Source organism: Acidovorax sp. GW821-FHT10E03, from assembly GCF_059415205.1.
Window position 1 is genome coordinate 112,128 of sequence record NZ_JBWKMU010000015.1, and the last position, 55,803, is coordinate 167,930.

General features: G+C 68.8%; 51 protein-coding genes and 1 pseudogene (2 of these 52 running past the window's edge). 23 read left to right on the top strand and 29 right to left on the bottom strand.

What is annotated here, in order from left to right:
* Positions 1-464 carry the 5' portion of a LysR family transcriptional regulator ArgP gene (locus tag AC07OD_RS24310; RefSeq protein ID WP_494598251.1) on the bottom strand. Its footprint begins 424 nt before the window's first position, so only the first 464 of its 888 coding nucleotides appear in the window; it begins with the start codon at positions 462-464; its stop codon lies off the left edge, out of view.
* Between the two features lie 77 nt (positions 465-541).
* Here AC07OD_RS24310 and AC07OD_RS24315 point away from each other — a divergent pair, with 77 nt between their 5' ends.
* A complete protein-coding gene (locus AC07OD_RS24315; protein WP_494598252.1) occupies positions 542-1,150 on the top strand; it encodes a LysE/ArgO family amino acid transporter in 609 nt (202 codons plus the stop codon).
* 75 nt (positions 1,151-1,225) lie between these two features.
* Entirely contained in the window at positions 1,226-2,806 is a 1,581-nt protein-coding gene (locus AC07OD_RS24320) for an ABC transporter substrate-binding protein (protein WP_218339144.1), read from the top strand.
* 78 nt (positions 2,807-2,884) lie between these two features.
* Here the strand turns inward: AC07OD_RS24320 and AC07OD_RS24325 are convergent, their stop codons facing one another.
* The 3 genes from AC07OD_RS24325 to hpaI all read right to left on the bottom strand — a co-directional run bounded on the left by AC07OD_RS24325 (position 2,885) and on the right by hpaI (position 5,468).
* Entirely contained in the window at positions 2,885-3,508 is a 624-nt protein-coding gene (locus AC07OD_RS24325; protein WP_218339143.1) for a glutathione S-transferase family protein, read from the bottom strand.
* A gap of 75 nt (positions 3,509-3,583) precedes the next feature.
* Complete coding sequence (locus AC07OD_RS24330) at positions 3,584-4,561, bottom strand: 2-dehydropantoate 2-reductase (RefSeq protein ID WP_218339142.1); 978 nt, start codon at positions 4,559-4,561, stop codon at positions 3,584-3,586.
* A gap of 76 nt (positions 4,562-4,637) precedes the next feature.
* Positions 4,638-5,468, bottom strand: a complete 831-nt coding sequence (gene hpaI / locus AC07OD_RS24335) for a 4-hydroxy-2-oxoheptanedioate aldolase (protein WP_218339141.1) — start codon at positions 5,466-5,468, stop codon at positions 4,638-4,640.
* 117 nt (positions 5,469-5,585) lie between these two features.
* Here hpaI and radA point away from each other — a divergent pair, with 117 nt between their 5' ends.
* Complete coding sequence (gene radA / locus AC07OD_RS24340) at positions 5,586-6,965, top strand: DNA repair protein RadA (RefSeq protein ID WP_218339140.1); 1,380 nt, start codon at positions 5,586-5,588, stop codon at positions 6,963-6,965.
* Here radA and AC07OD_RS24345 read toward each other — a convergent pair.
* On the bottom strand, positions 6,962-7,648 hold the full coding sequence (locus AC07OD_RS24345) for a hypothetical protein (RefSeq protein WP_218296637.1): 687 nt from the start codon (positions 7,646-7,648) through the stop codon (positions 6,962-6,964). The genes radA and AC07OD_RS24345 overlap by 4 nt on opposite strands.
* A gap of 77 nt (positions 7,649-7,725) precedes the next feature.
* Positions 7,726-9,483 carry a methyl-accepting chemotaxis protein gene (locus AC07OD_RS24350; RefSeq protein WP_369641117.1) on the bottom strand — a complete coding sequence of 586 codons (1,758 nt, stop codon included), beginning with the start codon at positions 9,481-9,483 and terminating at the stop codon, positions 7,726-7,728.
* A 227-nt stretch (positions 9,484-9,710) separates the two neighbouring features.
* On the opposite strand from AC07OD_RS24350, the gene AC07OD_RS24355 reads away from it, so the two are divergent.
* From AC07OD_RS24355 to AC07OD_RS24380, 6 genes are all read left to right on the top strand, one after another.
* Positions 9,711-10,145 (top strand): glycerate kinase, encoded by a 435-nt coding sequence (locus AC07OD_RS24355; RefSeq protein ID WP_218296639.1) that lies wholly within the window; start codon positions 9,711-9,713, stop codon positions 10,143-10,145.
* Positions 10,146-10,184: 39 nt separating this feature from the next.
* The gene (locus AC07OD_RS24360; RefSeq protein WP_218296640.1) at positions 10,185-11,123 is read left to right on the top strand and encodes a branched-chain amino acid transaminase; all 939 of its coding nucleotides are present in this window, start codon (positions 10,185-10,187) and stop codon (positions 11,121-11,123) included.
* A gap of 5 nt (positions 11,124-11,128) precedes the next feature.
* Entirely contained in the window at positions 11,129-11,335 is a 207-nt protein-coding gene (locus tag AC07OD_RS24365) for a zinc-finger domain-containing protein (RefSeq protein WP_218339138.1), read from the top strand.
* A 3-nt stretch (positions 11,336-11,338) separates the two neighbouring features.
* A complete protein-coding gene (locus AC07OD_RS24370) occupies positions 11,339-12,157 on the top strand; it encodes a glycosyltransferase family 2 protein (protein WP_218296642.1) in 819 nt (272 codons plus the stop codon).
* Complete coding sequence (locus AC07OD_RS24375; protein WP_218296643.1) at positions 12,154-13,407, top strand: O-antigen ligase family protein; 1,254 nt, start codon at positions 12,154-12,156, stop codon at positions 13,405-13,407. The genes AC07OD_RS24370 and AC07OD_RS24375 overlap by 4 nt, the downstream gene beginning before the upstream one ends.
* A gap of 187 nt (positions 13,408-13,594) precedes the next feature.
* The gene (locus AC07OD_RS24380; RefSeq protein ID WP_494598253.1) at positions 13,595-14,569 is read left to right on the top strand and encodes a glycosyltransferase; all 975 of its coding nucleotides are present in this window, start codon (positions 13,595-13,597) and stop codon (positions 14,567-14,569) included.
* Positions 14,570-14,843: 274 nt separating this feature from the next.
* Here the strand turns inward: AC07OD_RS24380 and AC07OD_RS24385 are convergent, their stop codons facing one another.
* Positions 14,844-16,004, bottom strand: coding sequence for an NAD(P)H-dependent flavin oxidoreductase (locus AC07OD_RS24385; protein WP_494598254.1), 1,161 nt, complete (start codon positions 16,002-16,004; stop codon positions 14,844-14,846).
* A gap of 55 nt (positions 16,005-16,059) precedes the next feature.
* The gene (locus AC07OD_RS24390) at positions 16,060-16,929 is read right to left on the bottom strand and encodes a LysR substrate-binding domain-containing protein (protein WP_218296646.1); all 870 of its coding nucleotides are present in this window, start codon (positions 16,927-16,929) and stop codon (positions 16,060-16,062) included.
* Between the two features lie 47 nt (positions 16,930-16,976).
* Between AC07OD_RS24390 and AC07OD_RS24395 the strand changes: the two genes are divergently transcribed.
* A complete protein-coding gene (locus tag AC07OD_RS24395) occupies positions 16,977-18,266 on the top strand; it encodes a YbfB/YjiJ family MFS transporter (RefSeq protein ID WP_494598255.1) in 1,290 nt (429 codons plus the stop codon).
* On the opposite strand, the gene AC07OD_RS24400 is transcribed toward AC07OD_RS24395, so the two are convergent.
* The 3 genes from AC07OD_RS24400 to AC07OD_RS24410 all read right to left on the bottom strand — a co-directional run bounded on the left by AC07OD_RS24400 (position 18,235) and on the right by AC07OD_RS24410 (position 21,794).
* Entirely contained in the window at positions 18,235-19,494 is a 1,260-nt protein-coding gene (locus AC07OD_RS24400) for a HAMP domain-containing sensor histidine kinase (protein WP_218296648.1), read from the bottom strand. The two genes, AC07OD_RS24395 and AC07OD_RS24400, sit on opposite strands and share 32 nt — an antisense overlap.
* 45 nt (positions 19,495-19,539) lie before the next feature.
* Complete coding sequence (locus tag AC07OD_RS24405) at positions 19,540-20,262, bottom strand: response regulator (RefSeq protein WP_218296649.1); 723 nt, start codon at positions 20,260-20,262, stop codon at positions 19,540-19,542.
* A 149-nt stretch (positions 20,263-20,411) separates the two neighbouring features.
* The gene (locus AC07OD_RS24410) at positions 20,412-21,794 is read right to left on the bottom strand and encodes an AmpG family muropeptide MFS transporter (RefSeq protein WP_369641121.1); all 1,383 of its coding nucleotides are present in this window, start codon (positions 21,792-21,794) and stop codon (positions 20,412-20,414) included.
* Between the two features lie 126 nt (positions 21,795-21,920).
* On the opposite strand from AC07OD_RS24410, the gene AC07OD_RS24415 reads away from it, so the two are divergent.
* Positions 21,921-22,772, top strand: a complete 852-nt coding sequence (locus AC07OD_RS24415) for a M48 family metallopeptidase (protein ID WP_218339131.1) — start codon at positions 21,921-21,923, stop codon at positions 22,770-22,772.
* Positions 22,773-22,899: 127 nt separating this feature from the next.
* Here AC07OD_RS24415 and AC07OD_RS24420 read toward each other — a convergent pair whose 3' ends face one another.
* The 6 genes from AC07OD_RS24420 to AC07OD_RS24445 all read right to left on the bottom strand — a co-directional run bounded on the left by AC07OD_RS24420 (position 22,900) and on the right by AC07OD_RS24445 (position 28,678).
* Positions 22,900-23,985, bottom strand: coding sequence for a GGDEF domain-containing protein (locus AC07OD_RS24420; RefSeq protein ID WP_218296652.1), 1,086 nt, complete (start codon positions 23,983-23,985; stop codon positions 22,900-22,902).
* A gap of 123 nt (positions 23,986-24,108) precedes the next feature.
* Positions 24,109-24,438, bottom strand: coding sequence for a DUF2218 domain-containing protein (locus tag AC07OD_RS24425; protein WP_494598256.1), 330 nt, complete (start codon positions 24,436-24,438; stop codon positions 24,109-24,111).
* Positions 24,435-25,256 carry an ABC transporter ATP-binding protein gene (locus AC07OD_RS24430; protein ID WP_494598257.1) on the bottom strand — a complete coding sequence of 274 codons (822 nt, stop codon included), beginning with the start codon at positions 25,254-25,256 and terminating at the stop codon, positions 24,435-24,437. The genes AC07OD_RS24425 and AC07OD_RS24430 overlap by 4 nt, the downstream gene beginning before the upstream one ends.
* Before the next feature lie 169 nt (positions 25,257-25,425).
* Positions 25,426-26,514, bottom strand: a complete 1,089-nt coding sequence (locus AC07OD_RS24435; protein WP_494598258.1) for a FecCD family ABC transporter permease — start codon at positions 26,512-26,514, stop codon at positions 25,426-25,428.
* Positions 26,515-26,579: 65 nt separating this feature from the next.
* On the bottom strand, positions 26,580-27,524 hold the full coding sequence (locus AC07OD_RS24440) for an alpha/beta hydrolase (protein WP_494598259.1): 945 nt from the start codon (positions 27,522-27,524) through the stop codon (positions 26,580-26,582).
* Positions 27,524-28,678 (bottom strand): ABC transporter substrate-binding protein, encoded by a 1,155-nt coding sequence (locus AC07OD_RS24445; RefSeq protein ID WP_492244727.1) that lies wholly within the window; start codon positions 28,676-28,678, stop codon positions 27,524-27,526. The genes AC07OD_RS24440 and AC07OD_RS24445 overlap by 1 nt, the downstream gene beginning before the upstream one ends.
* A gap of 228 nt (positions 28,679-28,906) precedes the next feature.
* On the opposite strand from AC07OD_RS24445, the gene AC07OD_RS24450 reads away from it, so the two are divergent.
* Both AC07OD_RS24450 and AC07OD_RS24455 read left to right on the top strand, forming a co-directional pair.
* Entirely contained in the window at positions 28,907-29,908 is a 1,002-nt protein-coding gene (locus tag AC07OD_RS24450; protein ID WP_494598260.1) for a helix-turn-helix transcriptional regulator, read from the top strand.
* Positions 29,909-30,261: 353 nt separating this feature from the next.
* Complete coding sequence (locus tag AC07OD_RS24455) at positions 30,262-32,391, top strand: TonB-dependent receptor (RefSeq protein WP_492808125.1); 2,130 nt, start codon at positions 30,262-30,264, stop codon at positions 32,389-32,391.
* Positions 32,392-32,649: 258 nt separating this feature from the next.
* On the opposite strand, the pseudogene AC07OD_RS24460 reads toward AC07OD_RS24455, so the two are convergent.
* Positions 32,650-32,748, bottom strand: a pseudogene (locus AC07OD_RS24460) (MBL fold metallo-hydrolase); the annotation flags it as partial.
* Positions 32,749-33,290: 542 nt separating this feature from the next.
* Here AC07OD_RS24460 and AC07OD_RS24465 point away from each other — a divergent pair.
* Positions 33,291-35,984 (top strand): IPTL-CTERM sorting domain-containing protein, encoded by a 2,694-nt coding sequence (locus tag AC07OD_RS24465; protein ID WP_494598261.1) that lies wholly within the window; start codon positions 33,291-33,293, stop codon positions 35,982-35,984.
* Between the two features lie 161 nt (positions 35,985-36,145).
* Here AC07OD_RS24465 and AC07OD_RS24470 read toward each other — a convergent pair whose 3' ends face one another.
* Positions 36,146-36,784, bottom strand: a complete 639-nt coding sequence (locus tag AC07OD_RS24470) for an MBL fold metallo-hydrolase (RefSeq protein ID WP_218296659.1) — start codon at positions 36,782-36,784, stop codon at positions 36,146-36,148.
* Between the two features lie 65 nt (positions 36,785-36,849).
* Positions 36,850-37,767, bottom strand: a complete 918-nt coding sequence (locus AC07OD_RS24475; RefSeq protein ID WP_494598262.1) for a LysR family transcriptional regulator — start codon at positions 37,765-37,767, stop codon at positions 36,850-36,852.
* 111 nt (positions 37,768-37,878) lie between these two features.
* Here AC07OD_RS24475 and gstA point away from each other — a divergent pair, with 111 nt between their 5' ends.
* The 3 genes from gstA to AC07OD_RS24490 are packed head-to-tail and all read left to right on the top strand — an operon-like array spanning position 37,879 to position 39,125.
* Positions 37,879-38,487: a glutathione transferase GstA gene (gene gstA, locus AC07OD_RS24480; RefSeq protein ID WP_494598263.1), complete on the top strand. Its 609-nt coding sequence runs from the start codon at positions 37,879-37,881 to the stop codon at positions 38,485-38,487.
* Between the two features lie 36 nt (positions 38,488-38,523).
* Positions 38,524-38,751, top strand: coding sequence for a tautomerase family protein (locus tag AC07OD_RS24485; RefSeq protein ID WP_494598264.1), 228 nt, complete (start codon positions 38,524-38,526; stop codon positions 38,749-38,751).
* Complete coding sequence (locus tag AC07OD_RS24490) at positions 38,748-39,125, top strand: nuclear transport factor 2 family protein (RefSeq protein WP_494598265.1); 378 nt, start codon at positions 38,748-38,750, stop codon at positions 39,123-39,125. The genes AC07OD_RS24485 and AC07OD_RS24490 overlap by 4 nt, the downstream gene beginning before the upstream one ends.
* Positions 39,126-39,269: 144 nt before the next feature.
* Here AC07OD_RS24490 and AC07OD_RS24495 read toward each other — a convergent pair whose 3' ends face one another.
* Positions 39,270-41,174 carry a GspE/PulE family protein gene (locus AC07OD_RS24495; protein WP_494598266.1) on the bottom strand — a complete coding sequence of 635 codons (1,905 nt, stop codon included), beginning with the start codon at positions 41,172-41,174 and terminating at the stop codon, positions 39,270-39,272.
* A gap of 22 nt (positions 41,175-41,196) precedes the next feature.
* Positions 41,197-42,000, bottom strand: coding sequence for an exodeoxyribonuclease III (locus AC07OD_RS24500; protein ID WP_218296731.1), 804 nt, complete (start codon positions 41,998-42,000; stop codon positions 41,197-41,199).
* 10 nt (positions 42,001-42,010) lie between these two features.
* Between AC07OD_RS24500 and pyrE the strand changes: the two genes are divergently transcribed.
* Positions 42,011-42,709 (top strand): orotate phosphoribosyltransferase, encoded by a 699-nt coding sequence (gene pyrE / locus AC07OD_RS24505; RefSeq protein ID WP_218296664.1) that lies wholly within the window; start codon positions 42,011-42,013, stop codon positions 42,707-42,709.
* Positions 42,710-42,714: 5 nt separating this feature from the next.
* The gene (locus AC07OD_RS24510; protein ID WP_218339121.1) at positions 42,715-43,422 is read left to right on the top strand and encodes a DUF4124 domain-containing protein; all 708 of its coding nucleotides are present in this window, start codon (positions 42,715-42,717) and stop codon (positions 43,420-43,422) included.
* Positions 43,423-43,512: 90 nt separating this feature from the next.
* Here the strand turns inward: AC07OD_RS24510 and gatB are convergent, their stop codons facing one another.
* The 3 genes from gatB to gatC are packed head-to-tail and all read right to left on the bottom strand — an operon-like array spanning position 43,513 to position 46,778.
* Complete coding sequence (gene gatB, locus AC07OD_RS24515; RefSeq protein ID WP_218339120.1) at positions 43,513-44,967, bottom strand: Asp-tRNA(Asn)/Glu-tRNA(Gln) amidotransferase subunit GatB; 1,455 nt, start codon at positions 44,965-44,967, stop codon at positions 43,513-43,515.
* A gap of 1 nt (position 44,968) precedes the next feature.
* Positions 44,969-46,471, bottom strand: a complete 1,503-nt coding sequence (gene gatA, locus AC07OD_RS24520) for an Asp-tRNA(Asn)/Glu-tRNA(Gln) amidotransferase subunit GatA (RefSeq protein WP_494598267.1) — start codon at positions 46,469-46,471, stop codon at positions 44,969-44,971.
* Positions 46,472-46,478: 7 nt separating this feature from the next.
* A complete protein-coding gene (gatC, locus tag AC07OD_RS24525; protein ID WP_010467054.1) occupies positions 46,479-46,778 on the bottom strand; it encodes an Asp-tRNA(Asn)/Glu-tRNA(Gln) amidotransferase subunit GatC in 300 nt (99 codons plus the stop codon).
* 204 nt (positions 46,779-46,982) lie between these two features.
* Here gatC and AC07OD_RS24530 point away from each other — a divergent pair, with 204 nt between their 5' ends.
* From AC07OD_RS24530 to mrdA, 4 genes are all read left to right on the top strand, one after another.
* Complete coding sequence (locus tag AC07OD_RS24530) at positions 46,983-48,026, top strand: rod shape-determining protein (RefSeq protein WP_008907364.1); 1,044 nt, start codon at positions 46,983-46,985, stop codon at positions 48,024-48,026.
* A gap of 129 nt (positions 48,027-48,155) precedes the next feature.
* Positions 48,156-49,079, top strand: a complete 924-nt coding sequence (gene mreC, locus AC07OD_RS24535; protein WP_218296669.1) for a rod shape-determining protein MreC — start codon at positions 48,156-48,158, stop codon at positions 49,077-49,079.
* A gap of 82 nt (positions 49,080-49,161) precedes the next feature.
* Positions 49,162-49,680 carry a rod shape-determining protein MreD gene (gene mreD / locus AC07OD_RS24540; protein WP_218296670.1) on the top strand — a complete coding sequence of 173 codons (519 nt, stop codon included), beginning with the start codon at positions 49,162-49,164 and terminating at the stop codon, positions 49,678-49,680.
* A gap of 124 nt (positions 49,681-49,804) precedes the next feature.
* The gene (gene mrdA / locus AC07OD_RS24545; RefSeq protein ID WP_218296671.1) at positions 49,805-51,745 is read left to right on the top strand and encodes a penicillin-binding protein 2; all 1,941 of its coding nucleotides are present in this window, start codon (positions 49,805-49,807) and stop codon (positions 51,743-51,745) included.
* A 136-nt stretch (positions 51,746-51,881) separates the two neighbouring features.
* Here the strand turns inward: mrdA and AC07OD_RS24550 are convergent, their stop codons facing one another.
* The 4 genes from AC07OD_RS24550 to AC07OD_RS24565 form a co-directional block, all read right to left on the bottom strand.
* Positions 51,882-52,772, bottom strand: coding sequence for a DMT family transporter (locus tag AC07OD_RS24550; protein ID WP_218296672.1), 891 nt, complete (start codon positions 52,770-52,772; stop codon positions 51,882-51,884).
* A 215-nt stretch (positions 52,773-52,987) separates the two neighbouring features.
* Positions 52,988-54,283, bottom strand: coding sequence for a DcaP family trimeric outer membrane transporter (locus AC07OD_RS24555; RefSeq protein WP_218296673.1), 1,296 nt, complete (start codon positions 54,281-54,283; stop codon positions 52,988-52,990).
* A gap of 46 nt (positions 54,284-54,329) precedes the next feature.
* A complete protein-coding gene (locus tag AC07OD_RS24560) occupies positions 54,330-55,076 on the bottom strand; it encodes an amino acid ABC transporter ATP-binding protein (RefSeq protein ID WP_218296674.1) in 747 nt (248 codons plus the stop codon).
* Positions 55,073-55,803, bottom strand: partial view of an amino acid ABC transporter permease gene (locus tag AC07OD_RS24565; protein ID WP_218296675.1) — the 3' portion only. Its footprint extends 52 nt past the window's final position; the window shows 731 of its 783 coding nt (coding positions 53-783); the start codon falls outside the window, past its right edge; the stop codon is at positions 55,073-55,075. Before AC07OD_RS24565 ends, AC07OD_RS24560 begins: the two co-directional genes overlap by 4 nt.

A 55,803-nucleotide genomic window follows, 5' to 3' on the forward strand; every position in this document is an offset into this window, starting at 1 on the left:
TTGCAGCCCTGCACGGGTTGTGGGTCGGCCGTCACGGCGGCCATCACGCGGCCTTCGCGCAGCAGGTTGGCCGAATGGTCCTGGTCTTCGACATGGATGTCGAAGGTGATGCTTTGGCCCTCCGCGGCCTGCGCCATGGCATGGGGAAACCAGGTGGCCAGCGAGTCGGCATTGACGCCGAGGGCCAGGCGCGTGGACGCGTGCTGCCCGCCGCCGAGCGTGGCCAGCGCGTCGGCCTCGCTCAGGGCCACTTCGCGGGCGTGCCGGTACAGGGCCTGACCGGCCTCGGTGGGCGCGCAGGGCGTGGCGCGGCGCACCAGCACCTGGCCCACGCGTTCTTCCAGCAGCTTCACGCGCTGCGACACCGCCGAGCGGGTGACGTGCAGCGCGGCAGCGGCGCGCTCGAAGCTGCCCTCGTCGATCACGGTGGCAAAGGCGTTGAGCTGGGCGGAGTCGAGGCGCATGGATGGTTAGCCATTCTGACGGATCGTTAAAAAGTATAGCTGGCGTGACCATGGCACGCGGCCCACAATCCGCGCCCATGAGCACCACTGCCTTTCTTCACGGATTCACGTCGACGGCCATCCTGATCATGGCCATCGGCGCGCAAAACGCCTTCGTGCTGCGCCAGGGCCTGCGGCGCGAGCATGTGCTGCCGGTGGTGCTGGTGTGCGCCCTGTCCGACGCGGCGCTGCTGCAGGCGGGGGTGTGGGGCATGGGCGGCGTGCTCCTGGCCCGGCCGGAGTGGGCGCAGTTCATGCGCTGGGCGGGGGCGATTTTTCTGGCCGCGTACGCGGTGCAGGCCGCCAGCCGGGCCTTCCAGCCGGCCCATCTGCTGGTGTCGGCCAACGGGCCGGGTGCGAGCCTGCGCGCCACGCTGCTCACCGTGGTGGCGCTGACCTGGCTGAACCCGCATGTGTACCTGGACACCGTGGTGCTGCTGGGCACCATGGCCAGCCCCTACCCGGTGTGGGGCCGCGCCACGTTTGCGGCCGGGGGCTCGCTGGCCAGCGCCCTGTGGTTCCTGAGCCTGGGCTTCGGTTCGCGCTGGCTGGCGCCCGTGTTCGCTTCGCCCGGGGCCTGGCGGGTGCTGGACGGGGTGACGGCGGCCACCATGATGGTTCTGGCGGTGGCGATGGGTCTAAGCTAAGAAAGATAAGTTCGTTGGGTAAAACGCGGGCTTGCTCCATAGTCGGTCTATTGACTGATCTGGAGTGTTTTCCCCATGCGTTTCAAGACCCTTTTGCTCGCGGCCGCCCTGGCCACCGCCCTGCCGATGGCGGCACAGGCCAAGACCTTCCGCTGGTCCCGGTCGGTGGACATTTCCACCTGGGACATCCACGCCCAGAACGTGGGCGTGAACAACACCATGCACGGCGCGGTGTACGACACGCTGGTCGAATACAACAGCAAGACCTTCAAGCCCGAGCCTTCGCTGGCCTCCGAGTGGAAGCTCATCAAGCCCACCCAGTTGCGCCTGACCTTGCGCAAGGGCGTGAAGTTCAGCGACGGCAGCGAGTTCACGGCCGACGACGCCAAGTTCTCGCTGGAGCGCGCCAAGGCCAAGAGTTCCAACTTCGCGGTGTACACCCAGGGCATCGACCGCGTGGAAAAGGTCGATGCGTACACCATCGACATCCACTCCGACCTGCCCAACCCGGTGCTCGTGAACCAGCTCACCGAGCTGCGCATTCTGAGCAAGGCCTGGGCCGAAAAGAACAAGTCGGTCGAGCCCAAGGACATCAAGACCAAGGACGAGACGTACGCCCACCGCAATGCGCTGGGCACCGGCCCCTACCAGCTCAGGCAGTGGACGCCCGACCAGCGCGTGGTGCTGGAGCCCAACCCGCACTGGTGGGGCAAGGGCAAGTACCCCACCAACCTGACCGAGATCGTCTACACCCCCATCAAGGCCGACGCCACGCGCACGGCCGCGCTGCTGTCGGGCGAGATTGATTTTGTGATCGACCCCAGCCTGCAGGACCTGGCGCGCATCAAGCAGACGCCCACCCTGCAGGTGCTCGAAGGGCCTGAGTACCGCACCATCTTCCTGGGCCTGGACCAGTTCCGCGACGAGCTGCCCGGCTCGGACGTGAAGGGCAAGAACCCGCTCAAGGACCTGCGCGTGCGCAAGGCGCTGTACCAGGCGATCGACATCCAGTCCATCCAGCGCGTGGTGCTGCGCGGCCTGGCCCAGCCCACGGGCACGCTGATCGCCAACCAGGTCAATGGCTGGACCAGGAAGGCCGACGTGCGCTGGCCCTACGACCCCAAGGCCGCGCAGAAGCTGCTGGCCGACGCGGGCTACCCCAACGGCTTCGAGGTGGACTTTGCCTGCAGCGCGGGCCGCTACATCAACGACGAGCAGCTGTGCCAGGCCATCACCGCGCACTGGGCCAAGGTGGGGGTGAAAGCCAAGCTGCGCTCGCTGCCGTTTGCCACCTACTTCCCGATGATCCAGCGCAACGAGGCCAGCATCTACCTGCTGGGCTGGGGCGTACCCACGTTCGATGCGTTCTACAGCCTGCAGTCGCTGGTGCGCTCGCCTGGCGCGGGGGGCGATGGCAACTTCAACCTGGGCCGCTTCTCCGACCCGCAGCTCGATGCCCTGGTGGAGCGCGTGAAGAAGGAGACCGATGCCACCACGCGCAACAACCTGATCGAGCAGGCGCTGATCAAGGAGCATGAACTGGTCTCGCACATCCCGCTGTACAACCAGGTGATTCCGTGGGCAGCGACGAAGAAGGTGGACATCATCCACCGTGCCGACAACCGGATCGACTGGCGCTACCTCAAGGTGAATTGATCACCTGCGCCCCGCAAAAAAAGCCCCGGTGCTGCCAGAGCCCGGGGCTTTTTTTCCTGCCGCTGCTCGCCGCGGGCTTCAGGCCAGGGCGCGTTGCACGGCGGGGCGTTGGAGCATGCGCTGGGTGTGGGCGTGCACCTTGGGAAAGAGCGCAATGTCCACGCCATCGCTGGCCAGCCAGCTGGCGATGGTGAAGAGATAACCATCGGCCACGGTGTACTGCGCGCCCATCACCCAGGGGCCGTGTTCCGCAGAGGGCAGGTAGTGGGTTTCAATCAGGTTGAAGCAGTCGGTCATGTTCTGCGGCACCTTGCGCTGCATGGCGGCAATCGCTTCGGGCTCGTCGGCCCAGCGGCTGGCGCGGGGGCGGTGCGCATGGGCGATGTGCACCGTGGACGCGAGGTAGCTGTGGAATTCCTGCAGACGCGCAAAGCCGTGGGCATCGGTGGGGGCCAGGCGCGCCTCGGGGAAACTCTGCGCCACATACGCCAGCAGGGCGGGTGTTTCGGTCAGGGTACCGTGTGGCGTGGCCAGCGCGGGCACGCGGCCCTTGGGGTTCACGGCAAGGTACTCGGGCGTGCGCTGCTGGCCCGCGGCGAAGTCCACGCGCACCAGTTGGTACGGGGCGTCGGCCTCTTCCAAAGCGATGCGAACGGCCTGCGCGCAGGTGCCGGGGGTGTAGTAGAGCGTGAGAGTGGTCATGGTTGATGTGCTATAAAATAGATAGCTATTGGCGCTTGATAGGTAAGCGCTGACGGCCAATTTTCTTGAAATATTTCAGTACAGGCCTCGTGTGCGTGCCATCAGGCGGGTCAGGCCCAGCAGCGCATCGGTGTGGGGCGTGGGTGTGTGGGTGATCTGCCCCAGTTCACGCACCGCGCCCACCAGGGCGTCGATCTCCATGGGCTTGCCGGCCTCCACGTCCTGCAGCATCGAGGTCTTGAACGCGCCCAGCTTGCGCGTGACGGCGTGGCGGTCCTCGGGCTGCTGGTCGATGGGCAGGCCCAGTTTCTCGCCAATGGCCTTGGCCTCCAGCATCACGGCGCTGACAAAACCGCGCACCAGGTCGTCGTCCAGGATGCGGTCGGTGGTGGCGCCGGTCAGCGCGCTGATCGGGTTCATGGTGAGGTTGCCCCAGAGCTTGAACCAGATGTCCTTCTGGATGCAGCCGGTCACCTCCACATCGATGCCGCCGCGCTGCAGCGTGTCGGCCAGCGCCTGCAGCCGCTCGCTGCGGCGGCCGTCGGGCTCGCCCACGATGAGGCGGTTGCCAAAGTGCTGGCGCACAAAACCGGGCGATTCCAGCGAGCAGCTGGTGTGCACCACGCTGCCCACCACGCTGCGCGCCGGGATGGCTTTGGCAATCACGCCGCCTGCATCCACCGACTGCAGGGCATGGCCCTGCGCCGCGCCGCCAAAACCGTCGAGGAACCACCACGGCACGCCGTTCATGGCCGTGAGCACGGTGGTTTCGGGCCCGATCAGCGGGGCCATGGCGCGCGCCACCTCGGGCAGGCCCGGCGCCTTGACTGCGATCACCACCAGGTCCTGCACGCCCAGTGCCGCCGGGTCGTCGTGCGCGGTGACGGCCACCTGCGCCAGCGTGCCGTCGGCGCGCCGCATGCGCAGCCCCTCGGCCTGCAGGGCGCGCAGCGTGTCGCTGCGCGCCACCATGCTGACCGGGTGGCCCGCCTGCGCGAGGGCCACGCCCAGCCAGCCGCCGATGGCGCCCGCGCCGTAGATACATGCTTTCATGGTTGTAGAGCCTTTGTCTTCCAGGGTTGTTGTTTGTGGTGGTGAGGGATTCGGGGCGCGCGACTGCTGCGGGGCCTCAGTAGCCCGCCGGGCGCTGGGGGGTGCCCACGGCATCGGTGCGAAAGCGGGCCAGCAGATCCTGCGCGGCGCTGGCCAGCAGCATGGTGTCCACGCCCACGGCCACGAACAGGGCGCCCGCCGCCAGCCACTGGCGCGCCTGCGACTCGGTGGTGGCCAGAATGCCCGGCGCCTTGCCCGCGCGCAGGATGCGGGTGATGCCATCGTGGATGGCGGCCTGTACGTCAGGATGTCCCGGGTTGCCGGGGTGCCCCATGGAAGCCGACAGGTCGGCCGGGCCGATGAACACGCCGTCCACGCCGGGCGTGGCGGCGATCGCATCCAGGTTGGCCATGGCTTCCACCGTCTCGGCCTGCACCAGCAGGCACACCTGCTGGTTGGCCTCGTGCACATACCGGGGGTAGGCCTGCCAGCGCGACGAACGGGCCAGCGCGCTGCCCATGCCGCGCACACCTTCAGGTGCATAGCGCGTGGCGCGCACCAGCTGCCGTGCCTGCTCGGCGGTGTCCACCATGGGCACCAGCAGGGTTTGCGCGCCGATGTCCAGGTACTGCTTGATGAGCGCGGTGTCGCCCACGGGAACCCGCGCAATGGGGTGGGGCGCCCGCGCGCCGGGGGCGAGGGCGCTGCTGGCGCTGGCGATGGCCTGCAGCTGGTGCAGGATGGAGCGCACGTCGTTGGGCGCATGTTCGCTATCGACCAGCAGCCAGTCGTAGCCAGTGCCGGCGATGATTTCCGCGCTGTAGGCGTCGGCCAGCGCAAGCCACAGGCCGATCTGCGACTGGCCCTGGGCCATGGCCTGTTTGAAGGGGTTGACGGGTGTCTGCAATGTGAGCTTCCTGCGGCGGGGTGCCAAGCCCTCCATCGTACGGGCTGTTGCCAGCACGTGGGGGCATGGCCGCTATAGTCGGCTGCCCCACCCCGGGGGCTTTCCCTCTACATCGCCATGGCCAAAGAAAAAACCACGTTCACCTGCACCGAATGCGGCGGCACCAGCCCGCGCTGGCTGGGCAAATGCCCGGCCTGCGGTGCCTGGAACACGCTGATCGAGCAGGTGGCCGACGCGGGGCCGGGCAAGAACCGCTACAGCGGGTCGCAGTTTGCAGGCCTGGCCCAGGCGCAGGCGGTGATGCCCTTGTCGGCCATCGAGGCCAGCGATGTGGAGCGCACACCGAGCGGCATCGACGAGCTGGACCGGGTGCTGGGCGGCGGCATTGTCGAAGGCGGCGTGGTGCTCATCGGCGGCGACCCGGGCATCGGCAAGTCCACCCTGCTGCTGCAGGCGCTCGATGCCCTGCAGCGCGTGGGCCTGCCCACCTTGTATGTGACGGGCGAGGAAAGCGGCGCCCAGGTGGCGCTGCGCTCGCGCCGCCTGGGGCTGGACCACAGCCAGGTGAACGTGCTGGCCGAGATCCAGCTCGAGAAGATTCTGGCGACCATCGAGTCCATGCAGCCCGCGGTGGCCGTGATCGATTCCATCCAGACGGTGTATTCCGACCAGCTCACGTCCGCGCCCGGCTCCGTGGCCCAGGTGCGCGAATGCGCGGCCCACCTCACGCGCTGTGCCAAGTCCACCGGCGTGGCCATCGTGCTGGTGGGGCATGTGACGAAGGAAGGCGCCCTGGCGGGGCCGCGCGTGCTGGAGCACATGGTGGACACGGTGCTGTACTTCGAGGGCGACACGCACAGCCAGTTTCGCCTGGTGCGCGCCATCAAGAACCGCTTTGGCGCGGTCAACGAGATCGGCGTGTTCGCCATGACGGAAAAAGGCCTCAAGGGCGTGAGCAACCCGAGCGCCATCTTTTTGAGCCAGCACAGCGAACCCGTGCCGGGTAGCTGCGTGATGGTCACGCTCGAAGGCACGCGCCCGCTGCTGGTGGAGATCCAGGCGCTGGTGGACAGCGGTGGCCCCAGCCCCCGGCGCCTGTCCGTGGGCCTGGACAAGGACCGCCTGGCCATGCTGCTGGCCGTGCTGCACCGTCATGCGGGGGTGGCGTGCATGGACCAGGATGTGTTCGTGAACGCGGTGGGCGGCGTGCGCATCAGCGAGCCGGCGGCCGACCTGGCGGTGATGCTGGCCATCACCTCCAGCCTGCGCGGCAAGGCGCTGCCGCGCGGCTTCCTGGCCTTTGGCGAAGTGGGCCTGGCGGGCGAGGTGCGACCCGCGCCGCGCGGGCAGGAGCGCCTGAAAGAAGCCGCCAAGCTGGGCTTCAGCGTGGCGGTGGTGCCCAAGGCCAACGCGCCCAAGAAGCCCATCGAGGGCCTGACCATCCACGCCGTGGAGCGCGTGGAGGAGGCGATGAACGTGGTGCGGGAGATGGGCTAGGAGGGCCTGCAGACGGCGGTGACGCGCTGGTACAGCACGCTGCCGCTGTACAGGCCCAGCACCTCCTCGCGCGTGCATTGCATGGTCAGCACATGCTGGCCCTGGGCGGAAATGGCCGCCGCCGATTCAGACCGCGCCGTGGCCTGGGTGCCATCGGCATTGACGCGGATGTCCAGCTTGCCCAGCCGGCTTGCGGAGCGCAGACCGCTGGCCTGCATGGCCTGCGCGGACTGCTGCTGCAGCGCACAGATCTCCGCGCGCCCGCCGGAGTACACGCTCGCGGGGCTGCTGCTGTGGTCGGTGAGCTTGAAGCTCAGGTCGGGCGCGGCCAGCGCGCACTGAGCACGGTAGTCCGACCGGTCGCCGAGCTCCACGGCTCGCCGCAGCACACCCTCCACCACGGCCGGGGTCAGCCTGGTGATGTTCTCGGCCTTGGGGCTGCTGGCGGCGGGCGCGGCCGGTGGCGCGGAGGGCGCGCTGGCCTTGACCTTGGCCACGGGTGCCGTGGCGGGAGACGGCCGTGGGCTGGGCGGCGCGGCCGGGCGTGGCGCCTGGGCGCAGGCCCGGTCGGAGAAGGTGGTGTGCCCCTTGTCGTCCGTGCACTTGAACAGGTTCTGGCCGCTGGCCGTGGAGGCGGCCAGCATGGCGGCGAGGGCCGCCAGCAAAAGGGGAGGGTTGCGCATGGAAAGCGGTGGGGGGCTGGATGCAGAAGTGCGCAATTAGAGCAGCCGATGGTGGCGGCCCGTGCCGCACCGGCACGTCAGAAAGACTCCCAGTCGTCATCCGACGCCTTCTGGCCCGCCGGGGCGGCGGGTGCGGGAGGCGGCGCTGGGCGCGCCGCGGGGGCCTGCAGCGGCCTGGCAAGGGGCGGGGCGGCCTTGGCGGGGGCGGCTTTGAGCGCGCTGCCCGCCGCCCGAGGCCTGGGCGCCGGGGCCGGCGCGCGGGCAGGGCTGGGCGTGGTGCTGGCGGGCTGGTGGCCCACGTTGAAGACGGACACGACCTCGGCCAGGCGCTGCGCCTGGTCGCGCAGCGAGGCCGCGGCGGCCGCCGATTCCTCCACCAGGGCGGCGTTCTGCTGCGTCATCTGGTCCAGGTTGCTCACGGCCTGGTTGACCTGGCCGATGCCGTCGCGCTGTTCGCTGGAGGATGCGGTGATCTCGCCGATGAGGTCGGACACCCGGCGCACGCTGGCCACGATCTCGTCCATCGACTGGCCCGCCTGCGCGACCTGGCCCGAGCCGGTCTCCACGGTGTCGACCGAGGCGCTGATCAGCTCCTTGATCTCCTTGGCCGCGGAGGCGGAGCGCTGGGCCAGGCCCCGCACCTCGCTGGCCACCACGGCGAAGCCCCGGCCCTGTTCGCCCGCGCGGGCGGCTTCCACGGCGGCGTTGAGGGCCAGGATGTTGGTCTGGAAGGCGATGCCGTCGATCACGCCGATGATGTCGGCGATCTTGCGCGAGCTGCTGGTGATGTGCTGCATGCTCTCGACCACCTGCGCCACGACCTCGCCGCCCCGCGTGGCCGCCTGCGCGGCCGTGGTGGCCAGCTGGTTGGCCTGGCGCGCGGTGTCCGCCGACTGGGTGACGGTGGCGGTCAGCTCTTCCATGCTGGCGGCGGTCTCTTCCAGGTTGGCGGCCGTCTGCTCGGTGCGCGACGACAGGTCCTGGTTGCCCGTGGCGATCTCCACCGAGGCATTGGACATGGAGTCCACGCCGCTGCGCACCTCGGAAACCAGGCCGCGCAGGCGGGCCGCCATCTGCGATACCGAGCGCAGCAGGTGGCCGAACTCATCCTGGCGATCGTCCTGCGCGGACACGGTGAGGTTGCCGCTGGCGATGGCATCGGACAGATCCACCGCCCGGTTCAGCGGGCGCGTGATGGAGCGCACCAGCAGGAACGACAGCACCAGGCCCAGCGCGAACACGGCCCCCTGGGTGATCCAGGCCAGCAGGTTGGCGTGGCTGCGGGCGGCCTGGGCCTCCTGCCGGGCCGCGTCGCGCTGGCTCTGCTGCAGCTGCACGAAGGTCTCGAGGCTGTCCACATAGCGGCCGATGGACGGCAGGTACTTGGATTCGATGAACGACTTGAAGGCGGCCCCGTCGCCACCCTGCTTGATTTCGCGCGCCTGCTTGTTGAGGGCCAGCACATGGGTGCGCTCGGCGGCCACGCGCTCGAGGGCGGCCTTGTCTGCCGGGCTGGTCGCCAGTTCCACCACCTTGGCCTGGATGGCCGAGATGCCGGCCACGCCGGCCTTCACGCGGCCGTCGAACAGGGCCGTCAGGTCCGCATCGGGCGTGGAATTGCTGGCCAGCACCCGCTCGCCGGTGGTTTCGGTGGCGCCCTTCCATTGCGCGGCGAGCGTGATGCGGTTCTCGAACGATGCCATCGACTCCATGGACCGGTCCATCACCTGGGCCACCTGGTGCTGCGCCCATACCGACACCAGCAGCATGGCACCCAGCAGCCCCACGATAGAACCCCACAGCTTGGGCGACAGGCGCACGTTATCCAATTTCATTGACCATCTCCAGAAAGGACGAGTCCGCATTTTTCGTGCTTCCGCCACGGCCGTAAACACTTGCGGGGGCCCGGCCCGCCTTCGCGTGCGATGTTATTTCATTAATGTAGTGCTTACACAACGAAACAATTTCTCGGCCAGCGTCTGGAGGTGCCTTGCCGGCCGCTTGGCGCCCCGGCCTCGGGATCTTTGCCGGCGGCCCGGGCGCTCATATGACAATACCGCCCATGAATTTGCGCAAAATCCTGGTGCCCCTGGGCGTGGTGGGGCTGGTTGTTTTTGGTTTCATGGCCTACGGATGGCCCGGTGTGGCCGCCGTCATGGGCGGGCTGGTCATGTGGGCGCTGCTGCATTTCACGCGGCTCATGAATGTGATGAAGAAGGCCGCCAACCGCCCCATCGGGTATGTGGGCAGCGCGGTCATGCTCAACGCCCGCCTCGGCGAGGGGGTCAACCTGATGCATGTGGTGGCCATGACGCAGTCCCTGGGCGAGCAGCTGTCGCCGGCGCAGGCCGAGCCGGAGGTGTACCGCTGGACGGATGGCACCCAGTCGCACGTGACGTGCGAGTTCCGCCACGGCAAATTGGCGAAGTGGACGCTGTGGCGGCCCGAAGGCGACGGTTCCGCCGCCCCGGCGGGCCAACCCCCGGCCGCCCCGTAAAATCCCCGGTTTGCGACCCACAGCAACAAAAGGACACCCATGAGCCCCGTAGTTCCCTCGATGGCCGACCGTGACGGCAAGATCTGGATGGACGGCCAGATGGTCGATTGGCGCGACGCCAAGATCCATGTGCTGACCCACACCCTGCACTACGGCTGCGGCGCCTTTGAAGGCGTGCGCGCCTACAACACCGCCAACGGCACGGCCATCTTCCGCCTGGAAGAGCACACCGACCGCCTGTTCAACAGCGCCAAGATCCTGCGCATGAAGATTCCCTTCAGCAAGGAAGAAGTGAACGAGGCCCAGAAGGCCGTGGTGCGCGAGAACAAGCTTGAATCCTGCTACCTGCGCCCGCTGACCTGGATCGGCTCGCAGAAGCTGGGCGTCTCCCCCAAGGGCAACCAGATCCACTTGATGGTGGCCGCCTGGGCCTGGGGCGCCTACCTGGGCGAAGAGGGCATGAAGCGCGGCATCCGCGTGAAGACCAGCAGCTACACGCGCCACCACGTCAATATCACCATGACGCAGGCCAAGGCGGTGAGCAACTACACCAACTCCATCCTGGCCAACATGGAAGCGCTGGACGATGGCTACGACGAGGCGCTGCTGCTCGACAGCTCCGGCTTCGTGTCCGAGGGCGCGGGCGAGAACATCTTCGTGATCAAGAACGGCGTGATCTACACGCCCGACCTGTCGGCCGGCGCCCTGAACGGCATCACCCGCAACACCGTGTTCCACATCGCCAAGGACCTGGGCCTGGAGATCGTGCAAAAACGCATCACGCGCGACGAGGTCTACATCGCCGACGAAGCCTTCTTCACCGGCACGGCCGCCGAGGTGACGCCCATCCGCGAACTCGACCGCATCGAGATCGGCGCGGGGTCGCGGGGCCCGATCACCGAAAAAATCCAGAGTGCCTTCTTCGACATCGTCAACGGCCGCAATTCCAACTACGCCCACTGGCTCACCAAGGTCTGATGAACATGTCGCAAGCAACCGTTGAACTCCTGGCCAAGGACCTGAACGCACAGGGCGGGGTTTTCTGCCCCAGCCCCAAGGCCGACATGAAAATCTGGAACAGCCACCCCAAGGTGTACCTGGACGTGGCCCGCACGGGCGAGGCCAAGTGCCCCTACTGCGGAACGGTGTACCGCCTCAGGGCGGGCGAGCGCGTGCACGCCGGTCATTGATTGATGCCAGTTGCAGCCGGCGGCGCATCGCCGCCGCCCACGTTGACCGTGGCGGTGCTGACCCACAACGAGGCGCACCGCATTGAAGCCTGCCTGAAGAGCGCCGCCTTTGCAGACCAGCTGCTGGTGGTGGACAGTGGAAGCACGGACGACACCGTGGCCATCGCGCGGGGCCTGGGCGCCGAAGTCCATGTCCACCCGGACTGGCAGGGCTTTGCCGTGCAGCGCAACCGCCTGCTCGCCCATGCGCGCGGCGACTACATCTTCTTCCTCGATGCTGACGAAGTGATGACACCGGCCTTCGCGCGGGAGCTGCAGGCCATCGTGCGCTCGGGCGAGCAGGCCGTGTGGAAGATCCGCTGGCGCATGGTGGCGTTCGGGCAGGAGCTCACGCACTTTCGCTCGCAGTCCCAGATCGAGCGGCTGTTCGTGCGCGGCATGGTCCGGGAATACACGGGCGTGGTGCACGAGCAGGCGCAGCTGCATGCGCTGCCCGGTGGCGGCGAGGTGCCGCGCCGCCTGATCAAGGCGCGCCTGCTGCACTACTCGCGCACCACGGTGCGCGGCAGCCTGGAGAAGCTCACGCAGTACGTGATGCTCGGCGCCGCGAAGCGCGCCGAGAACGGGCAGAGGGGGGGGGTGCTGCGGGGGCTGGCCTCGGGCACTTCCATGTTCGTGCGCCTGTACGTGTTCCGCCTGGGCTTCCTGTGCGGGGGCGCGGGCTTCCTGTACTGCTTCTTCGTGGCGCTGGAGGGGTTCTTCCGCTATGCGGCGCTGCGGTACGACCGTGACCGCCTCACGGGCCGGGTGATCCGCGGATGAAGGCCTACCGCTGGTTCGGGCGCTGCGCCAGCCTCGGCGCGTTCATGGTTCCGGGCCTGGCCCTGTGGCTGCCCTCGGGCTATTCCTATGGGGCGGTCGTGCTGCTGCTGGCCGCGCTCGCCAGCGCGCCGGTGTGGTGGAACCGGCCCGCGCCGCGCGCGGCCTGGTGGCTGACGGCGGCGTTTTCCTGCATGGCGGCGCTGTGGCTGCTGGACGTGGGGGCCACCTGGGGCTGGGGCAGCATGGACCGCCCCGTCAAGTACCTGCTGGCGCTGCCCTGCATCTTCTACCTGATGACCTTCGAGCCGCGCGCATCGTGGCTGTGGATGGGGGTGGCGGTGGGCGCGGTGGGCAGCGGCCTGGTGGCCATCTACCAGATCTGCGTGCAGGCGCTGCCCCGCGCCAATGGCTTCACCAACGCCATCCAGTACGGCAACCTGAGCATGCTGCTGGCCGTGATGAGCGGCCTGTTGCTGGTGGTGCAGTGGAAGCGCTGGGTGCTGTGGCAGCGGGTGCTGCTGGCGGCGGCCATCGTGCTGGGCGCGGCGGGGTCGGTGCTGTCGCAGTCGCGGGGCGGATGGCTGGCGCTGGTGCTGCTGCTGCCGGTCAGTGCGTGGCTGCTGGTGCGCACCACGGGGCAGCGCCGGATGTACTGGGGCCTGTGCGCGCTGGCGCTGGCGGCGGCCGCGTTGTCGCAGGTGCCCGCGGTGGAGCAGCGGGTGGACGAGGCGCGCCAGGAAGTGCAGACCTACAAGGACCACGGCGATGGCCGCAGCTCGGTCGGGCAGCGGCTGGCGCATTGGGGCCTGGCGTGGGAGATGGGCTGGGACCGGCCTTTGACCGGCTGGGGCCGCGCGGGCTATGCCGAGGAGAAGGCGCGGCGCGTGGCGGCCGGGCTGGCACACCCGGTGGTGCTCGAATTCGGCCACGCGCACAACGAAATCCTGGATCTTTTCGCCAAGCGGGGGCTGCCCGGCGTGCTGCTGTTGCTGGCGTTCTATGGCATTCCGCTGGCGATGTTCTGGCCCACGGCCCGGCGCATCCGCGATGGGGCGGGAAAGATGGACAAGGAATCGCTTTCCCTGTGCCTGGTGGGAGTGATGGTGCCCCTGTCGTACATCGGCTTCGGCCTCACCCAGGTCTTCCTGGCCCACAACAGCGGCAACATGTTCTATCTTTTCATGTGCCCGCTGCTGCTGGCCGCCCTGCACGAGCGGCGTGCCCGCATCGGCTGCGGCCGGCCGTTCTAGATGCGACACCCCCCTGAGCGGCTTCGCCGCATCCCCCCGCTCTCGCATTGCTGTGCAATGCGGGCAGGGGGACGCAGCCCTCGCTGCGGGGCGGCCCTTGCTCGGCTGCCCGGGACTGGGCCGTGCCGGTTTCAACCGTTGCGGGCCTCGCACAGAGCCATAGACAACTGAGACAGAGGCATTCTTCATGCACATCCTGCTGGTCAACAACTCCCCCATCCCCGTCTACGGCTACGGGGGAACCGAGCGCGTGATCTGGGACCTGGGCAAGACACTCGTCCAGCAGGGCCACCGCGTGAGCTACCTGGTGCCCGAGGGTTCGACCTGCGACTTCGGCGACGTGCTGCCCATCCGCCCGGACGAGCCGTGGGAGGGGCAGATCCCGAAGGGCGTGGACATCACGCACTTCCAGTTCAACCCCCGTACCGAGCTGGCCAAGCCGTACCTGGTGACCGAGCACGGCAACGCGCGCAAGCCCAAGCCGCTGCCACTCAACACGGTGTTCCTGTCGCGCGACCACGCCGCGCGGTATGGCTCCACCGAGTTCGTCTACAACGGCCTGGACTGGAGCGGTTACGGCTCGGTGGACTTCCAATCGCCGCGCCCGCGCTACCACTTCCTGGGCAAGGCGGCGTGGGGCGTGAAGAACGTGCGCGGCGCCATCAAGGTGGCACTGCGCGCGGGTGTGGAGCTGGATGTGCTGGGCGGCACGCGCATCAATTTCAAGCGCGGCTTTCGCTGGACACTGTCGCGCAAGATCCATTTCCACGGCATGGTGGGCGGCACGCAGAAGACGGGCTTGCTCAACGCATCGCGCGGGCTGATCTTTCCGGTGCGCTGGCACGAACCCTTCGGGCTGGCGGTGATCGAGAGCCTGTACTTCGGCTGCCCGGTGTTTTCCACACCCTATGGCGCGCTGCCCGAGCTGGTGCCGCTGCACTGCGGCGTGCTGTCGGCCGAGGCGAACGTGCTGGCCGAGGCGGTGCGTGGCAACCGTTTCGATGCGCGCGCCTGCCACCAGCACGTGGTCGACCATTTCAGCGCCGAGCGCATGGCGCGCAATTACCTGCGGATGTACGAACGTGTGCTCGCAGGCGAGAAGATCAATGCCCAGCCGCCGGTGATCCAGGGGCCTGCGCGCGAACTGCCCTGGAGGCAGTGAAGCCCCCCTGAGGCGCTGCGCGCCATCCCCCGAGGGGGATGCACCCGGTGGCCCGGCAAAGCCGGTTCCACAGGTGCACTGGCGGGGCCGCGCGCTTTGCAGAGACCGGGATTGGCCGTCCGCACTGCCTCCATCACTCCCACCCGTTCGGGCTGAGCCTGTCGAAGCCAGGGCGTACACGGTGTTGCAACGCCCGGTCACTCTCCAGGGAATCCTGTTTGAATTGCCGCTAGCGCTTGTCCAGTAAGCGCTAGAAGCTATCGAATAGATAGCGTCACTGCGCTTGCAGCAACGCTGCCTGCGCGGCCAGCGCCGTCCGCCATTCCGCTTCCAGCGCGGCCACCAGCGCGGCGGCGGGCATGGGGCGCACCGCGGCGACGCCCTGGCCGGCCCAGAGGGACAGGTGGTCTGCGCGGCCGGCTTCGGCGCTGGCCCGGCGCAGGGCGCCGGTGAGGGCGTTCTGCACGGGGTAGGCCGGCACATCGGTCTCGTGGGCGTGCAGCTTCTGCAGCATGGGGTTGACGATGCCGCGCGCGGGGCGGCCCGAGAACACGCGGGTGGTGCGCGTGTCGGTGGCGATGGCCTGGGCCATGGCGTCGCGGTAGGCGCGGCCGATGCCCGATTCGTCGCAGGCGAGGAAGGCCGTGCCCATCTGTACCGCCTCGGCCCCCAGCGCCTGCGCGGCGGCGATGCCGCGCCCATCCATGATGCCGCCCGCCGCGATCACGGCCACGCCGCGTGGGCGCAGCGCATCCACGCACTGTGGCACCAGCGCGAGCGCGCCCACCATCGCGGCGGCAAAGTCGGCCTGCGATGGCACGCCCGCGCGCACGGTGGCGTCCGCGGGGGCAAGCCCTTCGGCCTGCGGCCGGCCCATGGGCAAAAAGGTGCCGCGGTGGCCCCCGGCCTCCATGCCCGACGCGCAGACCGCATCGGCCCCCACGTCGGCCCAGGCCAGGGCCTCGGCCACCGTGGTGGCGGTGCCGATCACGTAGCAGCCCGCGTGGTGCAGGCGCTCGACCTGCGCGGCAGTGAGGATGCCGAAGGTGAAGCTCGCCACGGCGGGCCGGGCCTCGACCAGGGCCTCGAACTGCGCAGGGAAGTCCTCGCACCAGCGCGCGGGCACGGCGGCCTGCAGGCCGAACTCGGCGTACAGCGGGGCCACGCGGGCCAGCGCTTGCTCGACGGTGGCGGCATCGGGCGCGGGTGTGTCCTGCACGAACAGGTTGAGCCCGAAGGGCCGGTCGGTGCGGCGGCGCACCTCGGCGGCGGCCTCGGCCATGGCCGCCGGCGAGCGCATGCCGCAGCCCAGCGTGCCCAGCCCGCCCGCGGCGGACACGGCGGCCGCCAGGGCCGGCGTGTCGGCACCGGTCATGGGCCCCTGCACGATGGGCAGGCGAAGGGAGAGGGCGGTGCGCAGGCTGCGGTCGGGCATGGTGACGTTCCGTGAAAGAAAGAAGGAAATAAAGGGGGAAACGAGCTGAAGGCGGTCAGTCGACCAGCACCTGCTGCAGCGCATCGAGCGCGGCCGAGCGGTAGCCCTGGCGCCAGGTCAGCAAGGTGGTGATGGTGGTGATCGGCTGCTGGCTCAGCAGGGCCGCGTTCGGCGAGATGCTGAGCACCGAGCGCGGCACGATGCCCGCGCAGCCGCCGCCCGCCACACTGGCCAGGATGGCGTGGTACGAGCCCAGTTCCAGCAGCTGCATGGGCTCGCGCCGTGGCGCGAACCAGTCCTGCGCGATGCGGCGGTAGGTGCAGCCGGGTTCGAACACCGCCAGCGTGCCGGGCTGCACCTGGTCGGGCCCGGCGGCATGCGGGTGGCCGGCGGGCAGGACCAGCAGCAGCTCTTCAGTGAACACCGGCCGGGTTTCCAGGGCCGGGTCGGCGGGCTGGCCCGGCGGCCAGGCCACCAGCACCGCATCGAGCGCATGCGCGCGCAGGCGTTCCACCAGCACGCGGGTCGCGGCGGTCGTCAGCTCCAGCGCCACGCCGGGCCACTGGCGGTGCAGGCGCGCGAGCGGCGCGGGCAGGCGGCTGGCCGCGGTGCTTTCCATCGATCCCAGGCGCAGGCGCCCCGCGGGCGGGCCCGGGTGCAGCGCCTGCCGCGCCTCCTCGGCCAGCGCGAGCAGCCGGTCGGCATAGCCCAGCAGCACCTCGCCCTCGGGCGTGAGCGCCATGCGCTTGCCCTCGCGCAGGAACAGCGGCGTGCCCAGGTCGGACTCCAGCTGGCGCACCCGCGTGGTCACGTTGGACTGCACGCGCTGCAAACGCTCGGCCGCGCGCGTGACGCTGCCCTCCGCCGCCACGGTGCGGAAGATGTCGAGAGCGGCGAGGTCGAGCGGGGGTGGCCCTTTGTCCATCATGAAAAAGTATGAATTACAAAAATTCAATCTCTTGCTAAGATGATATGCAACAGCATTCCCCGTGGCAACCCCATGTCCCCACCGTGAACCCGGCGTCTCTTTCCCCTCCCACCTCCCGGCACGCTGACGGCGCCACGGCCCTGCAGGTCGCCCTGGCCGGCATGGCCGCGCTGGCGGCGGCCATGGGCATCGGCCGTTTTGCCTTCACCCCGCTCTTGCCCATGATGCTGCACGACGGCGTGGTGGACATCGCCACGGGCAGCTGGCTGGCCACGGCCAACTACGCCGGCTACCTCGCGGGGGCGCTGCTCTACATGGCCTTGCCCTGGCTGGGCCGGCGCCTGGGCGGCGTGCCCGGCAACGCGGCGCTGGTGCGCGGCGGGCTCGTGGCCACGGTGCTGCTCACGGGGCTGCTGGCCGTGCCGTGGCCGGCCTTTTGGCCCCTGCTGCGCCTGTTCGCGGGCGTGGCCAGCGCGCTGGTGTTCCTGGGCACGGCCAACTGGTGCATGGGGCGGCTGGCGCACCTGGGGCGCCCGGCCCTGGGGGGGCTGATTTTCTGCGGGCCGGGGTTGGGCATCGTCATCACCGGCCTGCCCACCAGCGCCATGGTGGCTGCGGGCTGGAGCGCCGCGGCGGGCTGGGCGGCCTTCAGCGCACTGGCGGCCGTGCTGTGCGCGGGGGCGTGGGCGGTGTTCCAGGGGGTGGACGTCCCGGCCGCGGGGGCGGCGGGGGCCGCAGGCGGCGCCTCTGCGCCCGCGCGCCCCGTGGCCGAGCGGACCCTCCTGGCCGTGGCCTACGGCCTCGCGGGCCTGGGGTACATCGTCACGGCCACCTTCCTGCCCGTCATCGCACGCGCGGCGCTGCCCGCCGGATCGGTCTGGCCCGACCTGTTCTGGCCGCTCTTCGGCGCGGGCGTGGCGCTGGGCGCGCTGCTCTCCACACGGATCGCACCCACCCGCGACCGGCGCATGCTGCTGGCCTGGGCCTACCTGCTGCAGGCGGCGGCCATCGGGCTGGGCCTGCTCTGGCCGGGGCGCGCGGGGTTCGCGCTGGGCAGCCTGTTGCTGGGGCTGCCGTTCACCGCCATCACGTTTTTTGCCTTGCAGGAGGCGCGCCACCAGTGGCCCCAGGCGGGCGCGGGCTTCACCGGCCTGATGACCGCGCTCTATGGCATCGGCCAGATCGTGGGGCCGCCCATGGCGGCGGCGCTGCTGGCACGCGCGGGTTCGCAGGCGCAGGGTTTTGACTGGGCGCTGGGCGTGGCGGGGTCGGTGCTGGTGCTGGGGGCCATGCTCTACGGCGTCATGGCATGGCGCTGGCGCCAGCCGTGCTGACCGGCAGGCGCAGCACGAAGCAGGCGCCACCGCCCTCGCGGTCCTCGCAGTGCACGGTGCCGTTGTGGCGCCCTGCGATGGAGCGCACCAGGGCCAGCCCCAGGCCCACGCCCCCCGCGCGCTCGCTGGCGCCCGGCAGGCGGTAGAAGGGCTCGAAGATGCGTTCGCGCTGGCTGGCTGGCACGCCTGGTCCCCGGTCGCACACGCGCACCTCGGCGTGGCCCTGGCGGCGGTGCACCACCACCGTGATCTCGCCCGTGCTGTAGCGCCGGGCGTTTTCCAGCAGGTTGCGGATGGCGCGGCGCAGCAGCTTGGAGACGCCGCGCACGTCCACGGAGTCGGCGCTGGAGCTCACATCCAGGTCGGCATCCACGCGCGCGCATTCCTCGGCGGCCAGGCCGATGAGGTCCACCAGCTCCACGGTGCCCACGTCGGCCTCGCGCGCATCGAGGCGGCTGGCCAGCAGGATCTCGTCCACCAGCTGGTCCAGCTCGGCGATGTTGCGCAGGATTTCCTCGCGGAACGCGGGCGAGGGCTGCTGCCCGCCCATCAGCTCCATGCCCATGCGGATGCGGGTGAGCGGCGAGCGCAGTTCGTGCGAGGCGTTGGCCAGCAGGGATTTGTGCGACTTGACCAGCGTTTCCACGCGCGCGGCGGCGGCGTTGAACTGGCGCGCGAGGTCGGCCACCTCGTCCTGTCCCTGCTCGGGCACGCGCACCGACAGGTCGCCCTCGCCGAACTTCTGCACGCTGCGCTGCAGCGCCTCCAGCCGCAGGGTCAGGCGCCGGATGATGGGGTACACGCCCACGGCCACCGCCAGGCTCACGATGCCCAGCAGCCACAGGAAGCCGAACGGCGGCCGGGTCCAGAACGCCGCGTCGCCCTGGTTGGGGCCGCCGGGCCGGCCGCCGCGTTCGCCGCGCGGCTGGCGGGGCGCCATCTGCAGCACGAACGGCTGGCCGGTGCCCGACTCGATATGGAACTCGGCCCCTTCGCCGGGTTCGCTGGGCTGGCGCGTGGCCAGGCCGCGCAGCACCAGGTTGCCGGCGGGGTCGCGCAGCACCATCTCGCGCGACGGCGGCACAAAAGGCTGCGCGTTCTGCGCCTTCTGCTCTTCGGCCATGCGCCAGGCCCAGCCCACGGTCAGCGTCAGCACCGCGATGCCGCCGACCACGGCCAGCCAGATGCGCAGATACAGGCGGCGGGAGAAGGGGGTGGAGAGGGACATTCAGCAAAGCGGTGTGCGCGCCGTGGCAGGGCCGCGCTCCACCGGTCAGTCTTGTTGTTTCGCGAATACATAGCCCACGCCGCGCACCGTGAGGATGCGGCGCGGGTTCTTGGCGTCGGCCTCGATGGCGGCACGGATGCGGCCCATGTGCACGTCGATGGAGCGGTCGAACGCCTCCAGTTCGCGGCCGCGCACGGCCTCCATGATCTGGTCGCGCGTGAGCACGCGGCCCGCGCGCTCGGCCAGGGCCACCAGCAAATCGAACTGGTAGGAGGTGAGGTCGGCCAGCTCGCCGGACACGGTCACGGTGCGCGCGTCGCGGTCGATCTCCAGCGTGCCGAACCGCAGCACCTGCGTGGCCGCCGAGGCACCGCCGCCATCGGTGCGGCGCCGCAGGATGGCGCGGATGCGCGCCAGCAGCTCGCGCGGCTCGAAAGGCTTGGGCAGGTAGTCGTCGGCGCCCAGCTCCAGGCCGATGATCCGGTCCATGGGGTCGCCCTTGGCGGTGAGCATGAGCACCGGCACCTGCGCCGCGCTGCCCTGCAGCGAGCGGATGCGGCGGCACACCTCCAGCCCGTCCATGTCGGGCAGCATGAGGTCCAGGATCACGAGGTCGGGCAACGGCCCGGCGTCCGGCCCCTGCAGCTGCGCCAGACCGCTCTTGCCGTCCGCGCGGTGCGTGACCTGCAGGCCCGACTGGCCCAGGTACTCGCCCACCATCTGCGCGAGGCGGGCGTCGTCTTCGATCATCAGCAGTTGGGAGCTCATGGGGGCAGTGTAGTGGGAGGCCTGGACAGAGCCCCCATGCTCGCGCGCGGGCGTCTCCCCGTGTTGAAGCCTCCGTAAAGTTGCGGTAAACCGCCGGGGGTGAAAAACAGGCGGTTGCTATAAATTAGATAGCTATTCGCGCCTTGCCATCAAGCGCCAGAGGCTGTTTTTACCCGGGATGCCAGCCACACCAGCACCAGCACCGGCAACCCCAGCATCGCGGTGGCCGTGAAGAAGTGCGCGTAGCCGAAGGCATTCACGTAGTCGCCCGAGAACCCCGCCACGAACTTCGGGGCAAGCAGCATCATGGAGCTGAACAGCGCGTACTGCGTGGCCGAGTAGCTCACGTTGGTCAGACTCGACAGGTAGGCGATGAACGCCGCCGACGCGATGCCGCTGGCCAGGTTGTCGGCCGACACCACGGCGATGAGCGCCGTCACGTCGTGCCCGTGGCCCGCCAGCCAGGCGAACAGCAGGTTGCTCGCGGCGCTCAGGATGGCGCCCAGCATCAGGATGCGCATCACGCCAAACCGCATCGACAGCACGCCGCCCACGAAGGCGCCCGCCAGCGTCATGATCACGCCGTACACCTTGGTCACGGCGGCCACCTCGTCCTTGGTGAAGCCCATGTCCACATAGAACGGGTTGGCCATGATGCCCATCACCACGTCGCTGATGCGGTAGACGGCGATGAGCGCCAGGATCAGCGCCGCGTGCCAGCCGTAGCGGCGCAGGAAGTCGGCGAAGGGCTCCACCATGGCGCCCTGGATCCACTCGGCCGCGTTTCTGGCCGGGGGCAGTTGCACGGGCGCGGGCTCGCGCGAGAACAGCACGGTGACCACGCCCACCGCCATCGACGCCGCCATGGCAAGGTAGGCCGCCTGCCAGGCGCCGTTCTGGTACGCGGCCGCGCCTTGCGCCACCACCTGCCCCACCGCAGGGGCCACTTCGGAGCGCGCCGCAATCCACAACACGCCCGCACCGGCCCAGATCATGGCCAGGCGGTAGCCTGTCTGGTACGAGGCCGCCAGCGCGGCCTGGTGATTGGCGTCGGCCGATTCGATGCGGAACGCATCGAGCGCGATGTCCTGCGTGGCCGAGCCGAACGCCACCGCCAGCGCGCACCACACGATGGGTCCGAGCGTCTGGCGCGGGTCGGCCAGCGCCATGCCGATGAGTCCGCCCACGATGAGCGCCTGCGACAGCAGCAGCCAGCTGCGCCGCCGTCCCAAGGCCCGGGTGAGCAGCGGGATCGGCATGCGGTCCACCAGCGGCGCCCACACCCACTTGAAACCGTAGGCCAGGCCCACCCAGCTCAGGTACCCGATGGTGCTGCGGTCGATGCCCGCCTCGCGCAGGCGAAAGCTCAGCGTGCCCAGCACCAGCAGCAGCGGCAGCCCGGCGGAGAACCCGAGCGTGAGCATGCGCAGGCTGGCGGGCTCCAGGTACACGCGCAGGGTCTGCAGCCAGGGCGTGCGCGCGGACTTTTCGGGGCTGAGGCCGGGGGGGGAGGATGTGGATGTGTCTGACATGGGGGGCGGAGGTTTTGTCTATCATCGCCGACACCCTTGCAGCCCGGCCTGCCAGCCTCCATCTGGCGACAAGCCCTGGTGTGTGGTGCGCCAGCGCTGCTTATTATTCCTTCAGGGATTGCCTGTATGTGCCTTTTCTGCCCCGCTCCCTCCGTTGCACCGTCGTCCCCGTGGTCGGCGCGCCGTGCGTTCCTGCTGGCGGCCGGCGCCACTGCCGCCGCGCCGGTGCTCGCGCAGGTGGACGTGGGCACGGCGTCCAGCCTGCGCAAGCTGGTGCCCGCCGAGACGCTGGAAAACTCGGCCGCCCAGCAGTACCAGCAGATGCTGCAGCAGGCCAAGGCCAAGCGCGCGCTGGCGCCCGAGGGGCATCCGCAGCTGCAGCGCCTGCACGCCATCGCCAAGCGGCTGATCCCGCACGCCGCGCCCTGGAACGACCGCGCCAGGCAGTGGCGCTGGGAGGTCAATCTCATCGGCAGCCAGCAGATCAACGCGTTCTGCATGCCCGGCGGCAAGATCGCGTTCTACACCGGCATCCTGGACCAGCTCAAGCTCACCGACGACGAGGCCGCGATGATCATGGGCCACGAAATGGCCCATGCGCTGCGCGAACATGCGCGCGAGCGCATCGCCAAGACGCAGGGCACCAACCTCGCGCTGAGGCTGGGCTCGCAGCTGCTGGGCCTGGGCGACCTGGGCCAGGCGGCCGCCGGCCTGGGCGGGCAGCTGCTCACGCTGCAGTTCAGCCGCTCGGACGAGAGCGAGGCCGACCTGGTGGGCCTGGAGCTGGCCGCCCGCGCGGGCTACCAGCCCTCGGCCGCCGTGAGCCTGTGGAAGAAGATGGGCAATGCCAGCGGCAGCAAGCAGGGCGGGCTGGCGTTCCTGTCCACCCACCCCTCGGGCCCCGCGCGCATCCATGAGCTGGAGCTGAACGTGCCCAAGGTGCAGGGCCTGTACGAGGCGGCGCGGCGCAACGGCTGAGGCGCCGGGCGCCCCCGGGGCCGGGTGCTGGTGTTGTTTTGCTATTAAAATAGTAGCTTATTGCGCTTGTCCATCAAGCGCCAGCTGCCTTTTTTGTGCCCTGCCCCGCTCGGCATGGACGTCGGCCTCAGGCCACGCTCACGCGGTTGCGGCCCGCGTGCTTGGCTTCGTAGAGCGCCTTGTCGGCGCGCACGATGGCGGCCTGCAGGTCGTCCGCGCCATGCACCTGCGCCACGCCAAACGACATGGTGAGCGACAGGGGCGCGGGGCCGACCTCCATCGGCGTTGCCTGCACCGCGGCGCGGATGCGTTCGGCCGTGGCGCAGGCGGCGTCGAGCGGGCTGGCGGGCATCAGCGCCAGGAACTCCTCGCCGCCCCAGCGGGCGAGCACGTCGCCTTCGCGCAGGCTCTGGCTGAGCGTGCGGGCCATGGCCACCAGCACCTCGTCGCCCACGGCATGGCCGTACTGGTCGTTCACGCGCTTGAAGTGGTCCACGTCGCACAGCAGCAGGGCGATGGGCGTGCCGTCGCGCTGGCCGCGGGCCAGCGTGTGGGCGGCCAGCGCCTCGAAGTGGCTGCGGTTGTTCAGGCCGGTCAGCGGGTCCAGCGTGGCCTGCTTGCGCAGCCGGCCCTCGGCGATGAGGATGGTGCGGCGGTAGAACGCCGCCAGCGCCGCCGACATCGCGAACACCAGGCAGATGTGGATCCAGTTGACGATCTTCACGCTCAGGGGCGGCAGGGGGGCCAGTGGCCCCAGGTGGTCGCACAGCACCTGCAGGCCCAGGTAGTACGCCAGCAGCGCGATCACCATGGGCGCCGCGAAGCCGCGCGTGTTGGCGATCACGATGGCCGGAATGAACAGCAGCAGGTAGTAGTGAAAGCCGCTGTTCCAGCCGATGAGCAGCGAGCCCAGTGCCGCGTGGCCCACCACCTCCAGCCAGATCAGCGCCAGCGCGGCCGCGTTGTAGCGCGACTGGATGAGCCGGTAGGCCCCCAGGTACATCGCGATGCTCACCAGGTTGACGGCCGCCAGCGGCAGCGACCCCAGCCACAGGAACAGCACGATGTAGCCGCCGTCGATGGCCGCCGCCGTGAGCGCCACGCGCTGCACCATGGCCCAGTAGGCCTTGCCCGCCAGGCTGGAGCCGCGCTGCGGGATGGCGAACGGGCGGGGCGGGCGGGGCTCGGGGCGGGCGGATGCGGAATGTGCCATGGCGGGCAGGGGCCTCGCCGGTGTTCGGGCACCGGTGCGGCGCGATAACAAAATGTCACATTCTAGGAAGCGCCTGCGCTGCCCATCGTCCGATGTGGGCGGCAGGCGGGCCGCAATTGGGGCTTAAGGGGCGGGGGGCGCCGTGCCAGCCGCCGGCGCGCTGACGGTTTGCACGGGCTGCCAGTCCACGGCCATGGGGCTCTTGCGCGAGAACAGCTCCACGTGCGAGTCGATCGCGAACTGCACCCGGTCCAGGCTGGCCTGGTTGTCGGCGCTGCAGTCGAAGTGCAGCGCCGCGCCATCGGCCCGCAGCAGGCACAGGCCCCAGGGAAAGTGGGCCTGGCCCTGGTGATCGTCATATGTCACGGTGATCTTGCGCGTGAAGTGGTAGCACAGGCGCTGCAGGTAGCGGCTGGCGTCGGGCGTGGGCACATGGCCCTGGCGTCGCATCATGGGAAGGGGCTGGTTGTGGTCATGGAAGAAGCGGCATCCAGCGGCAGCGCGGCGTCGGCCAGCACCAGCAGGTTGCCTTGCGAGCAGCGCTCCACGCGGGCCTGGACGCCATAGGCGCGCCGCAGCAGCGCGGGGGTCAGCAGCGGGGCCGGCGCGCCGGCGGCCAGCACGCCGCCGCCGCCCAGCACCAGCACCTGCTGGCAAAAGCGCAGCGCCAGGTTCAGGTCGTGCACGGCCACCAGGCCCACGGTGCCCTGCTGCTGCACCAGGTCGCGCACGGCCTGCAGCACCTGCAGTTGCCAGCGCAGGTCGAGCGCGCTGGTGGGCTCGTCCAGCAGCAGCAGGCGCGGCGCGCGCACGATGGCCTGCGCCAGCCCCACCATCTGGCGCTGCCCGCCCGAGAGTTCATCGAGCCGGCGCAGCGCCAGCGCCTGCAGGCCCAGCGCCGCCACCACCGACTCGATCGCCGCCTCGCGCTGCGCGGTGCTCCATTCGCTGCGGCCGGCGCGCAGGGCGCTCTGCCAGGTCTCGTAGGCCACGAGCGAGATGCTCTGCGGCAGTGCCTGGGGCAGGTAGCCCACGCGCCGCAGGCGCTCCCGCGGGGCCAGCGTGGTCAGGTCGGTCCCTTCCAGCAGTACACGTCCCTGCGCGGGCCGCAGCCCGGCCACGGCCTTGAGCAGCGTGGACTTGCCCACGGCATTGGAGCCCACCACGGCCACGAGGGTGCCGGCGGGCACGGTAGGCAGATCCACGTTCTGCAGCACGGGCCGGCCGGGGTAGCCGGCGCTGAGTTGTTGGAGGCTCAAGCCTGTTGTCATGTCAAGCCTCCATGGCGCCGTGCGCCCCCGGCGGCCGAGGAAACTGACGCGGCCCAAGCCAGCGCCCCCGCGCAAGGGCCGCCCCGCCGCGCTGGGGGCGTCCCCCTCCCGCATTGCGCAGCAATGCGAGAGAGAGAGGGGGAAGACGCGCAGCGGCTCAGGGGGTGCTTCATACGGCCCTTCTCTGGCGCAGCACCAGCACCATGAACAGCGGCACGCCCACCAGCGCGGTGATGATGCCGATGGGCAGCACCACGCCGGGCACCAGCGCCTTGCTGAGGATGGACGCGAGCGACAGCATCAGCGCCCCGGCCAGCGCGCTGCCGGGCAGGTAGTAGCGGTGGTCCTCGCCCAGCAGCATGCGCGCGATGTGCGGCCCCACCAGGCCCACGAAGCCGATGGTGCCCACGAACGACAGGGCGGTGGCCGCCAGCAGGCTCACGCGCAGCAGCGTGACCAGGCGCAGCCGCTCCACCCCGATGCCGAAGCTGCGCGCCTGGTCCTCGCCCGCGCGCAGCGCCGTGAGGGCCCAGGCCTGGCGCGCCGACCAGAGCATGCACAGAGCGAGCACGGTGCCCACGATGCCGATCTTGGTCCAGGTGGCGCGGCCCAGGCTGCCCATGGTCCAGAACACGATCTGCTGCAGCGCGTTGCTGTCGGCGATGAACTGCAGCAGCCACAGCAGGGCCTCGAAGCTGAACAGCAGCGCGATGCCGAACAGCACCACGGTGTCCACCGTGGCGCCCTGGCGCCAGGCCAGCAACTGGATCAGCGCCGTGGCGCTGGCCGCGCCCGCGAAGGCGCACAGCGGCACGGCCAGGTTCTCGCCCCAGGCCACGAGCGTGAAGCCCGTGACCACGGCGGCCGAAGCGCCCACGGCCGCCGCCGCCGACACCCCGAGCGTGAACGGGCTGGCCAGCGGGTTGTTGAGCGCGGTCTGCATCTCGGCCCCTGCCAGGCCCAGGCTGGCGCCCACCAGCACGGCCATCACCGCGTAGGGCAGGCGCACTTCCCACAGGATGACCTGCTGCGCCTGCGGCAGGCTGGCGGGGGCGAACAGGCCCCGCAGCACGTCGGCGAACGCGAAGGTGGAGGGGCCGAGCGCGATGTCGGCCACCACGCTGGCGCACAGCACGGCGAGCAGGGCGGCCAGCAGCAGCAGGCGCAGGCGCACGAAGTGCTGGTAGCGCCGCGCCAGCGAACCAGCGCGGGCCGCGTCCAGGGGCTGCGGCAAGGGAGACGGGGCGGCGGGGTTCAACGAAGGCAGTTCCGGGGCAGGGCGTGTGGGGTGCGAGAGGGTTCCATGGCGCGGGGCGACGGTTTTCAGCGGGGCTGCTGGGCCCATGCCAGGGCGTCGATGAGCCCCGGCGCCATGGCGCCGCCATGGTCCACGCCGGGCAATATGCCCATGTGAACGCGCAGTTCGGGCCAGTGCAAGGCCTCCAGCTGGTCCGCCAGCGCCTGCGTGCGTTCGATCATGCGGCGTTCGTGCTGCACGGCAGCGCGCGCCGCGGTGGGAGCGGCCCGGGGCTGCTCCAGGCTGCCCACGCGCAGCTGCAGCCGGGCCCGGAAGGGGCGCGGCGCCGTCGCGTGCGCCTGCATGAACTGCGATGCCGTCTGCAGCACCTGCGCGCCGTTCCACCACACCGACGGGCTGGTGGCCGCATACCGGGTGAACAACGCGGGGCGCGTGAACAGCGCGTGCAGCACCAGCAGGCCGCCGAACGAGTGCCCGCTCAGCGCCTGGCGCTGCGGGTCGATGGAAAACGCCCGCGCCACGCGCGGCTGCAGCTCGCGCGCGATGAAGTCGAGCAGGATGTCCGCGCCGCCGGCCTCGGGCGTGGCCGAGCCGCCGGGCGCGGGCGGCGTGTAGTCGCGCTGGCGTTGCGCGGGGTGGACCACGGCATCGCCGGGGTGGCCGATGCCCACGACGATGGCGCTGTCCGCGCGCATCTGCGCGGGGCGCGCGGCCTCATTGCGGGCCAGCTGGGCCGCGAGCGCAAAGGCGGCATTGCCGTCGAGCACATACAGCACGGGGTGTCCGGTGGCGGGCGCGGGGCCGGCGGGCTGCTGCACCCAGATGCGCCAGACGCGGCCGCTCGCCGGGTCGCGCAGGTCCAGCTGGTGCGTGTCCGGCAGCCGCGCGGGGCCCGCCTGCAGCAGGGACGCCTCTGGCGCGCCGCTGGCGCAGCCCGCCAGCCACAGGCTGGCACCAGAGGCCAGCAGCGCGCGGCGGCGGGTGTCGCGGGGCATGGGCATGGAGCGCATCAGAGGCTGGTCCAGTACACGCCCGTCAGCGGGATGGGCTGGAAGCGGGTGAACATCGTCTGCAGGGTGTCGCGCGGGTCCAGGTCGGCAAACAGCTCGGGGTGCAGCCATTTGGCGAACACCTGCACCGCCACGACGTTGAAGGGCGAGTTGTAGTAGTGGTGCCAGATGGCATGCGCGCGGCCGGGCTGCTGCACGGCCTGCAGCTGGGCGATGCCCCGGCGCTGCGTGGCGCGCGCCAGCGAGGCGCGGGCGGCCTCGGGCGTGGCGTCGGCGCCCAGCACGATGCGCAGGGGGGATTTCTCGGCCGTGGCCATGCTGCCGATGCCGGTGCCGATGTACAGCTGGGGCTGCGTGGCGATCAGGAATTCGGGGTTGAGCGTGCCGTGCTCGCCCGGAATGCGACCGCGCGCCACATTCTGAGCCCCGGCGGCATCCAGCAGCACGCCCACCAGGCCGACCATGGTGGCGCAGCATTCATCGGCCAGGCCCACGCGGTTCTCCAGGAACACGCCGGGGTGCCGCGTGCCGGCCGGCAGGGTGCGCAGGCGGGCTTCCACGCGGTCGAGCTGGGCCCGCCAATAGGTGTTGAACGCCTGGGCCTCCTGGCGCTTGCCCAGCACGGCGCCCAGCAGCTCCATGCTGCGCGTCGTGTTGCGGAGCGGGTCGTGGCGGAAGTCGACGAACACCACGGCCACGCCGGCCGCCTCCAGGCGGGCCAGCGTTTCGCGGTCGTTCTTGCTCGGGCCGTGGCCACCCGCCAGCCCCAGGATGGCGACCTGCGGACGCAGCGCGATGGCCTGTTCGTCGCTGAAGCTGCCGCTGCTGTTGCGGCCCACGCGCGGCACCTTGTCGATCTGCGGGAAACGGCCGCGCCACTGCGCATAGCCGGCGGCATCCAGCGTCTCGTAGTCGCCCATCATGCCCACCAGGCGGCGGGCCACGTCGTCGCGCTCGAACACGCCCAGCGCGGGCAGCAGCCGGCCTTCGCCCAGCAGGATGCGCTCCACCTTGGCCGGCAGGGTGACGGCGCGGCCCGCCAGGTCGGTCACGGTCTGCGTGCCCCCCTGCGCGCGCGCGGGCGAGGCACCCAGGACCAGGGCGCAGAGCAGGGCCGCCAGTGGCGCCCAGGGGCAAAAACGGATCAGGGGCATGGGAGGGACGGTGTGCGGGCGGCCATCGGCGGCGGCCGGTTCAATGGCCAATATTGAGAATCATTTGCATTTATTATGCCGACTTGCTAGCATCCCATGCCCCGGTGCCCGCCGTGTTTGCCAAGCGGAGAAAAACCTTTGCGCAAACGCCATGCCCGGGTTCCACGCGCCGTGGTGCATTGCCGTCCGCTGACCCTGCCGCTTTTTCGCCGTCACACCTGCCTGCCCATGTCTGTCGTCAGCCCCTTGAAAGTGCTGTCCGCCGCGCCCGCGTCGGACGGCATGCAGGCGTCGCTGCAGCGCCATCTGCAGCGCCTGCGCGTGCTGCGCCCGGGCCTGCACCTGCACGCGGACGATGCCGCCGATGCGCAGGATTTCACGGCCAGCGGCGAGATGGAGACGGGCCTGCGCATCGTGGTGCTGCTGGAGGGCTCGGTGGACGTGAGCTACGGGCCGCGCCGCGTGGCGCTGTCGAGCGCGGCGGACCACGCCCGCCAGTCCCACGATGCAGGCCTGGCCAGCCTGCCGCGCGCCCTGCTGGTGTCGGTGGCGGAGCCGGAGCGCTTCGAGCGCCGCGCCCGCAAGGGCGCGTATGCGCGCCGGGTGAGCGTGGGCCTGGGCGGCGAATGGCTGGAGCAGGTGGCCGGCCCGTCGGCCTCCGGCGCCATCGAGGCCTTCCGCCGCCAGCACCTGGCCATGCACCACTGGCAGCCCTCGGCGCGCATCGCCGCCCTGGCCGAGCAGCTCACCCATGCGCCGGACCTGAGCCCCCTGCTGCTGCACCTGTACCTGGAGAGCCGCGCGCTGGAGCTGGTGGGCGAGGCGCTGGGCAGCCTGGCGCAGCACGCCCCCGGGCCCGCGCCCGCGCCGGCACCTGCTCCCGCGCCCACCGGGCTGCGGCTGCTGCCCCACGAGCACCGGCGCATGCGGGCGCTGCATGCCTTCCTGCAGACCGAAGGGGCCATGGACCTGTCGCTCGATGCCCTGGCGCGCCAGGCCGGCACCAACGCGAACACGCTGCAGCGGCACTTTCGGGCGGTGTACGGCACGACGGTGTTTGACTTCGTGCGCGAAAGCCGCCTGCAGCGCGCCCGCAAGGCCCTGGAGCAGGAGGGCCTGACCGTGGGCCAGGCGGCGCTGGTGGCGGGCTACAACAGCGCCGCCAACTTCGCCACGGCCTACCGCAAGCGCTTTGGCATGCCCCCCAAGCTGGCGCGAGTGAGGGTCTGAAGCCCGCCGGGCCGCCTCGCGGCTCCCCCGGTCCTGGCAAGGCCCGTTCCACGGCGGCCCTGGCGGGGCCGCGGCAAACGTCTTTGTTGGGCGTGCAAACACAGGGCGGCGGGCTGCGTGAAATCATCGCTCCCATGCCGGGTGGAACCAGCCGGCACGCCTTGCAACACGTTCCGGGCACCGCGCCTGGATGGCTTCCTCGCGGAGCCACTGCGCGCCCTGAGTGAAATCGCATTCATTCCTGTTTGCAATCCGTTGGCGAGGCGGACTCCCTTCTCCTTCGTTTTTGATTCAGGACTTCTATGCAGACTCGCCGCCCATCCCCGGGTGTCCCCCGGGCACATCCTTTTGCCTTGCGCCAGGTCGCCCAGGCCTGCGCGTGGACCTTGCTGGCGGGTGCCGGCGCGGCCCTGGCGCAGCAGAACGCGCCCGCCCCGTCCGCCACGCTGCTGCGGGAAGTCACGGTGAATGCGGCCGCCGAGACTCCCGACAGCCTGCCAGCCGCGGCCCCGGGCGGCCAGGTCGCCAGGGGCACGCGGCTGGGCGTGCTCGGCAACGTGGGGGTCATGGACACGCCGTTCAACATGACGGGCTACACCGCCGAAGGCATCGCCGACCAGCAGGCGCAGACCGTGGGCGCGGTGCTCAAGAACGACCCTTCGGTGCGCACCACCACCAACGAAGGCCACATCGTCGAGAACTTCATCATCCGGGGCTTCGGCGTGGGCGCCGGCTCGCTGGCCATCAACGGTGCCTATGGCCTGGCGCCCGAGCAGAACACGCCCACCGAGATGTTCGAGCGGGTGGAGGTGCTCAAGGGCCCCGGCGCCATGATGATGGGCCTGCCCCCCGCGGGCGACGTGGGCGGCGCGATCAACCTCGTGCCCAAGCGCGCGGGCAAGGAGCCGCTCACGCGCGTGACCACCACCTATTCGTCCCAATCCAACGTGGGCGTGCACGCCGACGTGTCGCGCCGCTTCGGCGGGGAACAGCGCCTGGGCGTGCGCGTCAATGGCGTGCTGTCGGGCGGCGAGACCTGGCTCGACCACCAGACCAAGGCGCGCGAGATCGGCCACCTGGCGCTGGACTACCAGGGCGAGGGCTGGAACGTGGAGGCCGATGCCTATTCGCTCAGGAACAAGGTGCGCAAGGGCTCGCCCATGCAGCCCATCATCGCGGGCTGGACCACGGTGCCCAAGGCGCCCGACGGCTCCACCAACTTCTTCTACGGCGAGGGCGTGTACAGCAATACGCAGACCCAGGGCCTCATCGTGCGCGGCCAGGCGAAGATCAACGCGGGCTGGACGGCGTTTGCCTCGGCGGGCAAGGCCGAGCATTCCTACGACGGCTTCATCTTCGGCACCCGCCCGGTGTGGACGGCGGCGAACGCGGCCTCGGGCAACGCCACGGGCACGGCCTACAACTCCTGGGGCGAGTACGGCACCACCACGGCCGAACTGGGCCTGCGCGGCCAGTTTGGCACCGGCGCCGTGGCGCACAGGCTGACCCTGGCCGCCAACGTGATGAATTACGAAGGCGGCAGCCGCGGCAACGGCACGGCGCCCATCAACAGCAACATCTACCACCCCACGCCCATCACCATGCCGGCCGGGGCGGCGGCATCGACCTACAGCAAGATGAACGATGACGCGATGACGGCGCTGAGCGCGGTCGACACGCTGTCGTTCGCCGACGACCAGGTGCAGCTCACCCTGGGCCTGCGCGCGCAGCGGGTGCACCAAAAGCTCAACAAGTACAAGGAGAGCGCCGTGACGCCGCTGGTGGGCGTGGTGGCCAAGCCCTGGGGCGAGACCGTTGCGCTGTACGGCAACTACGTGGAAGGCCTGAGCGCGGGCACGACCGTGAAGGCGCCCTATGCCAACGAAGGCCAGACCTTCGCGCCGTACAAGAGCAAGCAGATGGAGGTCGGCGTGAAGTGGGTGAGCGGCAGCCTGACGCAGACCGTGAGCCTGTTCCAGATCAGCAAGCCCGCCCTGATCGAGCAAGACAACCGCCAGGTGCTCGACGGCGAGCAGCGCAACCGGGGCGTGGAGTGGAACGTGTTCGGGCAGTTGGCCCCGGCGCTTTCCCTGCTGGGCGGCGTGGCCTACACCGAGGCCGACCAGACCCGGACGAACAAGGGCGTGAACCAGGGCCGCGCGCAGTTCGGCGTGCCCCGGCTCACCCTGAACCTGGGTGCCGACTGGGCGGTTCCCGGCGTGCAGGGCCTGTCGGTGAACGGCCGCGTGAACCACACCGGTTCGCAATGGCTCACGGGCGACAACAGCGTGAAGCTGCCGTCCTGGACCACCCTGGACGTGGGCGCCCGCTATGCCACGCGTCTTGGCGCGCAACCGGTGGTGCTGCGCGCCACGGTGACCAACCTCGCCAACCGCGCGTATTTCGAGAGCATCTGGGGCGCGGGCCGGGTGAACGTGGGCGCGCCGCGCGCCGTACGCCTGTCGGCCTCGTTCGACTTCTGATCCCGGCGAAGCACGGCGCGAGCGAAGCAACCCCGCCACGGGGTCTGGCGTGTGTCCTGGTGGGCACGCCAGGCGCCTGTGGTGGGGCTGGTTATGCTACCAATATAGTAGCTATTGGCGCTTGATGGATAGGCGCTGGCGGCCAAAAACATACAGAACATCAAGACTTCCGTCGGCACGGCACGGCACGGCACGGCACGGCACGGCATGCAAGCCGGGCCATGGGCCGCGCGCCGCCGCGGGGCTGTCCAGCGGGGCTCAGGTCCCGCCCACGTAGGGATTGCTCTGGCGCTCCCGCCCGAACGTGCTCCCGGGGCCGTGGCCGGGAATGAACACCGTCTGATCTCCCATCGGCCACTGTTGTGACAACGTGAGGCCCAGGCTCCGAACCTCCGTGAACAGCAGGTCCAGGTTGCTCAGGGGGTCCATCATGACGACCTGGTGGGGTGTTGCTGACAGAGATGGGCAGTTGCAAACAGGGATTGACGATCTCGCGGGGCCGCGCTGGAGCACCATCAGGATGCCGTGGATGCCGTGGATGCTTGGGGGCGTCGCATGGGCCCGTGCCCAGGCAAGCAGCCGGAGGATGTTGTGCCACGTCGGGCATGCCCGCACGCAGATTTTGATACGCACAGTCAATTTGTCTGAAACTCCCAGTCAATCTGGATGTGGTTGACCCTCCTAGGATGCGATAGCTGGTCAGCGATGTTCGTCTCGCGCTCACTCCAGCCAGGAGGTACTGGCTTTCATTCGGCGCCTTCTCCCCCAAGACTCATTCAGGGAAGACGGTTCCAGTGAAGCCATTGCAAGCCCAGTGCACAGCGGTCTTATTTCGCATTCATCAGATCCGGCGTTCGCTGTCCCGGATTTACCAGACGCCTGGCTCCCGTTGCGGGGCCATGGCGATGATCCGCCGCTCCGTCCCGGGGGCGCTTTTGCGCTGCACCGTCGCGTTGGCCATGGTGCTGCTGTCAGGTGTTGTGCCGGCGCAGACCAACACCTGGGCTGGCAGCGGCAGCCTGGCTACCGCACGCAAAGCCCATACCGCAACGGTCCTGCCCGATGGCACCGTGCTGATTGCGGGGGGCTGGGCCTACAGCAGCAGCAACCTTGCCAGCACCGAGTTGTATGACCCGGTCGCAGGCACCTGGAGCGCCAAAGGAAATCTAAATGCTGGACGCGCGTACCACACCGCCACCCTGCTGCCCAATGGCAAGGTGCTGGTTTCCGGTGGAGCAGGGAGCCGCGGCGCGCTTGCCGACGCCGAACTCTACGACCTTGGCACAGGCAGTTGGAGCGCCACGGGCAGCATGTCCGGCGCACGTTTGTTCCACACCGCCACCCTGCTGGCCAATGGCAAAGTGCTTGTCGCGGGGAATGGCGCAGAGGTCTACGACCCGGCCACCGGCCAGTGGAGCACCACGGGCACCATGGTCACCACGCGCGACGCCCACACTGCCACGTTGTTGCCCAACGGCAAGGTACTCGTCGCGGGGGGGAACAACGCGGACGTTGGCTACCTTGCCACCGCTGAACTTTACGACCCGGTCACTGGCACATGGAGCGCCACAGGCACTATGACCACACCGCGTATCAGTCACACCGCCACCCTGCTGCCCAGTGGCAAAGTGCTGGTGGCTGGTGGGGGAGGCAACGGCGCACGCTCCAGTGCCGAGCTGTACGACCCCGCCACAGGCATGTGGAGCACCACTGGCAACCTGGCCAACAAGCGCAGTTCTCAAACCGCCACGTTGCTGCACAGCGGCAAAGTGCTTGTTGCCGGAGGAGATGGCAGCACTTACCTCGCTAGCGCTGAGCTCTACGACCCCGCTACCGGCACCTGGGACACTACCAGCAGCCTGGCCACCGGCCGGGTCAGCCACACGGCCTCCCTGCTGTCCAACGGTAGAGTGCTCGTTGTAGGCGGGTGGAATACTGGCGGCTACCTCGCAAGTGCCGAGCGATACGAAGTAGGCCCTGGCGCCTGGAGGGCTACCGGCAGCATGATTGGCGGGCGCAGTGTCCACACCTCCACTTTGCTGCGCAGTGGTGAAGTGCTCGTCACCGGCGGGTTCGGCGGTGGCGGGGGTTTTCTTGCAAGCGCTGAACGGTACAACCCCGCCACAGATAGCTGGAGCCCCACGGGCAGCATGATCACCGGGCGCACTTTTCACACCGCCACCGTGCTGCCCAGCGGCAAGGTACTGGTCACTTCAGGGGTCGCGAACGGCGGTGCGCTTGCCAGCGCAGAACTTTACGATCCCGTCGCTGGCACATGGAGTGCTGCCGGCACCCTCGCCGTCGCTCGCTACAACCGCACGGCCACTCTGCTGGCCAATGGCAAGGTGCTTGTCGTGGGAGGTGAGGGCGCTGGCAGCGTCTTCACCAAAGGCGAGCTCTACGATCCCGAGACGAACCAGTGGAGTGTCACAGGCAACATGGCCGATGAGCACATTTATCACACGGCCTCCCTTCTGCCCAATGGCAAAGTGCTTGTCGCAGGTGGATACACCAGCGTCGGCATGCTCTCCAGCACTGAACTCTACGACCCCGCATCCAACGCCTGGAGCCCCGCGGGCGGCATGGCCACCTGGCGCTATTCCCACACGGCCACCCTGCTGCCCGACGGCAAGGTCATCGTCGCGGGGGGGCGGGGCGTCAGTGGCATGCCGGCCGATGCAGAACTCTACGACCCTGGCGCAAATACCTGGAGCGCCGCGGGCAGTCTGGTACGCACCCGCACAGGTCACACGGCCGCCCTGCTGCCCAGTGGCAAGGTCCTCCTCGCGGGCGGAAGCAGCGGCGATTTCGCCAGCTCTGAGCTCTACGACCCGGCCACCGCCACTTGGAGCGCCACGGGCAGCCTGAACACCGGGCGCGTCAACCACCGAGCCACCCTGCTCGCTGACGGCAGGGTCCTGGCTACAGGGGGCAGCGGCAGCTCTGACACCAGCGTCGAGCTTTATGCAACTTCTGCCCCTGCAGTGCAGACATACAGCGCCATGGTGTCCGTTGTGGTGGGTGGCGGGCCGGGCGGAGGGGGGAGCGTGGGCACGGGTGTGGGGTCGGTAGCGATCAGTGGCGGCGCGCCAGGCTGCGCGCTCGATACCACCGCCACGGGGTTCAGCAGCGCGGTGCCTTCAGGCCTGCCAGCCAACGCCAGCACGCCCGCCGGGATGTTTCGCTTCCGCTCCACAGGCTGCGCGGGCAACACGCTGACGGTGCGAATCACCTACCCCCACGCACTTCCTGCCGGGGTGCAGCTGATGAAGTATGGGCCTGCCAGCGCGGGGGCCGCCAGCAGCTGGTATCCAATGACCGGTGCAACGCTGAGTGCAGACCGGTTGACTGTGGCGTACGCGATCACCGACAACGGCATGGGCGATGGCAATACAGCCGATGCGGGGGTGATTGAAGACCCGTTCGCACCGGTGTTGCTGGCTGCGATCCCTGGCACGTCAGGCCCAGCTTCCATTCCCACCCTGAGCGAGTGGGGGCTGATCCTGTTGTCGCTGATGGCGGCTGGCCTGGGCATGCACCGGATGCGCCGTAGCAGCGCCTTCCGGTCCCGTGCCTGTGGGCGGGGGGCATAGGGCGAAATCGTAGACCTGCGTGACGGGGCACGTCCCGAGAACTTCACGTCCTTGTCGACATGCTCGCTGCGCGCCGGCGCCGCCATGGCAGGCGTCACCAGGTAGTAGCCGTTGCGCCACTGCATCCTGGGCGAAGTCCGCTGGCAGCGAAACGGCCCAGGTCAGGTATTGCCCACGTAGGGATTGCTCTGGCGCTCCCGCCCGAACGTGCTCTCGGGGCCGTGGCCGGGAATGAACACCGTCTGATCTCCCATCGGCCACAGGCGCTGCGTGATGCTGTCGATGAGCTGCTGGTGGTTGCCCTGCGGGAAGTCCGTGCGGCCGATGCTGCCTGCGAACAGCACGTCGCCCACAAACGCGCGGTCGATCTGCGGCGCGTGGAACACCACATGCCCCGGCGTGTGCCCCGGGCAGTGGCGCACGTTCAGCGTCTCGTTGCCGATCTGCACCTGGTCGCCATCGTGCAGCCAGCGCGTAGGCGTGAAGTGCTGCGCGGGCGGAAAACCAAACATCGCGCTCTGCTGCGGCAGGCCGTCGATCCAGAACTGGTCGCCCGGGTGCGGGCCCACGATGGGCAGCGAAAGCCGCTGGGCCAGCTCGCCCGTGCCGCCCGCGTGGTCGATGTGGGCGTGGGTGAGCCAGATCTGTTCGAGCGTGAGGTCAAGGCGCCGGATTTCTGCCAGCAGCACCTCCAGGTCGCCGCCGGGGTCGATCACGGCGGCGTTTTGGGTGGCGTCACACCAGACGAGGGAGCAGTTTTGCTGGAACGCAGTAACAGGGATGGTGAGGTAGCGGAGCATGGTGGGGGAGGGTGGTTGTGTGTATTTTGCGGTCCGGCGCATGGCGCAGGGTGGACGGGCCAGGCTCAAGCCCGCGCCAGCCGATCGACGAGGAAATCCACCAGCACGCGCACGCGCAGCGGCATGTGCCGGTTGGCGGGGTACAGCAGCGAAAACGGGCGGGAGGCGCCCGCATGCGCGGGCAGTAGCTCTTGGAGCGCGCCGCTGCGCAGGTCGGCCTCCACAATGAACCGGTAGGTCTGCAGCAGCCCCGCGCCGGCACGCGCCAGGGTCACGGTGCCCAGGATGTCGTCGGCGCAGCGCAGGTGGCCTTGGGTGGGCACCTCCACATCGCGCCCGGCGGCGTCGCGCAGTATCCATGGCACCGCTTGGCCGCTGCTGGGCAGCACGAACTGGATGCATTCGTGCGCCGCCAGGTCGGCCGTTTCGTGCGGCGTGCCGCGACGCGCCAGGTACGCCGGGGTGGCGACCACCACCAGGGCGGCGTCCTCCAGCTTGCGCGCCACCAGCCCCGAGTCGATGGGCGCGCGACCGCGCACGGCCAGGTCAAAGCCTTCCTCGGTGAAGTCCACGTTGCGGTTGCTCAACTGCAGCTCCAGCTCCACGTCGGGGTAGGACTGCGCAAATGCGGGCAGCAGCGGCAGGATGCGGCAGTGCCCGTAGGACGTGGGCAGGCTGAAGCGGACCAGGCCTGCCGGGCTTTGCTGCTGGCCTGACAGTTCGCGCTCCGCTTCGGCCAGCTGCCCCAGCGCCTGGCGGCATTGCTCGTAGTAGCGCTTGCCGGCGTCGGTCAGCCGCACCTGGCGCGTGGTGCGCTGGAACAGGCGCACGCCCAGGCGCGCCTCCATGCGCGCCACCGATCGGCTCACGGCCGCCGCCGTCAGCCCGGCCGCCTGGGCGGCGGCCGTGAAGCTCTGCCACTGCGCGGTCAGGCAGAACAGCTCGATGCTGCCCAGCTTCAGGTCGTCGAATTGGCGCGCCATGTCTTGTTTATTACTTCATGTAATCAGTGAAATTCCCAGAACCTAGTTTATTGCTGTTTACATCGCCAATACCATCGCTTCACCTTTCCACCACACCCCCAGGGCCTCTCCATGAAGCTGTACTTTTCCCCCGCCGCCTGCTCCTTGTCGCCCCACATCCTGCTGCTGGAATGTGGCTTGCCGTTTGCGCTGGAGAAGGTCGATACCGCGCGCCACCAGACGGCCGACGGACAGGATTTCCATGCGATCAACCCCAAAGGCCAGGTGCCCGTGCTGGAGTTGGACGACGGCTCCCGCCTCACCGAAGGCCCGGTCATCGCGCAATACATCGCTGACCAGGCCCAGGCCACGCAACTGATGCCGGCCGCCGGCACGTGGGCGCGCTACCGGGTGATGGAGTGGCAGAACTACGTCAGCACCGAGCTGCACAAGTCCTTCACGCCCCTGTTCCAGGCCGGGCTGGACGACAACGCCAAGGCTGTGCTGGCCGCCCTGCTGCGCAAGAAGATGGAGTGGCTGGACGCGCAGCTGCAGCACGGCCACTACCTGACGGGCGAGCACTTCACGGCGGCCGACGCCTATCTTTTTGTGGTGCTGGGCTGGGCCAAGTTCGTGAAGCTGGACATCAGCGACCTGGCCCATCTGCAGGCGTTCATGCGCCGCGTGGCCGCGCGCCCTGCCGTGCAGGCCGCGATGCGGGCCGAAGGGTTGCTGGGCTGAGACGCCGTTCATTCATCCATCCACAAGGAACACGCCATGCCTTACATCAACATCAAAGTGACGCGCGAGGGGGTCAGCAGCGCACAGAAGGCCGCGCTCATCGAGGGCGCCACCGATTTGCTGGTGCGCGTTCTGAACAAGGAGCCCGCCACCACCTTTGTCGTGATCGACGAGGTCGAGACCGACAACTGGGGTGTGGCCGGTGAGACGGTGACCGTGCGGCGCCAGCGTGCCCGGGTGGCCGCCGCAGGGAATGCGCCATGAGTGACCCGCGCTTCGACGCAGTCGCCGCCGTGCTGCAGGACTATTTCGACGGCCTGTGCCACAGCGACACGCAGCGCCTGCGCCGCGTGTTCCACCCGCAGGCGGTCTATGCCTGCGCCACGGCCGAGCCTGCGGTGATCCTGCGCATGGAGGAATATTTCCCCATCGTGGACCAGCGCCCCTCGCCCGCGAGCCGGGGCGAGACGGTGCAGGAGCGCATCCTGTCGATTGAATTCGCCGGGCCGGTGACGGCCCTGGCCAAGGTCGAATGCGCCATCCTGCCCAAGCACTTCACCGACCTGCTGACCCTGATCCACGTGGACGGGCGCTGGCAGATCATTGCCAAGGTGTTTCACTACGAACTGGATCGCTGAGGCGGCGGTGCGTGCAAGCCGGTGGGCGAGTTCCTCCTTTCGGAAGGACTCATTTATTGATAGCTGCTGGCGCTTGCCAGATAAGCGCTAGAGCCCATTTTTGCTAAAAAACCGGCGGCAGGCACCACCGGCGGTGTGCCCGCCTCACAGGTTGGTCGCCGCGACCACTTCCGACATGTCGGTCAGCCCCTGCAGCACCTTCTCGATGCCGTCCTGGCGCAGGGTCAGCATGCCGGCGGCCAGTGCCGAGTGGCGGATGTCCGAGGCGGGGGCGCGGTGGCGGATGTGCTGCCGGATGGTCTCGTCGCTCAGCATCAGTTCATGGATGCCCAGCCGGCCGTGGTAGCCATGGCCGTCGCATTGCGTGCAGCCCACATGGCGCCACAGGCGCAGCTCGCCCTGTGCGCCGCCGTGCTGCTGGCGCCAGTGCGCCACCTGTGCCGCGCGGGCCTCGGGGGTGTTGTGGGTGCCGCTGTCCAGGTACTGCGATGCCAGGCCCAGCAGCGTGTCGTGGTCGGCCACACGCGGCGCGCGGCAGGCCGTGCACAGGCGGCGCACCAGGCGCTGGGCCAGGATGGCGAGCAGCGAATCGGAGAAGTTGAACGGGTCCAGGCCCATCTCCAGCAGCCGCGCAATGCTCTCGGGCGCCGAGTTGGTGTGCAGGGTGGACAGCACCAGATGCCCCGTCAGCGAAGCCTCGATGGCGATGCGCGCGGTTTCCTCGTCGCGCATCTCGCCGATCATGATCACGTCCGGGTCGGCGCGCAAAAAGGTGCGCATGGCGGCGGCAAAGGTCCAGCCGATGCGCGGGTTCACCTGCACCTGGCGCAGCCCTTCCTGGGTGATCTCGATGGGGTCTTCGGCCGTCCAGATCTTGCGGCCTGCCGTGTTGATGTCGCGCACTACTGAGTGCAGCGTGGTCGTCTTGCCGCAGCCCGTGGGGCCGCACACCAGCACCAGGCCATAGCTTTTCTGCACCACCGCCCGCAGGGCCTGCAGGTTGGGCGGGCTCAGGCCGATGTTCTCCAGTGGCAGCGGCTTGGCACCGGCCAGCAGGCGCAGCACCACGTCCTCCAGCCCGCGCGAGGTGGGCACGGTGACCACGCGCAGCTCCACCGGCGGGCCGCCGAAGCGGGCGAAGTCGATCTTGCCGTCCTGGGGCTTGCGGTGCTCGGAGATGTCCATGCCCGCCATGATCTTGATGCGCGCCACCATGGCGAAGCGGTAGCGCGCTGGCAGCTCCAGGTAGGGTGTGAGGTCGCCGTCGATGCGCAGGCGGATGCGCACGTTCTGCGGCGCGGGCTCGGTCTCGATGTGGATGTCGGACGCGCGGTGGTGGATGGCTTCGTCGATCACCGAGTTGATGAGCCGCACCAGGGTGTTGTCCGACTCGCTGATCACGTCGGCCTGCTCGCAGTCTGCGTCCGGGACGGTGCTGCCCAGGTTGGCGGCCAGCTCGCGCGAGGTGGCGCGGGCAGCGGTGGTGGCGTCGGCGCCGCCAGACTGGGTGCGGTAGGCGCGGTGAATGGCGGGCATCAGCGTGCCTGGCGCGGCCTGCAGCGGAATGAGCCGGCGCTGCGTGAGAAACCGCAGTTCGTCCAGCAGCACGCGATCGAGCGGGTCGGCCATCAGCAGTACCAGCGCATCCTCGCGGGCGATCAGCGGCAGCACGGATTCACGTTCGGCCATCGCCCGGGGCACCAGGGCCAGGGCCGCCGCCTCGGGCGTGATGTCGCCGGGGTGCACGGTGTACTCGCCCAGCCACGCGGCAATGACCTGGCGCAACTGCTCCTGGGTCAGGACGCCATCCTCCACCAGAATCTGTCCGATCAGCCGGTGCTGCCCGCCGCTGCGCTCCTGCTGCTGGGTCTGCAAGCCGTCTTGCAGGGCCGAGGGTGACACCATGCCGGCATGGATCAGCGCCTCGCCCAGGTGCCGCGCTTTGCCGACGGTGGGGTGGGGAGTGGAGAGCTGCTTCCACAAGGATTCCGCGTTGACGGGGCGAAAACCATGGGGCGGGGGGGCGGTGGAGGCAGCGGTGTCGGGCATCAATGGTCAGGGGCGGGCATCGTCAAAGGCTGAAGTCATAGTCCACCGTGATGGGCGCGTGGTCCGAGAATTTCTCACCTTTGTAGATGGATTCAGCACGTGCCAGCGCCGCGATCGCGGGGGTGGCCAGGTGGTAATCCAGCCGCCAGCCCACGTTGTTGGCATACGCCTGCCCCCGGTTGCTCCACCACGTGTAGGCGGTGTCGGTGGCGGTAGGTTGTAACTGGCGGTAAACGTCTATGATGCCGCCGCCTTCATCAGTTGTGTGCAACAACTTTGTCATCCAGGCCCGTTCTTCGGGCAAAAAACCACTGTTTTTCTGGTTGCTGCGCCAGTTTTTGAGGTCGATTTGCTGGTGCGCAATGTTGATGTCGCCGCACAGGATGAAGTCGCGTTCGCCCTTGACTTTCATCAGATGGGGATGGAACTCGGCGAGGAAGCGGAACTTGGCCAGCTGGCGTTCCTCGCCGGACGAGCCGCTGGGAAAATAGGCGCTGATGATGGACAGCTTGCGGGCCGGCGTGTCAAAACGCAGTTCCACGTAGCGGCCTTCTGTATCGAACTCTGGCGACCCATAGCCAATGACTACATCAGAGGGTTCATGCCGGGTATAGATGCCCACGCCGGAATAGCCCTTTTTCTGGGCAAAGTGGAAGTGGCCCTGCAGGCCGGCCAGGCGCTCGAAGCGGTTGGCCATGTCGGCCGCCTGGGCCTTCACTTCCTGCACGCAAATACAATCCGGCCGCGTGGCTGCCATCCAGCTTTCCACGCCTTTGCTGGTGGCCGAGCGGATGCCATTGAGATTGAGGCTGGTTAACTTGAACAAGGATTTCCCCATGGTGGATGTTGGCGCGCAAACCTCAGAGCAGGGCCAGCTCGCGCAGGATTTTGTACGGTTTGCCGTCGAATCAGGCGTGCTGCGGTTCGGTGAATTCAAGACCAAGGCGGGCCGCCTGAGTCCGTATTTCTTCAATGCGGGCCTGTTCGATGATGGCCGCAAGATCGGCCGGCTCGCGGAATTCTATGCAAAAGCCCTGCTGGCCAGCGGCATTGAATTCGACATGGTCTTCGGCCCCGCGTACAAGGGCATTCCCCTGGCGGCCACGGTCGCGGTGGAGCTGGCCCGGCTGGGGCGCAACGTGCCTTTTGCCTACAACCGCAAGGAGGCCAAGGACCACGGCGAGGGCGGCACGCTCGTGGGCGCCCCGCTCAAGGGGCGGGTGCTGATCGTGGACGACGTCATGTCGGCCGGGACCGCCGCCCGCGAATCGATCGCCATCATCCGCGCCGCGGGCGCCACGCCCCACGCGGTGGCCATAGCGCTGGACCGGCAGGAAAAAGCCACGGAGAATGGCCAGGATGTGGACCACAGCGCGGTGCAGTACGTTCGCGGGCAACTGGGCATGCAGGTGTGCGCCATTGCCCGACTGGCAGACTTATTGCTGTACCTCTCGCACAACGGGGAAGAGGGGATGCGCTCCCATCATGAGAAAGTGCTGGCCTACCGCCAGCGGTATGGCGTCAACGAAGGGTAGATGATTTGAGCAAGTCGGCGTGGATCATGGGCGGTGTTCTGCTGGTCACCCTGGGCGCCGAGCTGGCCTTGGCACAGCCCCAGGGTGCGCCCGGCAGCATCTATACCTGTGTGGACCGCAGTGGGCGCCGGCTGACGGCCGACCGGCCCATTCCCGAATGCCTGGACCGGGAGCAGCGCGAGCTGAGCCCCTCGGGCATCACGCGCCGGCAGATCGGGCCGTCGCTCACCGAGCTGGAGCGTGCGGCCCAGGACGCCCAGAACCGCAAGGATGCCGAGGAGCGGGCCCGCGTGGTGGAGGAGCGCCGGCGCGAACGCGTGCTGGTGACGCGCTACCCCGACAAGGCGGCCCACGATGTGGAGCGCGCGGCCGCGATCCAGCTGGTGGACGATGTGACCGCCACCGCCGAAAAGCGCATTGCCGAGCTGAAAGCGGAGCGCAAGAAGCTGGATGTGGAAATGGAGTTCTACAAGAAGGACCCCAACAAGGCACCCATGACGCTGCGCCGCAAGATCGGTGAAGTCGATGACAGCGTTGCCGAGCAGCAGCGGTTCATTGCCGGCCAGGATCAGGAAAAGCGGCGCGTGCACGCGCGGTTCGATGCGGAACTGGCCCATCTGCGCAAGCTGTGGGACGCGCAGCGTGTGCCTCCCGCCATGGGCTCGGCCAGTGCCGTTCCCCCCGTTGGCGCACCGGCAGCGCGCGTGCCCTAGGGCCGGGCTGGGGAAGTAAAAACAAAGGGGCCCTGCGGCCCCTTTGTTTTTTTACTGTGCCTTTGCCCCGCAGGGCAGGCCGGTCAGGCGTCAGCTGCCCAGCTTTGCGCGCAGCAGATCATTGACCTGCTGCGGGTTGGCCTTGCCCTTGCTGGCTTTCATGATCTGGCCGACCAGCGCATTGAACGCCTTGTCCTTGCCCGCGCGGAACTGGGCTACGTTGTCGGGGTTGGCGGCGATGACTTCGTCGATGATTTTCTCCAGCGCGCCGGAGTCGTTCATCTGCTTGAGGCCCTTGGATTCGATGGTGGCGTCCACGTCCGTCGATTCGCCCGTCCACAGCGCGTCAAATACCTGTCTGGCGGCATTGTTGGAGACCGTGCCGTCGGCGATGCGTGCAATCAAGGCCGCCAGCTGCGATGCATCCACGGGCGCCTGCTCGATGCCTGATTCGCTGGTGTTCAGGCGGCGCGATACCTCGCCCATGATCCAGTTGCTGGCCAGCTTGGGCTGGCCGCAGGCCTTGGCCACGGCCTCGAAGTACGCCGCCATCGCCTTGCTCTGCGTGAGCGTCGTGGCGTCGTACTCGGGCAGGCCGTAGTCGGCCACGAAGCGCGCGGCCATGGTGCGGGGCAATTCGGCCATCAGCGCCCGCTGTTCCTGCACCCATTGCTCCGAAATGTGCAGCGGCGGCAGGTCCGGATCGGGGAAGTAGCGGTAGTCCGCCGCGTCCTCCTTGGTCCGCATCGCACGCGTTTCGCCCGTGTCCGGGTCGAACAGCACGGTGGCCTGCTGGATGGCGTGGCCGTCCTCGATCTGGTCGATCTGCCAGCGGATCTCGTAGTCGATCGCCTGCTGCATGAACTTGAACGAGTTCAGGTTCTTGATCTCGCGGCGCGTGCCCAGCGGCCCGCCGGGCTTGCGCACGGACACGTTGGCATCACAGCGGAAGCTGCCTTCCTGCATGTTGCCGTCGCAGATGCCGATCCAGGTCACGATCTTGTGCAGCTCTTTCGCATAGGCCACGGCTTCGTCGGACGAGCGCATGTCGGGCTCGGTCACGATCTCCAGCAGGGGCGTTCCGGCGCGGTTCAGGTCGATGCCCGATTGGCCGATGAAGTCCTCGTGCAGCGATTTGCCCGCGTCTTCTTCGAGATGGGCGCGCACCAGGCGCACGGTCTTCTTCTCGTCGCCCAGGAAGAACTCCACCTCGCCGCCCTGCACCACCGGGATCTCGAACTGGCTGATCTGGTAGCCCTTGGGCAGGTCGGGATAGAAATAATTCTTGCGCGCAAAAATGCTCACGGGCGCAATGTGGGAGCCCAGGGCCAGTCCCAGTTTGATAGCGCAGGCCACGGCTTCGCGGTTCATCACGGGCAGCGTGCCGGGCAGGGCCAGGTCCACGGCGCAGGCTTGCGTGTTGGGCTCGGCGCCAAAGGCGGTGGGCGCGCGGCTGAAGATCTTGCTCTGCGTGGCAAGCTGGGTGTGGGTTTCGAAGCCGATGACGACTTCATAACCGTGGATCAATTTGCTGGTCGTCGTCATGTCACAGGCCTCCGGGTTGGCGGAGGTGGAAGTCGGTGGCTTGCTGCAGGCGGTGCGCAGCGTTCAGAAGGCGGGCTTCCTGGAAGTAGTTGCCGATGAGCTGCAGGCCCACCGGCATGCCGCCTTCGCCAAAGCCGGCGGGCACGCTCATGCCCGGCAGGCCGGCCAGCGAGCCGGGCAGGGTGAAGATGTCGGCCAGGTAGTCGGCCAGCGGGTCGTTGCCGTGTTCGCCCAGCTTCCAGGCCACGGTGGGGGCCACCGGCCCGGCGATGAGGTCGCAGCTCTTGAACGCGTTCTGGAAGTCGTCGGCGATCATGCGGCGGATCTTCTGCGCCTGCAGGTAATAGGCGTCGTAGTAGCCGTGACTCAGCACGTAGGCGCCGATCATGATGCGGCGCTTGACCTCGTCGCCAAAACCTTCGGCGCGAGTTTTCTTGTACATGTCCACCAGGTCGGCGTAGTCCTTGGCGCGGTGGCCGAACTTCACGCCGTCGAAGCGACTGAGGTTGGACGAGGCTTCGGCGGGGGCAATGATGTAGTACACGGGGATGGAGAGCTCGGTGCGCGGCAGGCTGATGGGCACGAGCCTGGCGCCAAGCTTTTCGTATTCCTTCAGGGCGGCGTCCACGGCGGCGCGCACATCGGGCGCCAGGCCCTCGCCAAAGAACTCGGCGGGAATGCCGATGCGCAGGCCGTCGATGCTGCCGTTCAGGTGGGCGCTGAAGTTTTCGGCTGGCACGTCGAGGCTGGTCGAATCGCGGTCCGGGTCGGGGCCGCACATGGCGGACAGCAGCAGCGCGCAGTCCTCGGCGCTGCGGGCCATGGGGCCGGCCTGGTCCAGGCTGGAGGCGAACGCGATCATGCCGTAGCGGCTGGCGCGGCCATAGGTGGGCTTGATGCCGGTGATGCCACAGAACGATGCGGGCTGGCGGATGGAGCCGCCTGTGTCGGTGCCGGTGACGGCAGGGGCCAGGCGCGCGGCCACGGCCACGGCGCTGCCGCCCGACGAGCCGCCGGGGATGCGGTGGGTGTCCCAGGGGTTGCGCACGGGCGCGGGGGCGTCGAAGCCCACGGGCGCCACGGCCGAGTTTTCATTGGACGAACCCATCGCGAACTCGTCGCAGTTGAGCTTGCCCAGGGTGACGGCGCCCGCGTCGGCCAGGCGGGTGACCACGGTGGCGTCGAACGGAGACTGGTAGCCCGCCAGCATCTTGGAGCCTGCGGTGCTGGGGAAGTCGCGCGTGACGAAGATGTCCTTGTGGGCGATCGGCACGCCTTCCAGCGCGCCCGCCGTGCTGGCGGCAAGGCGGGCGTCAGCGGCCTGCGCCTGCGCCAGGGTGGCGTCTTCGTTCAGGGCCACGTAGGCGCCCAGGTTCTGGTGCGCCTTGGCGCGGGCCAGGAAATGCCGGGCGGCTTCGACGGCAGAAAATTGCTTGTTGCGCAGGCCGGCGGCCAGCTCGGAAACGCCCAGGTCGTGCAGGGCTTTGGTCGTTGTCGTGCTCATGCGCGCCTCACTCGATCACTTTGGGGACGAGGAACAGGCCACGCTCCACGGCGGGGGCGCTCTTCTGGTTGGCTTCGCGCTGGTTGGGCTCGCTGGCCACGTCCTCGCGCAGCCGCAGGGCCACGTCCTGGATGGCCGCGACGGGGTGCGCCAGGGGCGTGATGCCCGAGGTATCCACAGCCCGCATCTGTTCCACGATGTCAAAGAAGCCATTGAGCTGGGTCAGCATGCGCTCACTTTCAGAGGGGGTCAGCTCAAGCCGTGCCAAATTGGCGATGCGGCCGATGTCCTGGGGGGTCAGTGCCATAGGGAGGAGAATTGAGGGAAACCAGAAGTAAAGCTGTGATCCGGGCCGCGCCGGAGGGAGTTATTCACAGGGGATGGGGTATTATCCCGGCTTTGCCGCAATACCCTCCTACCTGCCGGTCATTGTGCGAAAAAAGCGATATTTGACCCCGTAAACCCGGCGATGGCAGGCCGACGTGCATGCCGTGCCTGAGAGGATTTTTGAATGTTCGGAGCTTTCCGTCGGTATTTCTCCACCGACCTTGCCATTGACCTTGGCACAGCCAACACCCTCATCTTCGCCCGCGACAAAGGCATTGTGCTCGACGAGCCCTCTGTCGTCGCCATCCGCCACGAAGGCGGGCCCCATGGCAAGAAAGTCATCCAGGCCGTAGGCCACGAGGCCAAGGCCATGCTGGGCAAGGTGCCCGGCAACATCGAAGCCATCCGCCCCATGAAGGACGGCGTGATCGCCGACTTCGTGATCACCGAGCAGATGATCAAGCAGTTCATCAAGATGGTGCACCCGCGCACGCTGTTCACCCCCAGCCCGCGCATCATCATCTGCGTGCCCTGCGGCTCCACCCAGGTCGAGCGGCGCGCCATCAAGGACGCGGCCGAAGCGGCCGGCGCCACGGCGGTGTACCTGATCGAGGAACCCATGGCCGCCGGCATCGGCGCGGGCCTGCCCGTCTCCGAAGCCTCGGGCTCCATGGTCGTGGACATCGGCGGCGGCACCACCGAGGTCGGTGTGATCTCGCTGGGCGGCATGGTCTACAAGGGCAGTGTGCGCGTGGGCGGCGACAAGTTCGACGAAGCCATCATCAGCTACATCCGCCGCAACTACGGCATGCTGATCGGCGAGCCCACCGCAGAAGCCATCAAGAAGAACATCGGCTCGGCCTTCCCCGGCTCCGAAGTGCGCGAGATGGAAGTCAAGGGCCGCAACCTGTCCGAAGGCGTGCCACGCAGCTTCACCATCTCCAGCAATGAAGTGCTCGAAGCCCTGACCGACCCGCTCAACCAGATCGTCTCCGCCGTGAAGAACGCGCTGGAACAAACCCCCCCTGAGCTGGGCGCCGACATCGCCGACCGCGGCATGATGCTGACGGGTGGCGGCGCGCTGCTGCGCGACCTGGACCGCCTGCTGGCCGAGGAAACCGGTCTGCCCGTGCTGGTGGCCGAAGATCCGCTGACCTGCGTGGTGCGCGGCTGCGGCATCGCGCTGGAGCGCATGGACCGCCTGGGCAGCATTTTCACGAGCGAGTAAGCCCCCGGGCCTGTATGCTGCAGGCACTTTTTTTGCGCTCTGAACTGCATGATTGCACCCGCTCCAATGCTTTTTGAGCATGCGTCCGTGGCCCCGGCTCCACGCGACAGATCCTGACCGCTGCGCACGATGCCACTGGGTACCCTCGAGCGCAGCGCTCCGCCTTTCTTCAAACAGGGCCCTTCGGCCCTTTCGCGCCTGGCCGTCTATAGCGCGCTGGCGCTGTTCCTCATGGTGGCCGATGCACGTTTCCAGCTCACGGGGCCGTTCCGCCAGGCGGTTGCCACCGTGCTCTACCCGGTGCAGTGGCTGATGCTCAAGCCGGTGGAGTTCGCAAGCCATGGTTCCGGGTACTTCCAGTCGCTGCAGACCGCGCAGCAGGAACTGGACGCCGCGCGCAAGAAAATGACCGTGATGGGCCAGCGCGCCAACCAGGCGGAGCAGCTGGCCCTGGAGAACGAGCGGCTGCGGCAGCTGCTCGCGCTGCGCGGCCGCCTGGAGACGCCCGCGCAGGCCGCCGAGGTGATCTATGACACCGCCGACCCCTACACGCGCCGCGTGGTCATCGACCGGGGGCAGATGGGCGGCGTGGAGATGGGCGCGCCCGTGATGGATGAGGCGGGCGTGCTCGGCCAGGTGACGCGTGTCTTTCCGCTCGTGAGCGAGGTCACGCTGCTGGTGGACCGCGACCAGGCCATTCCGGTCCTCAACATTCGCACGGGTGCGCGGGGTGTCGCCTATGGGGATCCGGTGGCCGGGCATGGCGGCGGCATGGAGCTGCGCTTCATGCCCGCCAACGCCGATGTGCGGGAGGACGATCTGCTGACCACCAGCGGCGTGGATGGCCTGTACCCGTCGGGGCTCCCCGTGGCGCGGGTGGTGCGCGTGGAGCGCAGGGCCGATTCCGCCTTCGCGCGCATCTACTGCGTGCCCCTGGCACAGGTGCAGGGCGCCCGCCATGTGGTGGTGCTCAAGCCGCTGGCCGACAACGAGCTGCCGCGGCCGGAGCCCGCGCACCCGGCGCCAGCGAAACGCGGGGGGCGCAAGGGATGAGGGCATCGCCTGTGCCTGCCATGGCCCTTGTGGGGCCGCGCGTCCTGCGCGATGGCCCGTGGCTGCCGCGGGGAGGTGCGCGATGATCATGCCGCGCGGCGAGCCGCTGCTGCTTCCGGTCAATCCGGTCTTCATCGTCGCCAGCCTCGCTGCGGGGCTGGCCATCAACATGCTGCCGCTGGGCCGCATTGTCTGGACGCCGGATGTCCTGATGGTGCTGCTGGTCTTCTGGGGCGTGCACCAGCCCCTGCGCATCGGCATGGGCGTGGCTTTCGTGCTGGGCCTGTGCATGGATGTGAGCCAGTCGGCGCTGCTGGGCCAGCACGCGCTGTCCTACACCGTGCTGTCGTTTGGCGCCATCGCCATCCACCGCCGCCTGCTGTGGTTCAGCGTGCCGTCGCAGGCCCTGCAGGTGCTTCCCCTGTTCGCGCTGGCCCATGCCATCGAGCTCTTGCTGCGGATGGCGTCCGGGGGCATATTCCCGGGCCTGTGGAGCTTTCTGGCGCCGGTGCTCGAAGCCCTGCTCTGGCCGCTGGCCAGCTGGGTGCTGCTGGCGCCGCAGCGCCGGCCTCCCGACCGCGACCAGAACCGGCCTCTGTAGCCATGAAGCAACCTCCTGAGCGCCCGCGCCGCATCCCCCTTGTCCCGCAGCGCTGCGGGCCGGGGGACGGGCGCGCGCCGGTTTCAGCGCACGCCTTCGGGGCGTGGCGCGATGGAGCTGCCGCATGACCGAGGTGCGCAGCAGCGAGGCCGATGCCTCGCGCTTTCGCGTGCGGGCGCTGATCGTCGGCGCCCTGGTGTTCTGTGCGTTCTGCCTCATCGCGGCCCGGCTGGTGTTCCTGCAGGTGGTCCGGCACGAAGACCTGGCGGCGCAGGCCGAGAGCAACCGCACGGCGGTGGTGCCCATCGTGCCCAACCGGGGGCTCATCCTGGACCGCAACGGCGTGGTGCTGGCCACCAACTATTCGGCCTATACGCTGGAGATCACGCCCTCGCGGGCTGGAACGCTCGACGACACCATCGACGAGCTGTCCAAGGTGGTGGAGATCCAGAGCCGCGACCGCCGCCGCTTCAAGCGGCTCATGGAAGAGTCGCGCAACTTCGAATCGCTGCCCATCCGCACGCGCCTGACCGACCAGGAAGTGGCCCGCTTCACGGCCCAGCGCTACCGCTTCCCGGGGGTGGACATCAAGGCGCGCCTGTTCCGCAACTACCCGCTGGGCGACGTGGCCAGCCACGCCATCGGCTACATCGGCCGCATCAACCAGAGCGAGAAGGCGCGCATCCAGGATTCCGAGGACGAGGCCAACTACCGGGGCACGGAATACATCGGCAAGCTGGGGATCGAGCAGAGCTTCGAGTCCGCGCTGCACGGCGCCACCGGGGTCGAGCAGATGGAGACCTCGGCGGGCGGGCGGGCGGTGCGCAAGCTCTCCAGCCACGCGGCCACGCCCGGCGACAGCGTGATGCTGTCCATCGACATCAAGCTGCAGAAACTCGTCGAGGAACTGTACGGCACCCGCCGTGGCGCGCTGGTGGCCATCGACCCGCGCAACGGCGAGATCCTGGCCCTGGTCAGCAAGCCCACGTTCGACCCCAATCTTTTCGTCGAAGGCATCGATGTGGAGAACTGGACCGCGCTCAACGAATCCATCGACAAGCCGCTGCTGAACCGGGCCCTGCGGGGTACGTACCCGCCAGGCTCCACCTACAAGCCCTTCATGGCGCTGGCCGCGCTGCAGCTGGGCAAGCGCTCGCCCAGCCTGGTGGTGAACGATCCGGGGTATTACACCTTCGGCGGCCACACCTTCCGCAGCCACGAGGGCGGGCTGGGCGGTGTGGACATGCACCGCGCCATCCAGCAGTCGAGCAACACCTACTTCTACTCGCTGGCGGTGGACATGGGCGTCGATGCCATCCATGACTTCATGAAGCCGCTGGGCTTTGGGCAGTCCACCGGCATCGACCTCAATGGCGAAGTGCGGGGCACGCTGCCCAGCACCGAGTGGAAACGCAATGCCTACAAGCGCCCGGACATGAAGCGCTGGTTTCCCGGCGAGACCGTGTCCCTGGGCATCGGCCAGGGCTACAACAACTTCACCATGCTGCAGCTCGCGCTGGCGCAGGGCACGCTGGCCAACGGCGGCATCCGCTACCGGCCGCACATGGCCAAGGCCGTGAAGAACGCGGTCACGGGCGTCGTCACCGAGATCGTGCAGCCGCCCGGCGAAGACCTGGGGTATCTGCCCCGGAACGTGGACATCGTGCGCAATGCCATGGTCGCCGTGAACAAGGGCGGCACCGGCACGCGCGTGTTTGCCGGGGCGCCGTACACCTCCGGCGGCAAGACCGGCACGGCGCAGGCGGTGACCATGGGCCAGAACGTGAAGTACAACGCGAAGGCGCTGGAAGAGCACCAGCGCGACCACTCGCTGTATGCGGCGTTCGCCCCGGCAGAGCAGCCCACGATAGCGCTGGCGCTGATTGTCGAGAACGCCGGGTTTGGCGCGGCCCATGCGGCGCCCATCGCGCGCCGCGTATTCGACTACTGGCTGATGGGGGACTACCCGAGCGAGGAAGACATCGCGGCGGTGCAAAAGGGCCAGGCCGGCGCTCCCATTGGCAAGCCGCGCAAGGCGGCGGATGTGCCCGTGGCGGCGCCTTGATATAAAAACAATAGCTGTTAGCGCAATACAGATAAGCGCTGGAGCCCAATCCGGCATCGAATCGCGGTGCCGGCCATTCTCGAAATGAACCCGGTGCCTGCGCCTGGGCGCTGCCCCATGCCGGGCCGTGCCGCCCTCAGGCCGCCGCCGCCCGCGCTGGCGGTGGCTGAAGCTGGCTGAACACCAGCGCCGCCACGATCAGCGCCGCGCCGCCCAGGCCCGCCCATCCCAGCCGCTCGCCGAGCAGGGCCCAGGCGGTGAGCGCGGCGAACACCGGCTCCAGCCCGAACACGATGGCGCTGCGCATGGCGTCTACCCGCTGCTGGCCCCAGGCCTGCAGCGTGACCACCACCACGCTGGCCAGCAGGCCCAGGTACAGCAGCGCCACCCAGGCATCGGCGGGCAACTGCGCGGCGGTGTGCAGCCAGCCCATGCCGCCGCCCTGGCCCAGCAGCATGAACGTGGAAGCCAGTGCCATGACGGTCGCCTGCGCGGCCGCCATGCGCGTGGCCCGCGGCGGGCTTGCCGCCGTGCGGCGCGCGCACTCCTCCAGCGCCAGGATGTAGATGGCGTAGAACACCGTGCTCGCCAGCGTCAGCGTATCGCCCAGGTTCCAGGGCTCGTTCTCGTGGAACATCAGCGCCATGCCCGTGCAGGCCAGAGCGCACGCCGCCCACAGCGGCCAGCCGTAGCGGCGCCCCAGCGCCGCCATCGCAATCAATGGCACCACCAGCACATTGAGCCCGGTCACGAAGGCATTGCGGTTGCTGCTGGTGCGCGCCAGCCCCTCGATCTGCAGCCAGAACGCGAGGAACAGCAGGACCCCCAGCGCGCAGCCCCACCGCCGCTCGTGGCGCCGCATGCCCCACCACAGCGGGGCCAGCACCACCAGGGCGATCACGAACCGCAGCCAGATGATCTGCAGCGCATCGAGGTGCGCGGACAACAGCTTCATGGCGGGGAAGGTGGTGCCCCACACCACGGTCACCACCAGCAGGGCAATCAGGCCCAGACGTTCGGGTTTCATAGGCTCCAAAACAAGAAAGGGCTGGTCGGTTCCCCGGCCAGCCACTTGCAGAAGATGTCCTCGCAGCGCCTGCGCACGACCTGCTGCCGTCGCACTGGCGCGGCCTCAGCGAGGTAGCCGCGGAACTGGCTCTGCCAGGCCACCGGTGGCGCCCCCCTCCCTTGGCGCGCAGCGCGTAGAGAGAGGGGTGAAGGCGCGCAGCGCCTCAGGGGGTGTCAATTAAAAAGATAGCGTGCCTGCAGGTTCAGGCGCAGCATCTCGCCCTGCTGGCCGTCGAAGGTCGTGCGGCGGCCGCCGATCAGCTCGCCGCCCAGCTCCACGTTCTTGATGGGCAGGTAGTACATGCCGGCATGCCACTGGTACAGCTTGTGGTTGCCTTCGGCGCCGTAGGCGTCCACGTAGGCGTCGCCCAGCTTGTGGCGCGAGCGGACCATGCCCAGCGACACGGTGCCGCGCAGCTTCTCGCTGAACACGTTGGACAGGCCCAGCACCACGCCGTGCGACTTATCCAGGCGCACGGTGCCGCCGTCCAGCACGGGGTAGTTGGTGCCCACCAGGTAGGCGCCGTCGCCGTCGCCGTCCAGGCGCGTGTACTGCGCCATCAGCGTGGTGGTGCCGGTGATCTTGTAGCCCGCGCCCAGGCCGAAGCCGGTGCCGCGCTTGCCGATGCCGTCCACGCGCTGCTCGTGCGAGAGCAGGCGGGCGTTGATGTTGCCCCAGTCGAAGGCCTTGTCCACGCGGGCCACGAAGTTCAGGCTCTTGGCGCCGTCGGTGGGCTCTTCCACCGCGAACTGGAACTTGGCCAGGTCCGGGTTGTTGTAGGTGTAGCGCACCTGGGCCGGGCGGCGGAAGGTGGCGCCGGGCGGACCGTTGAAGTCCACGGTCTCGGGCAGGTTGTCCACGTCCATGAAGGTCGACCAGGTCTGGCCGATCAGCCAGCCGGCGTACTCGCCGTAGGCGTGGCGCAGGCGCAGGCGGTTGCGGTTGCACTCGGCGCCGCAGTAGGCGTAGAAGTCGGCCTCGATCTTGGTGTTGAAGGTTCCGATGGAGGTGGGCGTGGAGGTCTCGAAGCCGAAGCGCGAGGTCTGCGCCGTCAGGCTGCTCTTGCCGTGGCGGCTGTCGCCCAGGGGCTGCTCCATCAGGTTGGTGAAGGTGTCGCCGGGCGCCGTGCCCTTGAAGTCCTTGACCATGTTGGCCTCGGCAAAGCCGTACACGCGGATCGAGGTCTCGCTGCCCGGCAGGCGGAAGCTGCCCGGAATGTCGCCCAGCACCACGGCGTCCTTCTGCTTGAGTTCCACGGCCTCGATGCGGTCGTTCCAGGCCGATGCCGACGCGGCGGGCGCGGCAGGCGCCTGGGCCTGCTGGGCCTTGAGCTGGTTGAGCTCGGCGCGCAGGGCCTTGAGCTCGTTGCGCATCTCTTCGAAGTCCTTGGCGGACTGCGCGAACGCGGCGGGGGGCAGGCTGCACAGGCCGGCGGCCAGCAGGGCGAGGAACGTGGGGTTCAGTTTCATGGTCACTCCGGTAGGGGCTGGTAATGGCATTGCATGGGCCTGGATCTCAGGCGCTCATGCGGCCGATGAAGGCGCGGATTCGGTCGTTGGCGGGGTTGTTGAAGAATTCGGCGGGCGTGGCGTCGTGGGCGATGCGCCCTTGGTCGAAGAACATCACGCGGTCGGCCACCTCGCGGGCGAAGCCCATCTCGTGGGTCACCACGATCATGGTCATGCCGCCACGGGCCAGCTCGCGCATCACGTCGAGCACCTCCTGCACCATCTCCGGGTCCAGGGCCGAGGTGGGCTCGTCGAACAGCATCACCTGCGGCTGCATCGCCAGCGCGCGGGCGATGGCCACGCGCTGCTGCTGGCCGCCCGACAGCTGCCAGGGGTACTTGTGCGCGTGGTCCTGCATGCCCACGCGGCGCAGCAAGGCCATCGCCTGCTCGTTCGCCTGGGCCCGCGGCGTGCGGCGGATGCGGCGGGGCGCCAGGGTCACGTTGTCCAGCACGCTCATGTGGCCGAACAGGTTGAACTGCTGGAACACCATGCCGACCTCGCTGCGCTGCTTTTGCAGCGTGGCCAGGTCGTCGGTGACTTCCTCGCCGCCGATGGTGATGCGGCCGGAGTCATGGGGTTCGAGCCGGTTGATGGCGCGCAGCAGCGTGCTCTTGCCGGAGCCCGAGGCGCCGATGATCACGGTGACCTCGCCGGTGTTGAACACGGTGGACACATCGCGCAGCACCTGGTGGGCGCCGAACGACTTGCAGACCCGGTCCACCACGATGAAGGGTGTGGCCTGGCGTGTCATTGGTTGCGGCCTTCCACGTCGAAGCGGTATTCCACCGCGTTCGAGATCTGCGTGACCAGGGTGGTCAGCAGCAGGTAGGTGATGGCCACGGTGGACAGCGTGGCAATGGGCTGGAACGTGGCGGACTGGATGCGGTTGCCCACGTTGGTCAGCTCCACCACGCCGATGGCGTAGGCCAGCGACGAGTCCTTGAGCAGCGCCACGAAGTTGCTGACCAGCGGCGGCAGCGATATCTTGAAGGCCTGTGGAAACACCACGTCCAGGAACACATGCATGCGGCCCAGGCCCAGGGCCTTGGCGGCCTCGGTCTGGCCGCGCGGCACGGCCAGCAGGCCGGCGCGAATGGCCTCGGCGTTGTAGGCGCCCACGTTCAGGCCCAGCGCCAGCACGGCGGCCGCGAAGTCGGGCAGGTTCAGGCCCGGCACCAGCACCGGCAGCGCGAAGTACACGAACAGGATCTGCACCAGCAGCGGCGTGCCGCGGATGACCCAGATGTAGAAGCTGGCCACCCAGCGCACGGCGGCAAAGCGCGCGGTGCGGGCGAGCGCGGCGGCGGTTCCCAGCACCAGCCCGACGCTGCCGCTGATCAGCGTGAGCCACAGGGTGGTGCGCGCGCCGTCGGAGAACGCCTGGGCGTTGGGGCCGATGGGCTCGGGCAGGAAGGACAGCAGCTTGCCGAGCAGTGCCAGCACCAGCACCATCAGGATGACGGCCGAGACGAGCGTGG

Excerpts from the sequence above, each read along its gene's own strand:
- AC07OD_RS24315 (WP_494598252.1), top strand. The coding sequence starts at position 542 with ATGAGCACCACTGCCTTTCTTCACGGATTCACGTCGACGGCCATCCTG.
- AC07OD_RS24320 (WP_218339144.1), top strand. The coding sequence starts at position 1,226 with ATGCGTTTCAAGACCCTTTTGCTCGCGGCCGCCCTGGCCACCGCCCTG.
- AC07OD_RS24325 (WP_218339143.1), bottom strand. The coding sequence starts at position 3,508 with ATGACCACTCTCACGCTCTACTACACCCCCGGCACCTGCGCGCAGGCC.
- AC07OD_RS24330 (WP_218339142.1), bottom strand. The coding sequence starts at position 4,561 with ATGAAAGCATGTATCTACGGCGCGGGCGCCATCGGCGGCTGGCTGGGC.
- radA (WP_218339140.1), top strand. The coding sequence starts at position 5,586 with ATGGCCAAAGAAAAAACCACGTTCACCTGCACCGAATGCGGCGGCACC.
- AC07OD_RS24345 (WP_218296637.1), bottom strand. The coding sequence starts at position 7,648 with ATGCGCAACCCTCCCCTTTTGCTGGCGGCCCTCGCCGCCATGCTGGCC.
- AC07OD_RS24350 (WP_369641117.1), bottom strand. The coding sequence starts at position 9,483 with ATGAAATTGGATAACGTGCGCCTGTCGCCCAAGCTGTGGGGTTCTATC.
- AC07OD_RS24355 (WP_218296639.1), top strand. The coding sequence starts at position 9,711 with ATGAATTTGCGCAAAATCCTGGTGCCCCTGGGCGTGGTGGGGCTGGTT.
- AC07OD_RS24360 (WP_218296640.1), top strand. The coding sequence starts at position 10,185 with ATGAGCCCCGTAGTTCCCTCGATGGCCGACCGTGACGGCAAGATCTGG.
- AC07OD_RS24365 (WP_218339138.1), top strand. The coding sequence starts at position 11,129 with ATGTCGCAAGCAACCGTTGAACTCCTGGCCAAGGACCTGAACGCACAG.
- AC07OD_RS24370 (WP_218296642.1), top strand. The coding sequence starts at position 11,339 with ATGCCAGTTGCAGCCGGCGGCGCATCGCCGCCGCCCACGTTGACCGTG.
- AC07OD_RS24375 (WP_218296643.1), top strand. The coding sequence starts at position 12,154 with ATGAAGGCCTACCGCTGGTTCGGGCGCTGCGCCAGCCTCGGCGCGTTC.
- AC07OD_RS24380 (WP_494598253.1), top strand. The coding sequence starts at position 13,595 with ATGCACATCCTGCTGGTCAACAACTCCCCCATCCCCGTCTACGGCTAC.
- AC07OD_RS24385 (WP_494598254.1), bottom strand. The coding sequence starts at position 16,004 with ATGCCCGACCGCAGCCTGCGCACCGCCCTCTCCCTTCGCCTGCCCATC.
- AC07OD_RS24390 (WP_218296646.1), bottom strand. The coding sequence starts at position 16,929 with ATGGACAAAGGGCCACCCCCGCTCGACCTCGCCGCTCTCGACATCTTC.
- AC07OD_RS24395 (WP_494598255.1), top strand. The coding sequence starts at position 16,977 with ATGCAACAGCATTCCCCGTGGCAACCCCATGTCCCCACCGTGAACCCG.
- AC07OD_RS24400 (WP_218296648.1), bottom strand. The coding sequence starts at position 19,494 with ATGTCCCTCTCCACCCCCTTCTCCCGCCGCCTGTATCTGCGCATCTGG.
- AC07OD_RS24405 (WP_218296649.1), bottom strand. The coding sequence starts at position 20,262 with ATGAGCTCCCAACTGCTGATGATCGAAGACGACGCCCGCCTCGCGCAG.
- AC07OD_RS24410 (WP_369641121.1), bottom strand. The coding sequence starts at position 21,794 with ATGTCAGACACATCCACATCCTCCCCCCCCGGCCTCAGCCCCGAAAAG.
- AC07OD_RS24415 (WP_218339131.1), top strand. The coding sequence starts at position 21,921 with ATGTGCCTTTTCTGCCCCGCTCCCTCCGTTGCACCGTCGTCCCCGTGG.
- AC07OD_RS24420 (WP_218296652.1), bottom strand. The coding sequence starts at position 23,985 with ATGGCACATTCCGCATCCGCCCGCCCCGAGCCCCGCCCGCCCCGCCCG.
- AC07OD_RS24425 (WP_494598256.1), bottom strand. The coding sequence starts at position 24,438 with ATGATGCGACGCCAGGGCCATGTGCCCACGCCCGACGCCAGCCGCTAC.
- AC07OD_RS24430 (WP_494598257.1), bottom strand. The coding sequence starts at position 25,256 with ATGACAACAGGCTTGAGCCTCCAACAACTCAGCGCCGGCTACCCCGGC.
- AC07OD_RS24440 (WP_494598259.1), bottom strand. The coding sequence starts at position 27,524 with ATGCGCTCCATGCCCATGCCCCGCGACACCCGCCGCCGCGCGCTGCTG.
- AC07OD_RS24445 (WP_492244727.1), bottom strand. The coding sequence starts at position 28,678 with ATGCCCCTGATCCGTTTTTGCCCCTGGGCGCCACTGGCGGCCCTGCTC.
- AC07OD_RS24450 (WP_494598260.1), top strand. The coding sequence starts at position 28,907 with ATGTCTGTCGTCAGCCCCTTGAAAGTGCTGTCCGCCGCGCCCGCGTCG.
- AC07OD_RS24465 (WP_494598261.1), top strand. The coding sequence starts at position 33,291 with ATGGCGATGATCCGCCGCTCCGTCCCGGGGGCGCTTTTGCGCTGCACC.
- AC07OD_RS24470 (WP_218296659.1), bottom strand. The coding sequence starts at position 36,784 with ATGCTCCGCTACCTCACCATCCCTGTTACTGCGTTCCAGCAAAACTGC.
- AC07OD_RS24475 (WP_494598262.1), bottom strand. The coding sequence starts at position 37,767 with ATGGCGCGCCAATTCGACGACCTGAAGCTGGGCAGCATCGAGCTGTTC.
- gstA (WP_494598263.1), top strand. The coding sequence starts at position 37,879 with ATGAAGCTGTACTTTTCCCCCGCCGCCTGCTCCTTGTCGCCCCACATC.
- AC07OD_RS24485 (WP_494598264.1), top strand. The coding sequence starts at position 38,524 with ATGCCTTACATCAACATCAAAGTGACGCGCGAGGGGGTCAGCAGCGCA.
- AC07OD_RS24490 (WP_494598265.1), top strand. The coding sequence starts at position 38,748 with ATGAGTGACCCGCGCTTCGACGCAGTCGCCGCCGTGCTGCAGGACTAT.
- AC07OD_RS24495 (WP_494598266.1), bottom strand. The coding sequence starts at position 41,174 with ATGCCCGACACCGCTGCCTCCACCGCCCCCCCGCCCCATGGTTTTCGC.
- pyrE (WP_218296664.1), top strand. The coding sequence starts at position 42,011 with ATGGTGGATGTTGGCGCGCAAACCTCAGAGCAGGGCCAGCTCGCGCAG.
- gatB (WP_218339120.1), bottom strand. The coding sequence starts at position 44,967 with ATGACGACGACCAGCAAATTGATCCACGGTTATGAAGTCGTCATCGGC.
- gatA (WP_494598267.1), bottom strand. The coding sequence starts at position 46,471 with ATGAGCACGACAACGACCAAAGCCCTGCACGACCTGGGCGTTTCCGAG.
- gatC (WP_010467054.1), bottom strand. The coding sequence starts at position 46,778 with ATGGCACTGACCCCCCAGGACATCGGCCGCATCGCCAATTTGGCACGG.
- AC07OD_RS24530 (WP_008907364.1), top strand. The coding sequence starts at position 46,983 with ATGTTCGGAGCTTTCCGTCGGTATTTCTCCACCGACCTTGCCATTGAC.
- mreC (WP_218296669.1), top strand. The coding sequence starts at position 48,156 with ATGCCACTGGGTACCCTCGAGCGCAGCGCTCCGCCTTTCTTCAAACAG.
- mreD (WP_218296670.1), top strand. The coding sequence starts at position 49,162 with ATGATCATGCCGCGCGGCGAGCCGCTGCTGCTTCCGGTCAATCCGGTC.
- mrdA (WP_218296671.1), top strand. The coding sequence starts at position 49,805 with ATGACCGAGGTGCGCAGCAGCGAGGCCGATGCCTCGCGCTTTCGCGTG.
- AC07OD_RS24550 (WP_218296672.1), bottom strand. The coding sequence starts at position 52,772 with ATGAAACCCGAACGTCTGGGCCTGATTGCCCTGCTGGTGGTGACCGTG.
- AC07OD_RS24555 (WP_218296673.1), bottom strand. The coding sequence starts at position 54,283 with ATGAAACTGAACCCCACGTTCCTCGCCCTGCTGGCCGCCGGCCTGTGC.
- AC07OD_RS24560 (WP_218296674.1), bottom strand. The coding sequence starts at position 55,076 with ATGACACGCCAGGCCACACCCTTCATCGTGGTGGACCGGGTCTGCAAG.